The organism is Mesocryomonas lacus, assembly GCF_055730135.2.
Map to the genome: position 1 here is coordinate 56,664 of NZ_JBUZWE020000008.1, position 57,133 is coordinate 113,796.

Annotated in this window: 49 protein-coding genes (2 of these 49 only partly in view); 32 read left to right on the forward strand and 17 right to left on the reverse strand. The window is 67.4% G+C overall.

All coding sequences use genetic code 11. The annotated features are described in order from the left end of the window. Positions 1 to 883: the 5' portion of an ABC1 kinase family protein gene (locus ACZLZY_RS13805; protein ID WP_472934789.1), read on the reverse strand. It extends 362 nt beyond the left edge of the window; 883 of the gene's 1,245 nt are visible here — the first part of the coding sequence; its start codon is at positions 881 to 883; its stop codon lies off the left edge, out of view. A gap of 370 nt (positions 884 to 1,253) precedes the next feature. On the opposite strand from ACZLZY_RS13805, the gene ACZLZY_RS13810 reads away from it, so the two are divergent. Next, the gene (locus ACZLZY_RS13810; RefSeq protein WP_472934790.1) at positions 1,254 to 3,638 is read left to right on the forward strand and encodes a putative bifunctional diguanylate cyclase/phosphodiesterase; all 2,385 of its coding nucleotides are present in this window, start codon (positions 1,254 to 1,256) and stop codon (positions 3,636 to 3,638) included. 31 nt (positions 3,639 to 3,669) lie between these two features. On the opposite strand, the gene ACZLZY_RS13815 is transcribed toward ACZLZY_RS13810, so the two are convergent. Genes ACZLZY_RS13815 through ACZLZY_RS13830 form a run of 4 tightly spaced genes read right to left on the reverse strand, consistent with a single transcriptional unit; the run spans position 3,670 to position 8,841 of the window. Further along, on the reverse strand, positions 3,670 to 4,602 hold the full coding sequence (locus tag ACZLZY_RS13815) for a sugar phosphate isomerase/epimerase family protein (RefSeq protein WP_472934791.1): 933 nt from the start codon (positions 4,600 to 4,602) through the stop codon (positions 3,670 to 3,672). A 46-nt stretch (positions 4,603 to 4,648) separates the two neighbouring features. After that, the gene (locus ACZLZY_RS13820; RefSeq protein ID WP_472934792.1) at positions 4,649 to 6,157 is read right to left on the reverse strand and encodes a glycerol-3-phosphate dehydrogenase; all 1,509 of its coding nucleotides are present in this window, start codon (positions 6,155 to 6,157) and stop codon (positions 4,649 to 4,651) included. Further along, positions 6,154 to 7,836 (reverse strand): FGGY family carbohydrate kinase, encoded by a 1,683-nt coding sequence (locus tag ACZLZY_RS13825; RefSeq protein WP_472934793.1) that lies wholly within the window; start codon positions 7,834 to 7,836, stop codon positions 6,154 to 6,156. The genes ACZLZY_RS13820 and ACZLZY_RS13825 overlap by 4 nt, the downstream gene beginning before the upstream one ends. A gap of 39 nt (positions 7,837 to 7,875) precedes the next feature. Then, entirely contained in the window at positions 7,876 to 8,841 is a 966-nt protein-coding gene (locus ACZLZY_RS13830; RefSeq protein ID WP_472934794.1) for a sugar-binding transcriptional regulator, read from the reverse strand. 300 nt (positions 8,842 to 9,141) lie between these two features. Here ACZLZY_RS13830 and ACZLZY_RS13835 point away from each other — a divergent pair, with 300 nt between their 5' ends. The 6 genes from ACZLZY_RS13835 to ACZLZY_RS13860 all read left to right on the forward strand — a co-directional run bounded on the left by ACZLZY_RS13835 (position 9,142) and on the right by ACZLZY_RS13860 (position 16,760). Then, entirely contained in the window at positions 9,142 to 9,792 is a 651-nt protein-coding gene (locus tag ACZLZY_RS13835; protein WP_472934795.1) for a DUF2291 domain-containing protein, read from the forward strand. Then, positions 9,789 to 11,324: a sugar ABC transporter ATP-binding protein gene (locus ACZLZY_RS13840; protein ID WP_472934796.1), complete on the forward strand. Its 1,536-nt coding sequence runs from the start codon at positions 9,789 to 9,791 to the stop codon at positions 11,322 to 11,324. Before ACZLZY_RS13835 ends, ACZLZY_RS13840 begins: the two co-directional genes overlap by 4 nt. A gap of 27 nt (positions 11,325 to 11,351) precedes the next feature. Next, positions 11,352 to 12,449 carry an ABC transporter permease gene (locus tag ACZLZY_RS13845; protein WP_472934797.1) on the forward strand — a complete coding sequence of 366 codons (1,098 nt, stop codon included), beginning with the start codon at positions 11,352 to 11,354 and terminating at the stop codon, positions 12,447 to 12,449. A gap of 66 nt (positions 12,450 to 12,515) precedes the next feature. Beyond that, positions 12,516 to 13,469: a D-ribose ABC transporter substrate-binding protein gene (locus ACZLZY_RS13850; protein WP_472934798.1), complete on the forward strand. Its 954-nt coding sequence runs from the start codon at positions 12,516 to 12,518 to the stop codon at positions 13,467 to 13,469. Between the two features lie 55 nt (positions 13,470 to 13,524). Beyond that, a complete protein-coding gene (locus ACZLZY_RS13855) occupies positions 13,525 to 15,057 on the forward strand; it encodes an FGGY-family carbohydrate kinase (protein WP_472934799.1) in 1,533 nt (510 codons plus the stop codon). Then, positions 15,054 to 16,760: a glycerol-3-phosphate dehydrogenase/oxidase gene (locus tag ACZLZY_RS13860; protein ID WP_472934800.1), complete on the forward strand. Its 1,707-nt coding sequence runs from the start codon at positions 15,054 to 15,056 to the stop codon at positions 16,758 to 16,760. The genes ACZLZY_RS13855 and ACZLZY_RS13860 overlap by 4 nt, the downstream gene beginning before the upstream one ends. Before the next feature lie 23 nt (positions 16,761 to 16,783). Here the strand turns inward: ACZLZY_RS13860 and ACZLZY_RS13865 are convergent, their stop codons facing one another. From ACZLZY_RS13865 to ACZLZY_RS13890, 6 genes are all read right to left on the reverse strand, one after another. Continuing rightward, positions 16,784 to 18,304: a carboxypeptidase M32 gene (locus ACZLZY_RS13865; RefSeq protein WP_472934801.1), complete on the reverse strand. Its 1,521-nt coding sequence runs from the start codon at positions 18,302 to 18,304 to the stop codon at positions 16,784 to 16,786. Positions 18,305 to 18,318: 14 nt separating this feature from the next. Continuing rightward, positions 18,319 to 19,350, reverse strand: coding sequence for an ABC transporter ATP-binding protein (locus ACZLZY_RS13870; RefSeq protein WP_472934802.1), 1,032 nt, complete (start codon positions 19,348 to 19,350; stop codon positions 18,319 to 18,321). Beyond that, positions 19,347 to 20,375: an ABC transporter ATP-binding protein gene (locus tag ACZLZY_RS13875; protein ID WP_472934803.1), complete on the reverse strand. Its 1,029-nt coding sequence runs from the start codon at positions 20,373 to 20,375 to the stop codon at positions 19,347 to 19,349. Before ACZLZY_RS13875 ends, ACZLZY_RS13870 begins: the two co-directional genes overlap by 4 nt. After that, positions 20,372 to 21,211, reverse strand: coding sequence for an ABC transporter permease (locus tag ACZLZY_RS13880; protein WP_472934804.1), 840 nt, complete (start codon positions 21,209 to 21,211; stop codon positions 20,372 to 20,374). Before ACZLZY_RS13880 ends, ACZLZY_RS13875 begins: the two co-directional genes overlap by 4 nt. After that, positions 21,208 to 22,146 (reverse strand): ABC transporter permease, encoded by a 939-nt coding sequence (locus tag ACZLZY_RS13885; protein WP_472934805.1) that lies wholly within the window; start codon positions 22,144 to 22,146, stop codon positions 21,208 to 21,210. The genes ACZLZY_RS13880 and ACZLZY_RS13885 overlap by 4 nt, the downstream gene beginning before the upstream one ends. Positions 22,147 to 22,224: 78 nt before the next feature. Continuing rightward, entirely contained in the window at positions 22,225 to 23,802 is a 1,578-nt protein-coding gene (locus ACZLZY_RS13890) for an ABC transporter substrate-binding protein (RefSeq protein ID WP_472934806.1), read from the reverse strand. A gap of 180 nt (positions 23,803 to 23,982) precedes the next feature. On the opposite strand from ACZLZY_RS13890, the gene ACZLZY_RS13895 reads away from it, so the two are divergent. From ACZLZY_RS13895 to ACZLZY_RS13980, 18 genes are all read left to right on the forward strand, one after another. After that, on the forward strand, positions 23,983 to 24,966 hold the full coding sequence (locus ACZLZY_RS13895) for a GntR family transcriptional regulator (protein ID WP_472934807.1): 984 nt from the start codon (positions 23,983 to 23,985) through the stop codon (positions 24,964 to 24,966). Further along, positions 24,963 to 25,664: a creatininase family protein gene (locus tag ACZLZY_RS13900; protein WP_472934808.1), complete on the forward strand. Its 702-nt coding sequence runs from the start codon at positions 24,963 to 24,965 to the stop codon at positions 25,662 to 25,664. The genes ACZLZY_RS13895 and ACZLZY_RS13900 overlap by 4 nt, the downstream gene beginning before the upstream one ends. Then, positions 25,661 to 26,713 (forward strand): ketopantoate reductase family protein, encoded by a 1,053-nt coding sequence (locus ACZLZY_RS13905; protein WP_472934809.1) that lies wholly within the window; start codon positions 25,661 to 25,663, stop codon positions 26,711 to 26,713. The genes ACZLZY_RS13900 and ACZLZY_RS13905 overlap by 4 nt, the downstream gene beginning before the upstream one ends. Continuing rightward, positions 26,710 to 27,468 carry an SDR family NAD(P)-dependent oxidoreductase gene (locus ACZLZY_RS13910; protein WP_472934810.1) on the forward strand — a complete coding sequence of 253 codons (759 nt, stop codon included), beginning with the start codon at positions 26,710 to 26,712 and terminating at the stop codon, positions 27,466 to 27,468. The genes ACZLZY_RS13905 and ACZLZY_RS13910 overlap by 4 nt, the downstream gene beginning before the upstream one ends. Beyond that, a complete protein-coding gene (locus tag ACZLZY_RS13915) occupies positions 27,465 to 28,838 on the forward strand; it encodes a dipeptidase (protein ID WP_472934811.1) in 1,374 nt (457 codons plus the stop codon). Before ACZLZY_RS13910 ends, ACZLZY_RS13915 begins: the two co-directional genes overlap by 4 nt. Before the next feature lie 176 nt (positions 28,839 to 29,014). Beyond that, a complete protein-coding gene (locus ACZLZY_RS13920; protein ID WP_472934812.1) occupies positions 29,015 to 29,341 on the forward strand; it encodes a hypothetical protein in 327 nt (108 codons plus the stop codon). A gap of 295 nt (positions 29,342 to 29,636) precedes the next feature. Next, positions 29,637 to 30,518, forward strand: a complete 882-nt coding sequence (locus tag ACZLZY_RS13925) for a helix-turn-helix domain-containing protein (RefSeq protein ID WP_472934813.1) — start codon at positions 29,637 to 29,639, stop codon at positions 30,516 to 30,518. 96 nt (positions 30,519 to 30,614) lie between these two features. Beyond that, complete coding sequence (locus ACZLZY_RS13930; RefSeq protein WP_472934814.1) at positions 30,615 to 31,532, forward strand: ABC transporter substrate-binding protein; 918 nt, start codon at positions 30,615 to 30,617, stop codon at positions 31,530 to 31,532. A 56-nt stretch (positions 31,533 to 31,588) separates the two neighbouring features. Beyond that, entirely contained in the window at positions 31,589 to 33,091 is a 1,503-nt protein-coding gene (locus ACZLZY_RS13935) for a sugar ABC transporter ATP-binding protein (RefSeq protein ID WP_472934815.1), read from the forward strand. Then, positions 33,081 to 34,055, forward strand: a complete 975-nt coding sequence (locus ACZLZY_RS13940) for an ABC transporter permease (protein ID WP_472934816.1) — start codon at positions 33,081 to 33,083, stop codon at positions 34,053 to 34,055. Before ACZLZY_RS13935 ends, ACZLZY_RS13940 begins: the two co-directional genes overlap by 11 nt. A 38-nt stretch (positions 34,056 to 34,093) precedes the next feature. Then, a complete protein-coding gene (locus ACZLZY_RS13945; protein WP_472934817.1) occupies positions 34,094 to 34,825 on the forward strand; it encodes an SDR family oxidoreductase in 732 nt (243 codons plus the stop codon). Between the two features lie 79 nt (positions 34,826 to 34,904). Then, complete coding sequence (locus ACZLZY_RS13950) at positions 34,905 to 35,630, forward strand: SDR family oxidoreductase (protein WP_472934818.1); 726 nt, start codon at positions 34,905 to 34,907, stop codon at positions 35,628 to 35,630. A gap of 358 nt (positions 35,631 to 35,988) precedes the next feature. After that, positions 35,989 to 36,975 (forward strand): sugar phosphate isomerase/epimerase family protein, encoded by a 987-nt coding sequence (locus ACZLZY_RS13955; RefSeq protein WP_472934819.1) that lies wholly within the window; start codon positions 35,989 to 35,991, stop codon positions 36,973 to 36,975. 55 nt (positions 36,976 to 37,030) lie between these two features. After that, a complete protein-coding gene (locus ACZLZY_RS13960) occupies positions 37,031 to 38,086 on the forward strand; it encodes a sugar ABC transporter substrate-binding protein (RefSeq protein ID WP_472934820.1) in 1,056 nt (351 codons plus the stop codon). Between the two features lie 72 nt (positions 38,087 to 38,158). After that, on the forward strand, positions 38,159 to 39,688 hold the full coding sequence (locus ACZLZY_RS13965) for a sugar ABC transporter ATP-binding protein (RefSeq protein WP_472934821.1): 1,530 nt from the start codon (positions 38,159 to 38,161) through the stop codon (positions 39,686 to 39,688). 3 nt (positions 39,689 to 39,691) lie between these two features. Further along, the gene (locus tag ACZLZY_RS13970; protein WP_472934822.1) at positions 39,692 to 40,666 is read left to right on the forward strand and encodes an ABC transporter permease; all 975 of its coding nucleotides are present in this window, start codon (positions 39,692 to 39,694) and stop codon (positions 40,664 to 40,666) included. Further along, positions 40,663 to 41,529, forward strand: a complete 867-nt coding sequence (locus ACZLZY_RS13975; RefSeq protein WP_472934823.1) for a MurR/RpiR family transcriptional regulator — start codon at positions 40,663 to 40,665, stop codon at positions 41,527 to 41,529. Before ACZLZY_RS13970 ends, ACZLZY_RS13975 begins: the two co-directional genes overlap by 4 nt. Further along, positions 41,526 to 42,407, forward strand: coding sequence for a PfkB family carbohydrate kinase (locus ACZLZY_RS13980; protein WP_472934824.1), 882 nt, complete (start codon positions 41,526 to 41,528; stop codon positions 42,405 to 42,407). The genes ACZLZY_RS13975 and ACZLZY_RS13980 overlap by 4 nt, the downstream gene beginning before the upstream one ends. Before the next feature lie 60 nt (positions 42,408 to 42,467). Here the strand turns inward: ACZLZY_RS13980 and ACZLZY_RS13985 are convergent, their stop codons facing one another. The 4 genes from ACZLZY_RS13985 to ACZLZY_RS14000 form a co-directional block, all read right to left on the reverse strand. Continuing rightward, complete coding sequence (locus ACZLZY_RS13985) at positions 42,468 to 43,262, reverse strand: SDR family NAD(P)-dependent oxidoreductase (RefSeq protein ID WP_472934950.1); 795 nt, start codon at positions 43,260 to 43,262, stop codon at positions 42,468 to 42,470. A gap of 408 nt (positions 43,263 to 43,670) precedes the next feature. Then, positions 43,671 to 43,940, reverse strand: coding sequence for a hypothetical protein (locus ACZLZY_RS13990; protein WP_472934825.1), 270 nt, complete (start codon positions 43,938 to 43,940; stop codon positions 43,671 to 43,673). A gap of 67 nt (positions 43,941 to 44,007) precedes the next feature. Beyond that, positions 44,008 to 45,324 (reverse strand): aspartate aminotransferase family protein, encoded by a 1,317-nt coding sequence (locus ACZLZY_RS13995; protein ID WP_472934826.1) that lies wholly within the window; start codon positions 45,322 to 45,324, stop codon positions 44,008 to 44,010. A 4-nt stretch (positions 45,325 to 45,328) separates the two neighbouring features. Beyond that, the gene (locus ACZLZY_RS14000) at positions 45,329 to 46,363 is read right to left on the reverse strand and encodes a phosphotransferase (protein WP_472934827.1); all 1,035 of its coding nucleotides are present in this window, start codon (positions 46,361 to 46,363) and stop codon (positions 45,329 to 45,331) included. A 153-nt stretch (positions 46,364 to 46,516) separates the two neighbouring features. Between ACZLZY_RS14000 and ACZLZY_RS14005 the strand changes: the two genes are divergently transcribed. Next, positions 46,517 to 47,194, forward strand: coding sequence for a GntR family transcriptional regulator (locus ACZLZY_RS14005; RefSeq protein WP_472934828.1), 678 nt, complete (start codon positions 46,517 to 46,519; stop codon positions 47,192 to 47,194). Between the two features lie 104 nt (positions 47,195 to 47,298). Here ACZLZY_RS14005 and ACZLZY_RS14010 read toward each other — a convergent pair whose 3' ends face one another. Continuing rightward, the gene (locus ACZLZY_RS14010) at positions 47,299 to 48,459 is read right to left on the reverse strand and encodes an SMP-30/gluconolactonase/LRE family protein (RefSeq protein WP_472934829.1); all 1,161 of its coding nucleotides are present in this window, start codon (positions 48,457 to 48,459) and stop codon (positions 47,299 to 47,301) included. A gap of 915 nt (positions 48,460 to 49,374) precedes the next feature. Between ACZLZY_RS14010 and ACZLZY_RS14015 the strand changes: the two genes are divergently transcribed. The 6 genes from ACZLZY_RS14015 (at position 49,375) to ACZLZY_RS14040 (ending at position 56,903) form a co-directional block, all read left to right on the forward strand. Then, a complete protein-coding gene (locus ACZLZY_RS14015) occupies positions 49,375 to 50,490 on the forward strand; it encodes a Gfo/Idh/MocA family protein (protein WP_472934830.1) in 1,116 nt (371 codons plus the stop codon). Between the two features lie 93 nt (positions 50,491 to 50,583). Further along, positions 50,584 to 52,095, forward strand: coding sequence for a PAS domain S-box protein (locus ACZLZY_RS14020; RefSeq protein ID WP_472934831.1), 1,512 nt, complete (start codon positions 50,584 to 50,586; stop codon positions 52,093 to 52,095). Positions 52,096 to 52,264: 169 nt separating this feature from the next. Continuing rightward, a complete protein-coding gene (locus tag ACZLZY_RS14025) occupies positions 52,265 to 52,501 on the forward strand; it encodes a hypothetical protein (RefSeq protein WP_472934832.1) in 237 nt (78 codons plus the stop codon). Positions 52,502 to 52,558: 57 nt separating this feature from the next. Further along, positions 52,559 to 52,936 carry a DUF2382 domain-containing protein gene (locus ACZLZY_RS14030; protein WP_472934833.1) on the forward strand — a complete coding sequence of 126 codons (378 nt, stop codon included), beginning with the start codon at positions 52,559 to 52,561 and terminating at the stop codon, positions 52,934 to 52,936. After that, positions 52,933 to 53,649: a hypothetical protein gene (locus tag ACZLZY_RS14035; RefSeq protein WP_472934834.1), complete on the forward strand. Its 717-nt coding sequence runs from the start codon at positions 52,933 to 52,935 to the stop codon at positions 53,647 to 53,649. The genes ACZLZY_RS14030 and ACZLZY_RS14035 overlap by 4 nt, the downstream gene beginning before the upstream one ends. 344 nt (positions 53,650 to 53,993) lie before the next feature. Next, entirely contained in the window at positions 53,994 to 56,903 is a 2,910-nt protein-coding gene (locus ACZLZY_RS14040) for a response regulator (protein WP_472934835.1), read from the forward strand. A 185-nt stretch (positions 56,904 to 57,088) separates the two neighbouring features. On the opposite strand, the gene ACZLZY_RS14045 is transcribed toward ACZLZY_RS14040, so the two are convergent. After that, positions 57,089 to 57,133: the final stretch of a putative bifunctional diguanylate cyclase/phosphodiesterase gene (locus ACZLZY_RS14045; protein ID WP_472934836.1), read on the reverse strand. Its footprint extends 2,139 nt past the window's final position; 45 of the gene's 2,184 nt are visible here — the last part of the coding sequence; the start codon falls outside the window, past its right edge; it ends in the stop codon at positions 57,089 to 57,091.

Here is a 57,133-nt window from a genome sequence, read left to right on the forward strand (position 1 = left end):
CTGAGAATGCTTCCGAGAAGGCCCGCGTCGCGCCGAAGTCGAGGAGGACGACCCGGCGGCTCTCCCGATCATAGCGGTAGTTGGCCAAGTTCGGATCGGTCTGCATCAGCCGGAAGGTGAAGAGCTCGCGAAACGAGAGGTCGAGGAGGAGCGCGGCCACGCGGTCGCGCTCCTCCTGCGGGGCACTCTCCAGCGTTTCGATCGGCACGCTGTCGACATAGTCCATCGCCAGCACTTCGGGGCCGCTGAGATCGCGGTGGACGGCCGGGAGCCTGAAGTCCGGATCGTCCCCGAGGAGGCCGGCGAAGCGTTCGAGGCAATCGGCCTCGCGCCCGTAGTCGGCTTCCTCGTGCAGCTGCCGCTTCGCCTCGCCGAGCAGCGGGGCGACGTCGAGGTGCCGCGGCACCATGCCGGACATCCGCAGCAGCGTCGCGACATTGTCGACATCGCTGTCGATGCTGCGACGGACGCCGGGATACTGGATCTTGACGGCAAGATCCCGGCCGTCGCGGGTGAAGGCCCGGTGCACCTGGCCGATCGAGGCGGCCGCGATCGGCCGGAACGAAAAACTCTCCAGCCGCTGCTGCCAGCCCGGCCCCCAGGCACCGTCGAGCACCGCCTGCACCTGCTGGCGCGGCATGGGCTCGGCATCGGCCCGCAGCCGCGCCATGATGGCCCCGAGCTCGGGCGGCAGGATGTCGCCGGCCTCCATCGAGATCAGCTGGCCCATCTTCATCGCCGCCCCGCGCAACTGTGCCAGCTGTTCCGTCACCCTGACGACATTGGCCGGGGTCAGGAGCAAATCCTCCAGACGGGGACGGTCGCCCCGCGCAAACCTCCGGGCGCCATCCAGCAGCATGCCCCCGGCAATGCCCGTCGCCATGCCACCCAACCGCGCCAGCCGCGACAGACGGCGGCTGGGAACCGGGGAGCCCGACGATGGGGGATTTCGAGGCGCCACGGCGTCAGCCCTTGCGAGAGAAATGGACAGGCGGCCTGGCGGGCCGCGTACAACCGCATCTGGCCCTCGACCATGACAAGGCAACGGCGGAGGGCTGCGACCCTTCGTCTGGCGGGCCGGCGGCGCACAGGCTGAACGTCTGGCGCCGGCCGGTCGCTTGCGCCCGTCGAAGGTGGCGCCTTTGGGCAGGATGGCGAAAACTGTTATTAGGACGCCATGCTTTGCATTCTATTTTGCCGATCCGCGGTTTCATGTTTAGAGGAATGCAACTCTTCGGCGTGTTACTGGCGGTATGGATAGCTTCCTTATCAATCTTGCGAGCAGCCACTCGCCGCTCTTCGTCGTCGGCGCTGCCCTCATCTGCGCGATCACCGCCTGGTTGATCCTGTCTCTGCTTGAGCAGGCCAGCGTTTCGTCGGGGCGCCAGCGGCTCAACTGGCTGGCGGGCGTTGCCCTCGGCGGCGGCCTCGGGGTCTGGACGACCCATTTCATCGCGATGCTGGGCTTTCGGCCCGACTTTCCCCTCGGCTACAACGCCTCGATCACCGTCGCCTCCGCCATGATCGGCACCGGCCTCATCGGACTGCCGCTCGCCGCCACCGCGCTGACCGAAAACCGCCTTGTCCGGATCGGCTGCGGGGCCGTCGCCGGCGGAGGCGTGGCAGCCATGCACTTCACCGGCATGCTGGCGCCTCAGGGATGCATCGTCTCCCACTCGCCGACCGTCGTCATTTTCGCCACGCTGCTCGGCATCACGCTCTTCGCCCTTGCCTTCGCCATTCCCGCCCATCCGCGGTCGAAGGGCGTTGTGGCCGCCCTGATTGTTGCTGGCGTCTGCGCGGTGCATTTTCTGGCGATGACCGGGGTTTCGATCGCGCCGATCGCCGGCGGCGTTCTGGCGGGGGTCGACCATGTCACGCTCGGCACGGTCGTCGCGGTCATCGCCCTCTGTCTCTTCGCCACGGCCTCCAGCTCCGCGGTTTCCTCCGCCAAGCTGGAGGAGCAGACGCGGCAGGGCGTGCTCCTCAGTGCGGCGCTCAACAACATGTCCAACGGCCTCCTGCTGATCAGCCCCGCCGGCAAGGTCATCCTGCGCAACGACCGCCTTTTGAAGCTCTTCGGCATCGACGAAAGCCACGTGACGATCGGCATGTCGTTGCGCGAATACCTCAACCGCCTCGGCGTCCATCTCGGCTGGAGCGCCATGCGCATCAACCGGGTGATCGAGAACCACATCGCCTGGTTCGCCCGTTCCGACACCACCTATCTCGAGCATTCGCTCGACGACGGGCGGGTGATCAGCGTCGCCTGCCGGCCGATGAGCGGCGGCGGTGCGGTGCTCACCTATGACGACGTCACCGTCGAGCGGAAGGCGCAGAAGGATCTGGAGCGCCTCGCCTTCGTCGACTCGCTGACCGATCTTCCGAACCGCCGGGCGGTCAAGCAGGAGCTGGGCACGGCCTTGAATGTCGGCGAGGAAATCGCGCTGTTGTTCATCGACCTCGATCACTTCAAGACCATCAACGACACGCTGGGCCATGCCGTCGGTGATCAGCTCCTCATCGATGTCGGATACCGCCTGCGTGGGCTCTGTTCGCAAGGCGAGTATGTGGCACGGCTGGGCGGCGACGAGCTGGCGATGATCTCGCGGGGGACAGCGGACGAGGCCGTCAACCAACTGGCCGGGGCGATCGTGGCGGCCATTGCCGAGCCGTTCTCGATACGCGACCACAGCATCGTCATCGGCTGCACCGTCGGCGTCGCCACCACGCGGGACACGCGCGATGCCGATACGCTGATCCAGTATGCCGATCTCGCTCTCTTCCGGGCCAAGTCGAAGGGCCGTGGTCGGAGCCAGCTCTATGAGGCCGGCATGCAGGAGGCGGCCAAGGAACGGCGGCGGATCGAGGGGGATCTTCGTCTGGCGCTGTCTTGCAACCAGTTCAGCCTCGTCTTCCAGCCGCTGTGCCGTATCGCCGATGGCGCCATCATCGGCTTCGAGGCGCTGATCCGCTGGAGCCATCCGGAACACGGGCCGGTCCCCCCCGACCGCTTCATTCCGCTGGCGGAGGAAACCGGGATGATCCTCGAGATCGGCGAGTGGGCGCTCCGGGAGGCCTGCTTCCAGGCCGCGGCCTGGCCGGTCGACGTGCATGTCGCCGTCAACGTCTCGCCGGTGCAGCTTCGCAGCAAGGCATTCGTGCTGTCGGTCGCGAAGGCGCTGGCCGATTGCGACCTCAGCCCCTCGCGCCTCGAGATTGAACTGACCGAGACGGCGCTGGTCGAGGACGGCCTGCAGATCGCCGCCAGCCTTCAGGCGCTCCGCCAGCTCGGCATCCGCGTCTCGATGGACGATTTTGGGACCGGCTATTCCTCTTTCGCCCACCTCGTCGACTTCGACCTCGACCGGATCAAGATCGACCGGTCGTTCGTCCAGGCGGCGCCGGGCAAGGACAGCGCCCGCGCCGTGGTGCGCGCGGTCGTCCAGATGGCGCGGGACCTCGATGTCTTCACCATCGGCGAGGGCGTCGAGACCGCCGAGCAACTGGCGCTGCTGGAACGGCTCGGCTGCGACGCGGCCCAAGGTTACCTGCTCGGCCGCCCGATGCCGGCCGCCGCCGCCCGCGATCTCCTCCGCAGCCAAGCGGTCGAAAAGCAGGCCATCCGGGCCCACTGAGGCGCAAGCCAGCATCCGCTGGCCTTCCTCGTCAGACCGTGAGGTCGCCGGCCCCGCTGTCGATGTGCGGCGCCCAGAAGGCGATGCTCTCGGCGATGGCTGAAATCACCCGTCGGTCGTCCGGCTCGCGCTCCTTGAACGAGAGCTCGAGGCAGATCTCGTTGTCCGCGGCCCCGCCTTGCGCAAAGGCCTCCAAGAGCGCCGCCGGCTGGACGCGGCCGGTGGCGTTGTGCTCGGCGGTGAACGGGCGGTGGCCGCCCTTGTCCATCTTGCTCTGCTTGATGTGAATGATCGGCGAGACCCTCGGCACCGCGCGGGCCCAGGCATAGGGATCGGTGTCGTCGGGATCGGGCGAGGAGACGTCGCCATGGTCGATGTCGGCCATCATCCACATCGGGATCGCCATGTCGGCTGCCGTCAGCCGGTTCTGCAGCGCCATGGTTTCCGCGATGGTATGGCCGAACTCGCGGCCGACCGACATCGGCTCCCAGAAGACGGAGGTGAGGCCCGCCTTCTGCCCGTGCTCGGCGACCTCCGCCCAGCAGTCGATGGCGATGTCGATCAGCTTATCGCGCCGGCGGGGATCGTCGTAGTCGGCATAGGTGAAGATCGCGAACTGGGTGCCGACCGAGGTGCCGCCGAGGTCGGCGGTGATGTCGGCGAAGGTCTTGAACCAGTCGACATAGTAGCGGCGCACGTCGCGGTCGGGATGGCCGAAATGGTTTAGCCGTCCGTAAGGCCCGGTCATGCCGCTGGTCACGCGGACGCCGGTGCGCGCGAGCGCCGCGCCCATCTGACGGGTCAGCCGGCGGATCACCGGCGCTGGCCAGGACGGGTTGATGAACTCGTGCGTCAGTTGCAGGTCGCGGATCCTGAGGTCGCGGGCGACGGTGTCGATCAGGTCGTCCGGGTCGGCGAAGCGGTTGACCAGCGGATTGGTGTTCAGCGACAGCGTCAACGGCATGCGTTGGGTCTCCGGGAGAGGAACAAGCGGGGAGGGCAGCGGGTGGTCAGGCGGCGGACGAGAAGGTCTCGTCGAACCATTGCGTGAAGCCCGCCTGCTCGGCCGGGCTCATGTGCAGCGCCTGCTTGGTGCGCCGCCGCAGGACGTCCTCGGCGGTCTTCGCCCATTCCCGCGCGACGAGGTAGCGCACCTCGCTCTCGTAGAGCTGCGCCCCGAAATGCCGGCCGAGGCCCTCCATCGACTGCGCCGTGCCGATGATCTCGCGGGTCCGCGTGCCGTAGAGCCGGCCGAAATGCAGGACCAGCCCGCGCGGCATGAAGGGATAGGCCGCGCGCATGTCCTCGGCGAACTGGACGAAATCGGCATTGGCGATGTCGCCGCCCGGCAGCACCGCCTCCCGCGTCCAGCTGCCGCCGATCGAGGGGAAGAATTTCGCGATCTTCTCGATGGCGTGCTCCGAGAGCTCGCGGAAGGTGGTGATCTTGCCGCCGTAGATGCTGAGCATCGGCGCGCCGTCGCCCTCGTCGAGATCGAAGCTGTAGTCGCGCGTCACCGCCGAAGGATTGCCCTGGCCGTCGTCGAACAGCGGCCGGACGCCCGAGAACGTCTCGATCACGTCCTCGCGCCGCAGCTTTTCCTTGAAGTAGCGGTTCACCGCGGTCAGCAGGTAGTCGATCTCGGCCGCATCGGCCGTCACTTCCTCGGCGCGTCCCTCATAGGGAATGTCGGTGGTGCCGATCAGCGCCCGGTCGCCCTCGTAGGGGTTGATGAAGATCACCCGCTTGTCGTGGTTCTGGACGAGATAGGCGTGCTGGCCTTCCCAGAACTTCGGCACGATGATGTGGCTGCCCTTGACGAGGCGCACGTTGCGCCGGCTGTTGCGCCCCGCGACGCGGCCGACGATGTCGTTGACCCAAGGGCCGGCGGCATTGACGAGGCAGCGGGCCCGGACGGTGCGCACGGCGCCTGTCGCCTGGTCGGTCAGTTCGATCGTCCAGGCGCCGTCGACGCGGCGGGCGCTGGTGCAGGCGGTGCGGGTGAGCACCTCGGCGCCCTTGTCGGCAGCGCCGACGGCGTTGAGGACGACGAGCCGCGCGTCGTCCACCCAGCAGTCGGAATACTCAAAACCCTTCGGATACTTGTCGAGGATCGGGGCGCCCTCGGGGTCGCGGGTGAGGTCGAGGGTCCGCGTTCCCGGCAGGCGCTTGCGGCCGCCGAGATGGTCGTAGAGGAAGAGGCCGAGCCGGACGAGCCAGGCCGGGCGGTCGTCCGGGCTGTGCGGCAGCACGAAGCGCATCGGCCAGATGATGTGGCTGGCCGAGGCCAGCAGCACCTCGCGCTCGATCAGCGCCTCGCGCACCAGCCGGAACTCGTAGTATTCGAGATAGCGCAGGCCGCCATGCACCAGCTTGCCGGAGCGCGACGACGTGCCTTCGGCGAGATCCCCCTTTTCGCAGAGGATCACCGAGAGGCCACGGCCGGCAGCGTCCCGGGCAATGCCCGCGCCGTTGATGCCGCCGCCGATGACGAGGAGATCGACCATGGTTTCCGTCATCGGGCTCGTTCCGTCTTGTTCGTTATCACGGTGTCGGCAGGATCGGCCGACGGCGCGGTATCGGCGGTGTCCACCGACAAGAGGCTGTCGGCGGGTTCCGTGCCGGGGGGAGCGCCGGGATCGGCGCGCGGGGTCATTTGCCGCCCTTCGGCCATCGCCTGCCAGGTCGGCTCGAGCGCCCGGCGGGCGGTGGCGTAGACGGGGAAGAGGCGCCGATAGGTGCGCGCCAGCGCCGGGTCCGGCATCTCCGGCGGGCCGATCAGCGGCACCACCCATTCGGCGATGCAGGCTTCCATGTCGGGGTAGGCGCCAATGGCGACGGCCGCCATCATCGCGGCACCCGCGGCGCCCGCCTCCTCGCGCTCGGACACCCGCACAGGTGCGCCGACGGCGGCGGCGAGGACCGCGCGCAGTGCCCGCGATCGGGCCGCCCCGCCGGTCAGCCGGAGCTCGCGGGGCATGTCGCCCATCGCCGAGTAGCAATCGCGCGCGGCCATGCCGAGGCCCTCGACGACGGCGCGCAGCAGATCGGGGAAGCGGTGGCCGCTGGACAGGCCGATGAAGCCGGCTCGCGCATCGGAGTTGACGAAGGGGCCGCGCTCGCCGGCGGAAATGTAGGGGTGGTACAGGAGGGCGCCCGGCTCGCTCTTCGCCAGCCAGCCCTCGATCCGGCCGACCAGCTCGGCTTTCGGCACCGCGGGGCCGAATTCGGCGATGAGGTCGGCGGCAAGGCCCAGCGCCCAGTCGATGTTCAGCGTCGCCGCCATGTTGGTCTGGACTTGCGTCACGATCCCCGGCAGCGGCAAGGCGATGACGTAGCCCGTCCCCTCGGCGTTAAGGACGATGTCCTCGCTCCGCACGGCGCGCATGTGCACGCCGGTGGAGCCGACCGTCGAGCAGGCGGCGTCGCGATCGCCGGTGTGGACGCCGGCGCCAAGCGCCGTCATCACCATGTCGACATAGCCGAGGCTGACCGGCGTGCCCGCGAGAAGGCCCGTCGCGGCGGCGGCCCCGGCCGACAGCGGATGCGTCGTCATCGTGCCGTCGACGATCTCCGGCAGCAGCCCACGCCGGGCCCGCAGGCCGAGCCCGTCGATCACGGCATCGTCGTACTGGCGGTTGCGGAAATTGCCGAAAGTGAAGCTCGCCTCGGAAGGGTCGGTCGCCCTGATGCCGGTGAGGTTGAGGTAGAGCCAGTCCTTGCAGTGCAACGCGACCTCGGCGCGGTCCAGCAGCTCCGGCGCAACAGTCGCCATGTGCGCCAGCTGGGCGCCTTGCTGGCAGGTGTTGAGACCGGTGCCGGTCGCCTCGAAGCGCTGGCGCTCCGTCCCGAGCGCAGCCAGCCGGCGGACGGTCGGCGCCGAGCGGGCATCGAGCCAGAGCCAGGCATCGCTCACCGGTACGTTGTCGCGGCCGACGAGCCAGGTCCCGTCGCCTTGGCCGGTGACGGCAACGGCAGCGGTGCGCCGGGCGAGGTCCGTCACCTTGTCGCCGAGCGCCCGGAGCGCCGCGGCGCAGTCGTCCCAGGTCTGCCCGAGCGGCTGCGTCGCCGCGCCGTCGCTGGTCTCGGCGTATCGGTTGAGAACGGAGGCCGACGCCAGCTGCCGTCCGCTAAGGTCGAAGGCGACCGCCTTGATCACCGAGGTGCCGGCATCGATGCCGATCAGGATGTCAGCCATGCCGGCGGCTCCCGTCGTGAAGGGTCATGGCGTCAACGTTCATGGTGTCCGATCTTCCATCAGGGCCTTGGCCGACCGCTCGTCGGTGATCAGGCCCGTGAGGTAGCCGCTGTTCAGCACCGAGCGCATCGCGGCGATCTTGCTGGCGCCGCCGGCGAGAGCGACGATGCGTCGGCCGCTCAGCTGCTCCAGTCCGAGCGAGACGGTGCGGGCCGTCAGCGAGGTCTCCACCGGCCGGCCGGCCTCGTCGAAGAAGTGGCCGAGCATTTCGCCGACGCCGCCGCGCTCGCGGACTTCCTCGATCTCCTCGGTCGAGATCATCTGCGATGAGACGAGCTGGGCGTCAGGCTGAGCCGAGCCGAGGCCGATGAACATCAGGTCGGCGCTGAGGGCCAGATCGAAGATGTCGCTGACGCCCCGCTGGTCGCGCAGGATCGCCCGGTCGCCGGCGCTGTTGGCGAAGAACGGGATCGGCATGACATAGGCGGCAGCGCCCGTCTTCTCGGCCAGGCGGTGCATGACGTCGTGCGGGTTGGCGGCGTAGTTGCGGGTCAGGCCGCCGGTCAGCGAGACGAAGCGCACCGCGCCCGGATCGGTCCGCGGCATGTCGGCGACCGCGGCGGCCAGCGTGCGTCCGTGGCCGAGGCCGATGATGCCGCTCTTCAGCCGGTCGATTTGGCGGCCGAGAAAGGCCGAGCCGGCGGCGCCCAGCGCCCGCAGCGGCAGCCCGTCCTCGTAGAGGTCCGGCACCACTTCGCAGGAGGCGAGCCCAAAACGCTCCGCCATCGCGCTTTCGAGGAGAATGCAGTCGGCGATGTCGCCGACGATCGACACCTTCACCGCGCCGTTCTGATAGGCCCAGCTGATCAGCCGGTGCGCCTTGACGCTGGAGACGCCGAGCCGCTCGGCGACCTCGACCTGGGTGAGGCCGGCAGCATAGTGCAGCCAGGCCGCCCGGATGGCGAGGCTGTCGTCAACGTCCCGCTTCGTCCCGCCCCGCGCCATTCATTCGCCTTGCCGCACTGTGCAGTGCAATATCTTTCACAAAAAGAAATTTATTGCATTTTACGGCGACATGTCAACAATATCGGCGCAGCGTAAGCATACGCTCCAGCCGCGGCGGCAGACGTCGAAGGCATGGCGCGGGCCCGTCGGCAAAGGGTGTGCAACGATCGAAGGTCGTTGACGCACTGCCCGTGGAGGCGGGTCTGGCGGATGAGAGCACGGCTCGGATCTCGCCAGGCTCGAGGGCGGATCGGGGCGCGGCGATCAGGGCGGTCGACGGGCGGGAATGGGAGGCACGGAATGAACCAGAGCATCGCCAAGCGATCGAGGCCGGCGGTCAGCACGAAGACCGTCGTCGCATCGGTGTTCGTCATCGCGCTCCTTGCGGCGATGGCCCTCGACACGACGGTCGTCCACAAAGGCTCCGAGCAGGATGTCCAGGCCGACGTCTTCTCGGCGGAGGCTTTCGGCCCCGCGCATTTCCCCGAGGTCCAGGCCGACGTCGAGAAGCGGGCGACGGAAGCCGCGCCGCTCGCCGCCGCGATCGCCGCCGACAAGGCCGCCGCCGGCAAGCAGTACGGCGTCGCCGCCGGTGCCGGGCCGGTGATCCCCGTCAAGTTCACCGGCGTCGTCGGCGAGGGCAAGTCCGGCATCTACCCCGTGGCGGTCGAAGGCCTGCCACCGGAGGTGAAGGTGCGCGTCCAGACCGGTCCCGCGATCAACGGCACGGACCTGCGCGATGCCACCGGCAAGATCGTGTTCGGCCAGTTCGTCAACCAGATCGAATACCAGGACGCCGGCGCGGCCCTCAACAACGAGATGAAGAAGGTCGTCCTGTCCGGCCTCGATACCACGGGCCTTGCCGGCAAGACCGTCGAGGTCGTCGGCGTGTTCAAGCTGGTCAACCCGAAGAACTGGCTGGTCACGCCGGTGCGGATCCGCGTCCCATGAGCGCGGCGCTCACGCCCGCCATCGGCACGGTAACGCTCTCGGCCCGCAACGTCGCCAAGGCCTATGGCAACATCCATGCGCTGAAGGGTGTCAATTTCGACGTCCACCGCGGACAGGTGACGACGCTGTTCGGCGAGAACGGCGCCGGCAAGTCGACGCTCATGCGGATCCTATCGGGCGTCACCCCGCCGACCTCCGGCGAGATCCTCCTGGACGGGCAGCCGGTGACCTTTGCCAACGCGTCGGAGGCGAGGGCGCAAGGCATCTCGATCATCCACCAGGAGCTCAGCCTCGCGCCGAACATGAGCGTGCGCGACAACATCTTCATGGGCCGCGAGCTGCGAACCGCAACCGGCGTCGACTTCGCCGAGGAGGAGCGCCAGACCCGCCGGCTGATGGAGGAACTCGAGGAAGACATCGATCCGCTGACGCCAGTCGAGGATCTCCGCCTCGGCCAGCAGCAGATCGTCGAGATCGCCCGGGCCCTGTCGGTCAATTCCCGCATCCTGATCATGGACGAGCCGACCTCGGCGCTGTCGGCCTCCGAGGTCGAGGTGCTGTTCACGGTGATCCGCGACCTCAAGAGCCGCGGCGTTTCCATCGTCTACATCTCCCACCACCTCGAGGAGGCGCTGCAGATCACCGATCACGCCGTCGTCCTGCGCGACGGAGCGATGACCGCCTATGCCGAGCGCAAGGACATCGATCTCGAATGGATCGTGCGTAACATGGTCGGCGAGAACTTCGACCTCGGCTCGCCGCCGACCGGCCATGCGATGGGCGAGGTCGCGCTGTCGATCGAGGATGTCAGCATGCCCGATGCGGCCACTGCCGAGCGGTCCGTGGTCGACCGCCTGTCTTTGTCGGTGCGGACGGGCGAGATTGTCTGCATCTACGGCCTGATGGGTGCCGGCCGCACCGAGCTTCTGGAATGCGTGGCGGGCCGGGGCAAGGTCAGCGGCGGCCGCGTGCTCCTCGACGGGCAGGACATATCGCGGCTCACCATCGCCGAGCGCATCGGCCGGGGGCTGGTGCTGGTGCCGGAGGACCGGCAGCGCGACGGTCTCGTGCAGACGATGTCGGTCGGCGAAAACCTGTCGCTCGCCAGCATCGGCACCTTCACCAAGGGGCTCTTCACCTCCCGCAAACGCGAGCAGGGGCTGATCTCCGACGCCATCCGCAACGTCCACATCAAGACCGGTGGCGGCGAGGCCCCGATCGGCTCGCTGTCGGGCGGCAACCAGCAGAAGGTGGTCATCGGCAAGATGCTGGCGACCGGGCCGAAGGTCGTGCTTCTGGACGAGCCGAGCCGCGGCATCGACATCGGCGCCAAGGCCGAGGTGTTCCGCCTCCTCAGCGAGGGTGCTCAGAAGGGGCTGGCGGTGATCTACTCGACGTCGGAGGTCGGCGAGTGCCTCAGCATCGCCCACCGCATCATCGTCATGCACCGGGGCCGGATCTCCGCCGAGTTCGGTTCGGACGCCAGCAAGGAAGAGATCATGGCCGCCTCTGGCGAAGCCGTGGTCCACTGACCCTATGAGACATCCGGAGTTTCGGCCATGAGCGACACCACCAAAGCCAACAAGCGCTCCCGCCTGGAAGCGGCCGGCGACGGCGTGGACATCGGGCGCCTGCTGCTCGAGGGACGCGCCTTCTTCGCGCTGATCGCGATCATCGTCGTGTTCTCGGTGCTGTCGCCGTTCTACTTCTCGACCGCCAACTTCCTCATCATGTCCTCGCACGTGGCGATCTTCGGCCTCCTGGCCGTCGGCATGCTGCTGGTCATCCTCACCGGCGGCATCGATCTGTCCGTCGGCTCGACGCTCGGTCTTGCCGGCGTCATCGCTGGCTATCTCATGCAGGGCGTTTCGCTCGACTGGTTCGGCGTGGTGCTCTACCCGCCGGTCTGGGTCGTCGTGATCATCACTTGCGCGGTCGGGGCCTTCGTCGGCCTCATTAACGGGGCGCTGATCGCCTTCTTCAAGGTCCCGGCCTTCGTCGCGACGCTCGGCCTTCTCTACGTCGCGCGCGGCATCGCGCTCCTGATGACCAACGGGCTCACCTACAACAATCTCGGCGGACGGGAGGAGCTCGGCAATACCGGCTTCAACTCGCTCGGCTTCGACCGGCTGTTCGGCGTGCCGATCGGCGTCTTGATCCTCGCGGTCGTCGCCATCGTCTGCAGCCTGATCCTGACCCGCACCGCTTTCGGCCGCTGGGTCTACTCGACCGGCGGCAATGCGCGCGCCGCCGAACTCTCCGGCGTGCCGGTCAAGCGCGTCCAGGTCCTTGTCTACGTCATGTCCGGCGTCTGCGCGGCGATCGCCGGTCTCGTCCTGTCCTCGCAGCTGACCTCGGCCGGCCCGACCGCGGGCACGACCTACGAGCTGACCGCGATCGCCGCGGTGGTGATCGGCGGCGCGGCGCTGACCGGTGGCCGCGGCAACATCCGCGGCACCATGCTCGGCGCCTTCGTCATCGGCTTCCTGTCCGACGGGCTCGTCATCATCGGCGTCTCGTCCTACTGGCAGACCGTGTTCACGGGCTCGGTGATCGTGCTCGCCGTGCTGCTCAACTCCATCCAGTACGCCAAGCGGCCCAAGCGCGTGAAGGCCGCAGGCGTTCCACCGACTGCCTCGCAGGGAACCGCGGCCTGAAGGCCGCGGGCGAGGGGTACCGCCGGGATCACCGGCACAACGACAGATCAACCAGGGAGAGAGACTATGCTGAGCAGAGGTAAGAGCCTTTTGATGGCGGCGGCGGCCGCCTTGACGATTTCCGCGTTCGCGATGCCCGCCTGGGCCGCGGGGCAGATCTCGATCATCGTCAACGATCCGTCCAACCCCTATTGGCTGACCGAAGGCAACGTCGCCAAGGCCGCCGCCGAGAAGCTCGGCTACACCGCGACCGTCGGCGCCCACAAGGGCGACACCAACAGCGAGAGCAACCTGATCGACACCGCGATCACCAACCAGTCGGTCGCGATCATCCTCGATCCCGCCAACGCCGACGGCTCGGTCGGCGCAGTGCAGAAGGCCGTCAATGCCGGCATTCCGGTGTTCCTGGTCAATGCCGAGATTAATAAGGAAGGCCTCGCCAAGGCCCAGCTCGTTTCCAACAATGCGCAGGGCGCCGCGCTCGGTGCACAGCAGTGGGTCGAGAGCGTCGGCGACAAGGGCAAATATGTCGAGCTGTTCGGCTCGCCGTCCGACAACAACGCCCAGACCCGCTCCAACGGCTACGAGACCGTGCTCAGCCAGTATCCGGACCTCGAAAAGGTCGGCAGGGAAGTCGCCGACTGGGACCGCACCAAGGGCTACACCAAGATGCAGAGCCTGCTGCAGGCGAACCCCGACATCCAGGGCGTCATCTCTGGCAATGACGAGATGGCGTTGGGCGCCATCGCCGCGCTGAAGGAAGCCGGCAAGCTCTCGACCGTCAAGGTCGGCGGCTTCGACGGCTCGCCGGACGCCGTCGCCGCCGTGAAGGCGGGCGAACTCCAGTACACCGTGCTGCAGCCGGTCGCGATCTTCTCCGAGGAAGCCGTCAAGCAGGCCGACAGCTTCATCAAGACCGGCAAGACCGGCGTCGCCACCGAGAAGCAGCTGTTCGACTGCCTGATGATCACCAAGGACAATGTCGGCGACTACACCGGCCCGTTCGTCCTCAAGCAGTAACTTCAGGACGGGGGCGCCGCGCCGGCGCCCCCGTTTCCTCATCGGAAAGAACGCCATGCCCAGTCTGCTCGGCATCGACAACGGCCTGACGGTCACCAAGGCGGCGCTGTTCGATATCGACGGCACGCCGCTCTCGGTCGCCCGGCGCCGGGTGCCACAGTCGATCCCGCGCCCCCGTCACGTCGAGCGCGACATGGCGGGCCTCTGGAGCGCGACGGCAGAGGCCATCACTGAGGCCATTGCCGCGAGCGGCCGGACGGCGGACGACATTGTCGCGGTCGCCGCGACCGCCCATGGCGACGGTCTCTATCTCCTTGATCGCGACCGCCAGCCGCTCGGGCCCGGCATTCTCTCGCTCGACAGCCGCGCCGGCGACATCATCGATGAATGGGCGAGGGACGGCGTGCCGGCGCGGGCGCTCGCGCTCACCGGACAGCAGCCGCACGTCTCGGCCCCCTCGGCGCTGCTCGCCTGGATCGCCCGGCACGAACCCGAGCGCTTCGCTGGCATCGGTCACATCATCGGCTGCAAGGACTGGCTGCGCTTCTGCCTCACCGGGGTCATCGGGACCGACCGCACCGAGGCCAGCACCTCCTTCACCAACGTCCACACCCAGGACTACTCCCGCGAGGCGCTGGCGCTCTACGGCTTGGAGGCGCTTGAGCACGCGCTGCCGAAGATCTCCCACTCGGCCGAGATCGTCGGCCGCGTCACCGCGGCTGCAGCGAGCCTGACCGGCCTTCGCGAGGGCACGCCGGTCGCCGCCGGCCTGCACGACGTGACAGCATCGGTGCTCGGCATCGGCGCCCACCGTCCGGGCGTCGTCGGCGTCGTCGCGGGCACCTATTCGATCAACGAGGTGGTCTCGGCGGAACCGAAGGTCGACGCCCGCTGGTTCTGCCGCAATGCCATCGAGCCCGGCCTCTGGAACAACATGTCGATCTCGCCGGCCTCGGCGGCGAACTATGACTGGTTCCTCGATACCCTCTGCCGGCGCGAGCAGGACGCGGCGCTGACCGACGGCGGCTCGATCCACGCAGTGCTCGCGCGCGAGATTGGCGCGGCCTTGAACCGTCCATCGACGCTCCTCTTCCACCCCTATCTCTTCGGCTCGCCGCATGGCGACCGCGCCAGCGGCAGCTTCATCGGGCTGCACGGCTGGCACGACCGCGGCGACATGCTGCGCGCCGTGCTGGAGGGCATCGCCTTCAACCACCGCACCCATGTCGACGCCTTGCGGGATGGCTTTTCCGTCGAGGCCGCGCGGCTCACCGGGGGCGCCGCGCGCAACCCGGCCTTTGCGCAGATGTTCGCCGACGTGCTCGGCTTGCCCGTCACGGTCACCGGCACCGACGAGGCCGCCGCCTGGGGCGCTGCGCTCTGCGCCGGCCAGGCGGCGGACGTCTACGCCTCGGTCGCGGACGATCCGCGGAACCAGGAGGAAGACGCCATTACCTATCGCCCGGACGGCGCCCGTAGCGCCGCCTATGACAACCGCTTCGCCCTCTACAACCGGATCACGGAGTCGATGAAGAGCCACTGGCCGGAGATCGAGGCGCTGGCGGCGGTCGGCGGGGACATGCGATGAGCGCGCTTCTGACGCCCTTGTCAGACCACGCCGCGCGGCGTGCCGCGCTCGACGGCGGTGAGGTCGACGTCGTCATCCTTGGCGGCGGGGTCAACGGCGCCGGCCTGTTCCGCGATCTCTGCGAGCAGGGCCTGCGCTGCCTCATCGTCGACAAGGGCGACTTTGGCGGCGGCACGAGCGCTGCGCCCTCGCGGCTCATTCATGGCGGCCTCAAATATCTGGAGACCGGCGAGTTCGGCCTCGTCGCGCAGTCGACGCTGGAGCGCAATCTGCTCTTGCGCAACGCGCCGCACTGCGTCACCCCGCTGCCGACGCTGATCCCGATCTTCAGCTGGGGCCGCGGCATCGGCGCGGCGCTGCGCACGCTGCTGGGGTCGACCACCGCCCCCCGCAGCCGCGGCGCGGTGCTGATCAAGATCGGCCTTGCCCTCTACGATTTCTACGGCGCCCGCAGCCGGGTGATGCCGCGCCACCGGATGCTCGGCCGCAAGAAGGCGCTGCGCGAGATGCCAGCGCTGACCGGCGCCATCGTCGCCGCCGGCACCTATTACGATGCGCAGATCACCGCGCCCGAGCGGCTGGTTCTCGAACTGGTGGAGGACGGTCTTGCCGCGAGCCCCGGCTCGGCCGCCGCCAACTGGACAACGCTGACCGGGTGCGAGGCGGGTGTGCTTTCCTTCCAGCCGGAAGAGGGGGCGGGTTTCTCGGTCCGGCCGCGTCTGGTCGTCAACGCCGCCGGACCCTGGATCGATAAGGTCAACGCCGCGCTCGGCGCGCCCTCGAAGATGATCGGCGGGACCAAGGGCTCGCACATCCTCCTCGACCACGAGGAACTGCGCCGGCAGCTCGGCGGCCAGATGATCTACTTCGAAGCGGATGATGGTCGCATCTGCCTCGTCTACGATCATCTCGGCAAGGTGATGGTCGGCTCGACCGACATTCCCGCGACCGATCCCGAGGCGGTCACCTGCGAGGCGGAGGAGATCGACTATTTCCTCGGCTGCCTCAGCATGCTGCTGCCGGGCCTCACCTTCTCCCGCGACCAGATCGTCTACGCCTATAGCGGCATCCGGCCGCTGCCGGCCTCCAACGCCGCCGAGCCCGGCCTGATCAGCCGCGACCATTCGGCACCGGTCGCAGAGCCGGACACGGGGCGGCCGTTCCCGATCGTTTCGCTCGTCGGCGGCAAGTGGACGACCTTCCGCGGCTTTGCCGAGGAGGTCACCGACACGATCCTCGCCCGCCTTGCGAAGGCGCGGCAGCGCTCGACGCGCGAGCTGGCGATCGGCGGCGGGCGGGACTTTCCGGCTAGCGCCGACCGGTCGGGCTGGGTCGCAAAGCTGGCGGGCGAGACCGGCTTGCCGGCGGCAAGGATCGACGCCTTGCTGGCGCGCTACGGCACGACGGCCTCTGTCATTGCCCGGCACTGCGCGGCTGAGGGTGACGATGCCCGCCTGCCGGACGCCGACGGTGTCAGCTTTGCCGAGATCGGCTGGATCGCCGGGCATGAGCAGGTGGTGCATCTCGAAGACCTCGTGATGCGCCGGACGACGCTGGCCGTGACGGGATCGCTGACCCCGCGCAACCTCGAGGTGATCGCCGGCGTCATGGCAAGAGCGCTCGGCTGGCAGCCGGCCCGCACCGCGCGCGAGGTCGAGGCGGCGAGGACGCTGCTGAACGGCAAGCACGGCTTGCAGCTCTAGGCTGAACAGGTCGCGCCTCCCGGCTACGCCGCCGATAGCGCATCCACCTTGCGGGTGAGATCGGCGAGGTAGGGGGCAAGGTCGAGGCCGGAGCCCGTCGCGCGCTGCAGCGTCTCGGCCGGGCTGGAGGCGCGGGCGTGACGATGAACCTTGTCGCCGAGCCAGGCGGTCAGCGGACGGTAGTCGCCGTCTTCGAGACCAGCCGCGACACCCGCATCCTTCTCTGCCGCCGCGAAGAACTGCGAGGACATGATGTTGCCGAGCGTATAGGTCGGGAACGAGCCGACCATGCCGGACGACCAGTGCACGTCCTGCAGGACGCCCAGCGTATCGGAGGGCACGTCGAGGCCGAGGCTGTCGCGCATCTTCTCTCGCCACACCGCCGGCAGGTCGTTGACGGCGATGTCGCCGGCCATCAGTCCCGCCTCGATCTCCGAGCGCAGCATGATGTGGAGGTCGTAGGTCAGCTCGTCCGCCTCGACGCGGATGAGGCTCGGGCGAACGGCGTTGACGCCGCGCCAGAACGTATCGGCATCGACGCCGGCCAGCTGCTCGGGAAAATGGTCGCGCAGCTCGCCGAAATGCAGCTCCCAGAAGCGGCGGGACCGGCCGACGCGGTTCTCGTAGAGCCGCGACTGCGACTCGTGCATGGCAAAGCTCGCCCCGCCGACGGCATAGAGGTTGACGAGGTCGGAAGAGAAAGCCGAGCGGGAAAATTCCGGCGCGATGCCTTGCTCGTAGATGCCGTGGCCGGCCTCGTGCCAAACCGCGAACAGCCCGCCCTGCAGGAAATTCTCGCGGTAGCGCGCGGTGATCCGCACGTCCTGTGGCGAGAAGCTGATCTCGAACGGGTGGACGGTCTCGTCCAACCGGCCACGCGCGAAGTCGAACCCCATGCGTGCCGCCATGGCCTGGCCGAACTGCTTCTGCCGCTCGACCGGGAAGGCGCGGGCGAGAAAGTCCGCCGCCGGCTGGTCGATCTCGCGGGCTCTCGCCACCAGCGGCAGGAGGCCTGTCTTCAGTTCGGCGTAGACCGACTGCAGGCGCGCCCAGTCGAGCTCCGGCTCGTACAGCGCGATCAGCGCGTCATAGGGGTGGCCGACATAGCCGATCGCCTCCGCCATTTCGCGCTGGATGGCAATGGTGCGCTGAAGCAGCGGCGCAAAGCCTTTGAAATCATCGTCGCGCCGTGCCGCCGCCCAGGCGGACTGCGCCACCGTCTTCAGGCTCGCGGCCTCCTCGATCAGCGCCGCCGGGATGCGCTTCAGCGTGGCGACGGCCGCAGCCGTCGTCTCGACCGCGCGGCGGTCGAGGCTGTCGCCGGGTGCCTGGCCAAGTTCCTGCTGCGCGGCCTCGATCGCCCCGGCGAACGCGTCGCCCGTCGCGAGGTCCCGGGCAAGACCGGTCAGCGTCGCGATCTGCGCGCCGCGGGCGGTGGCGCCGCCGGCCGGCATCATCACCCGCGCATCCCAGGTGAGAAGGTTGATCGCCGCCAGGATGTCGTACAGGCGGGCGGTTTCGCGGTTGAAGGCGGCAAGGGTCATGAAGGCTCCGGGGGTCAAAGGCCGGCGGCGGACAGCGCGATCGCCGGGTCGCCGCCATCGGGCAAGTGGCAGGCGGCGCGGTGGCCGGGTCCGCGGTCCATCAGGTGCGGCCGCTCCACGCGGCAGCGGTCGAAGACGAGGGGGCACCGGATCGAGAACAGGCAGCCCTGCGGCAGGTTCATCGGGCTCGGCAATTCGCCGCGGGCCGCGGCACGGCCCGGGCGCCGGCCGGGTTCCAGCACCGGCGCGGCGTCGAGGAGGGCGCGGGTGTAGGGATGGCGGGGGTTTTCGAACAGCGCCTCGGTCGGTCCGGTCTCGACGATCTTGCCGAGATACATCACCGCCACCCGATGCGAGATGTGCCGGACGATCCTGAGGTCGTGCGAGACGAAGACGATGGTCAGCGCCAGCTGTTCCTGCAGCTGCAGCAGGAGGTTCACCACCTGCGCCTGCACCGAGACGTCGAGCGCCGAGACGATCTCGTCGGCGACCAGAACCTCGGGCTCGACCGACAGCGCCCGGGCGATGCCGATGCGCTGGCGTTGTCCGCCGGAGAACTCGTGCGGGTAGCGCCCGGCCGCATCCGCCGGCAGCCTTACCATGGCGATGAGCTCGGCGATGCGGGCGGGGATATCGGCTTTCGGCCGCATACGGTGGACGGCGATCGCCTCGCCGAGGATCTGGCCGACGGTCATCCGCGGGTTCAGCGAGGAGTACGGGTCCTGGAAGATCATTTGGACCCGGCGATTGAAACTGCGGCGCGCCAGCGATGCGAGTTCGCCGATGTCGCCACCCTCGAAGCGTACCCGCCCGTCGTCGGGCTCGAGCAGCCGCACCAGGCAGCGGGCGAGCGTGGACTTGCCGCAGCCGGACTCGCCGACGATGCCCATCGTCTCGCCGCGCATGACCTGGAGATTGACGCCGTTGAGCGCATGCACGGCGCGGGCCGGCTTGCCGCGGAGCGCCGACAGCATGCTGCGCGGCATGCGGAACTCCTTCGAAAGCTCCTCGACCGAGAGCAGGGGCAGTTCGCGAACGATGCTCATGCGACGAGCCTAGCTGCAGCGGCCACGGTATCGGCGTTGAAGCATGCGGTCTTCCGGTTCGGCGCGACCTCGACGAGAGCCGGCCGCTGCTCGGCGCAGATCTCCGTCGAGAACACGCAGCGCGGCTGGAACGGGCAGCCCGGCGGGATGGCGGAGAGCGGCGGCGGCGTGCCCTCGATCGAGAACAGCGGGGTGCGGCCGGCACCCCCGCGCGGCACCGAGCCGAGCAGGCCGTGGGTGTAGCCATGCCGCGGACGGGCGAAGACATCGGCGACGGTGCCGGTCTCGACAATGCGGCCGGCATACATCACCGCCATCCGGTCGCAGAGGCCGGCGACGACGCCGAGATCGTGCGTGACGAAGACGACGCTCATCGCCAGCCGGTCCCGGAGGTCGAGGATCAGTCGGAGGATCTGGTCCTGGATGGTGACATCGAGCGCCGTCGTCGGCTCGTCGGCGAGCAGGAGTTTCGGGTTGCTGGCAAGCGCGATGGCGATCATCACCCGCTGGCGCATGCCGCCGGAGAATTCATGCGGATAGTCGCCGAGCCGGCTGGCGGCGGCGGGGATGCCAACCATGTCGAGCAGTTCGACCGCGCGGGCCAGGCGCTGCTGCCGGTCGAGCCCGGTATGCGCCTTGAGGTTCTCGCCGATCTGCAGGCCGACGGTCAGCACCGGGTTCAGGGCAGCCATCGGCTCCTGGAAAATCATCGCGATCTCGCCACCGCGCACCTGCCGGAGCTGGCGCTCGGGCAAGGCAAGAATGTCGCGGCCTTGCCATTCCACCCTCCCGGAGACCTTTCCGGGGGCGTGGATCAGCCGCGTCAGCGAGCGCAGCGTCACGCTCTTGCCCGAGCCGGATTCGCCGACGAGGCCAAGGATCTCGCCCGGCATCACCTCGAAGCCGACATCGTCGACCGCCGTCACGGTGCCCTGTCCGGTCTCGAAGCGCGTCGTCAGTCCGGCGACCTTCAGCAGTGGCGCTGTTGCCGAAGCGGCAGCAAGAGGGGTGGTGAGGGCCGTCATCGCTTGGTCCTCAGAAGTTCGGCAAGGCCGTCGCCGACAAGGCTGAAGCCGAGGCCGGTGAGGACGATGGCAATGCCCGGGAAGACCGCGATCCACCAGGCGGTCGCCATGAAGTTCTTGCCGTCGGCGATCTGCACGCCCCATTCGGCCGCCGGCGGCTGGGCGCCGAGGCCGAGATAGCCAAGGCTCGAGCCGAGGAGGATCGCCAGGGCCATGTCGGTCATCCAGTAGACCAGCGCCGGCGTGATGGCGTTCGGCAGGAGGTGGCGGAAGATGATCCGCAGCGGCCCGTAGCCCATGGCGCGGCCGGCATCGGCATAGTCGAGGCGCTTCTGCACCGCGATCTCGGCGGCCACGAGCCGGGCATAGAACACCCAGCCGACGATGCCGACGGCGATGTACATGTTGCCGAGGCCCGGCCCGAGCGCGGCGACGATGGCGATGACGAGGACCAGGAAGGGGAAGGTGATGACGGCGTCGACCACCCGGCCGAAGATGCTCATCGCCAGTCCCCCGGCATAGCCGACGAAGGCGCCGACCAGCGTGCCGAAAACGAAGGCCGGAACGGTCGCGAAGACGGCGATCTGCATGTCGATGCGGTAGGCATGGATGACGCGCGACAGGCCGTCGCGGCCGAAATTGTCGGTGCCGAAAGGATGCGCGAGGCTCGGCGGCGCCATGATCGCGGTATAGTCGAAGGCGAGCGGATCATAGGGCGCGAACAGGTGGGGGAAGAAGGCGAGGGCGAGGCTGGCAAGAATGATCGCGCCGCCGCCGATCAGCGTCTTCGGCAGCCGGGCGCGGCGCTTGGGAAGGGAGCCTGCGACGGCGCTCATCGGGCAACCCTCGGGTCGAGCCATGCCTGGACGATGTCGGTGAGGAGAAAGGTCAGCGAGACGAGGAGCGCCAGCGCCAGCGTCAGCCCTTGCACGACGGGATAGTCACGGCCGTAGATCGAATCGATCATCAGCCGGCCGGCGCCGGGGACGGCGAAGACGGTCTCGGTTATCACGGCGCCGCCGAGAAGGGTGCCGATCGACAGGCCGAACAGCGTGACCGTCGAGATCAGCGCGTTGCGCAGCACATGGCGGACCATCACCAGCCGCGCGGACAGCCCCTTGGCGCGGGCGAAATCGACATACTCGGCGCCGACGACGCCGATGATCGACGCGCGCAGATTGCGCATCAGCACCGCCGAAAGGCTCAGCGCCAGCGTCACCGCCGGCAGGAAGAGGTGATGGAGATGGTCGAGAAAGCCATCCCCATAGCCGCCGACGGGAAACCAGCGCAGCTTGGCGCCGAAGACGGTGAGGAGGATGATGCCGATGTAGAAGATCGGCATCGACAGCCCGACCTGGAACACGCCGCGGATCGCCGTATCTGCTGCCCGGTCGCGCTGCAGCGCGGCGACGAAGGCGAGCGGCAGCGCGAGGACGAGCGCGATCAGGCCGGCCAGGCCGGTCAGGAGCAGCGTCACCGGCAGTTTCTGCAGGACGAGGTCGAGCACCGGCACCTTGAGGTGGATCGAGGTGCCGAGGTCACCCTCGGCGAGATTGCGGACGAAGAGCGCAAACTGCACTGGGATCGGCTGGTCCAGCCCGAGCTCGGTGTTGATCCGCGCGACGTCCTTGTCGAGCGCCCGATCGCCGAGAATGGCGCTGGCCGGATCGCCCGGCAGCAGCCGGACGAGGGCAAACACCACCACGAGGATGAAGGCAAAGGTCGGGATCAGCTGCAGTGCGCGGCGAAGAATGAAGCCTGGAAGAGCCAAACAGCCGATCCCGATCGAAAGAATTGCAGGAAAGGCGCGCCGCCCAGGGACGGCGCGCCGGCATCACTGGAAGCTGGCTTACTTGTCGAGCCAGGTCTTGACGAAGACGTTGTTGCCGAGCGGGATCTGCAAGAAACCATGCACCTTGGTGCTCAGCGCCACGGGGTAGGGGGTCTCGTAGAGCGGCAGGATCGGCCCGGTCGTGTTGTAGATCTCCTGAATCTTGGCGTAGTCCTCGGCGCGCTTTGCCGGGTCCATTTCCTTCTGCGACTGCTCGTAGAGGCTGTCGACCTCCGGGCTCTTCCAGCCCGAATGCAAGGCGTCGATGGTCGGTGAGTAGGCGAAGTAGGAGGTGATCTGGCTGGGGTCGGAGATGTCGTTGGTCCAGGCGGCGACGCGCATGGTGAAGGTGCCGGCGCGGTACTGGTCGGTGCGCGAGGCGTTGTCGACCTGCTGCAGCTCCAGCTTCACGCCGAGCGGCGCCCACATCTGCTGCAGGGCCGTGCCAATTCCGATCTCGTCCTGGCTGCCGGCGAGCACGAGGAGGCTGGTCGAGAAGCCGTCGGCATAGCCGGCCTCGGCCAGGAGTGCCTTCGCCTTCTCCATGTCGACGGGGTAGAGCGGCGCGTCGCCGGTATGGAGCGGCGTCGCTGTGGACATGAACGAGGTCATCGGCGTGCCGACCCCTTGCGTGACGATCTGGATGATCGCCTCCTTGTTGGTGGCGTAGTTCAGCGCCTGGCGCACCTTCTCGTTCGCCAGCGGGTTCTTCTTGCCGCCGAGCTCCGGCCGGACGTTCATCGTGACGTACTGGACGCGGGTCGAGGGAAACATTTCCATGGCGATGCCGTCGGCCGACTTCAGCTCGGCGACGCGGGCATAGGGGATGAGTTCGGCGCCCTGGATCTCGCCCGACTGCAGCTTCAGGATGCGCGTCGCGTCATCCGGCAGCAGTTCGAAGGTCACGCCGTCGAGATAGGGCAGCGGCTGCCCGTCCTCGCCCTTCTCCCAGTAGTAGGGGTTCTTGACGAGCTTCATCGTCGCGCCGCGCTCCCAGGAGGCCAGCGTGAACGGGCCCGAGGTCACCGGTTTGGCGGCGAAGGCCTCGGCCTTCTCCTTCTCGGTCGCGCCGGGTGCCGCCTCAAACAGCTTCTGCGGCATGATGCCGGTGTTGAACACGGTGAGGGCGGCGAGAATCGCTGGGTCGGCATGCTTCAGCTTGACGACGACCGTCTTGTCGCCCTCGGTGGTGACGTCGGCAATGGATTCCACCAGCGCCGTCCAAGCGCCGTTGTCCGGCTTCGAGGCCCGCTTCAGCGACCAGGCGACGTCGGCCGGGGTGATCGGCGAGCCGTCGGAGAACTTGATGCCGTCGCGCAGCGTCAGCGTGACCGAGGTGCCGTCCTCGGCGACCTTCCATTCACTGGCGAGGCCGGCGCGCACGTCCTTGCCGTCGTCGGTCGGCTGCAGCAAGGTGTCGTAGAGGTTGGACAGGATCCAGATGTCGACATTGGCGTCGTTGAGGACCGGGTCGAGGAAAAGGCTGTCGGCGTAGCGGCCATAGCTGAGGACGCCGCCCCGCTCCACGGCAAGGGCGGACGGGCTGGCGCTGAAGAGCAGTGCGGCAGCTAAGCCGGCCTGGAGCAGGTTTCTCATGGAGCCTTCGCCTTCTGTGTCAGAGTTGAACTGTTCTAGTCGGGTGTAACGTTGCCTAAGCCGGCGCGGCTGTCAACGCACCGAAAGACGCTATTCTCGATGTTCCCAAGGCGGCGCCCGATGCACTCTTGTGAGCTCTCGGGTGGCTGTGATAGCCAAGTAGGACAGTTGGAGCGCCGCATGATCTTTCACGTCGACCGCGATCTGCCGGTATCGCTCAGGCTGCAGCTGCAGGGCCTGATCGAATACGGCATCGCCTGCGGCGAACTGCGGGTCGGCGAGGCCTTGCCGTCGGTGCGCGAACTTGCCGAGCGCGTCGGCGTCGCGCCGATGACGGTGAGCCAGGTCTACCGGGAGCTGAAGGCGGCGGGCCTGATCGAGGCGCGGCCGGGCGCCGGCACCTATGTCGCCGACAGCCTGCCGGCGCGAACCGCCGGGCGGCCCGAGGCGCTGCACCTGCGCCAGCAGATCGACGCGCTGATCGACGACAGCCTCGCCATGGGCGTGCGCACCAGCGACCTCGCCTCGCTGGTCAACGCCCGGCTGTTCTACCGCGCCAGTCTCGGGCGGCGCACCGCGGTGGTGATGGTCGGCCTGTTCCAGGCCGCGACCGTCGCCTATGCGCGGGCGATCGCCGCCCGGCTCGGCGACAATGCGACGGTGGCGCCGATGACGTTGTCGGCCCTCCAGCGCGATCCCGCGATGAAGGCGCGCGCCGCCTCCGCCGATCTCGTCGTCACCTTCGTCAACCGGCACCGCGAGGTCGAGAGCTTCCTGCCGAACACCCGCGTCGTCGCCATCAGCTTCATCCCCTCGGAGGAGACGCGGCTTGCGCTCGCCTCGCTCGACCCCTTGCTGAAGCTTGCCGTGGTCTCGCGGTTTCCCGACTTCCTGCCGATCATGAAGAGCGGCGTCCAGCGCTTCGCCCCGCATGTCGCCGACCTCGCCGCTGTCAATCTCGACACACCGACGGCGGAGGCGGTGGTCGGCGCGGCGGACGTTGTTGTCTACGCCACGGGTGCCGAGGCGATCCTCGAGAAGCTCGGCCGCGAGACCCGCGCGATCGAATACCGGCACGTGCCGGACCCCGTCGACATCGACCGCATCGTCCGGCCCGCCGTGCGCGATGCGGGTTCAACCGTTCTGGAAAGGCAGGCCTCATGAAGATTTCGGAGATGAACTGGCGGCAGGTCGAGGACTACCTGAAGCATGACGACCGCGTCGTGCTGCCGCTCGGCTCGACCGAGCAGCATGCCGGGCTCAGCCTGTCCGTCGACTCCATTCTTTCCGAGCGCGTCGGCGCCGAGGCGGCGGAGACGCTGGGCGTGCCGGTCTTCCCGGTCGTCGCCTATGGCCTGACCCCCTATTTCCTCGCCTTTCCCGGGACGATCAGCCTGCGCGTCGAGACCTATGTGCGGATCATCCGCGACATTCTCGATGGCCTTGCGGCGCAGGGGTTCCGCAAGATCCTCATCGTCAACGGCCATGGCGGCAACCAGCCTGCCGGCGCCTTCGCCATCGAGTGGATGGCCGACAATCCGGGCACTGCGGTGAAATTCCACAACTGGTGGAACGCCCCGAAGACCTTCGCCAAGGTGCAGGAGATCGACCCCGTCGCCTCGCACGCCTCCTGGATGGAGAATTTTCCCTGGACCCGGCTGCCGGGCGTCGAGCTGCCGAAGGAGCAGAAGCCGATGGTCGACCTCGCCCGGATGCGGCTGATGGACCCGAAAGCGGTGCGCGCCTATCTCGGCGACGGCAATTTCGGCGGCTACCCCCAGCGCGACGATGCCGAGATGCAGGCGATCTGGGACGTTGCCATCGCGGAAGCCCGCGAATTGCTGGAAGGGCCCTGGGCATGAGCGAAACGCTGCCGGGCGGCCCGATCCTCGTCTGGGGCGCCGGCGCCATCGGCGGGACGCTCGGCGCCGCGCTGATCCGGGCCGGCGAAGAGGTGGTCTTCGTCGACGTCGACGCGGCCCATGTCGCTGCCATCAACGAGCGCGGACTCGACATCGTCGGGCCGATCGACCCGCACCACGTCACGGCGAAAGCCTTTCTGCCGGATGACGTCGAGGGAAGCTTCGAGCGCATCCTGCTCTGCGTCAAGGCGCACCATACGGAAGCCGCAACGGCCAAGCTGCTGCCGCATCTCAGCCCCGGTGGCTACGTGCTCTCGGCCCAGAACGGCCTCAACGAACGCGTCATCGCCCGCCAGACCGGCGAGGCGAGGGTTATCGGCTGCTTCGTCAATTTCGGTGCGGACTATCTCGAGCCCGGCGTCGTCCAGTACAGCGGCCGCGCCGCCGTGGTGGTCGGCGAGATGGACGGCCGTCTTTCGCCGCGGGTGACGGCCCTGCACCAGGCCCTGCTCGCTTTCGAGCCGCGCGCGGTGCTCACCCGCAACATTTCAGGTTATCTCTTTGCCAAGCTCGTTTACGGCGGGCTGCTGTTCGCCACCGCCGTCACCGACGACAGCATTGCCGACGTCCTCGCCATGCCCGAGATGCGGCCGCTGCTGACGCGGCTGGCGCACGAGGTCGGCGCCGTTGCCGAGGCCGAGGGGGTGACGCTGGAGTCTTTCGATGGCTTCGACCCGCAGGCCTTCCTGCCCAGCGCCCCTCTGGAAGAGACCATGCGCTCGTTCGACGAGATGGTGGTGCACAACCGAAAGTCGGCGAAAACCCATAGCGGCATCTGGCGCGACCTCGCCATCCGCAAGCGGCGGACCGAGGTCGACGCCCAGCTCGGCCCGGTTGCCGAGATCGCCGCCACCCACGGCATCGCGACGCCGATCGTCACGCGGCTGATCGCCATGATCCACGAGATCGAGGATGGCGTGCGTCCGCTCGCCCTCGAAAACCTCGTCGCGCTCGACCGCGCCACCGCCCCTCAGGACCTGCCCGCATGAACATCAGCTTCGAAGGCCGCCGCGCGCTCGTCACCGGGGCGGCGCACGGCTTCGGCCGCGCCATCGCGCTCGGCTTTGCCGAGCGAGGCGCCGACGTCATCGCCTGCGACATCAACGCCGCGGACCTGGCCGAGACGGTGCGGCTCGGCGGTGCATCTTGCCGCTCGCTCGTGCTTGACGTGTCCGACCGCGGGGCGGTCCAGGCCGCCTTCGCCGATCTCTCGGCGCGGGGAGAGGGCGTCGACATCCTCATCAACAATGCCGGCGGCGTGCTCGGACAGGTCGGCCGGCCGATCGAGGAGATCACCGAGAGCGACTGGCAGTCGATCTTCGGCGTCAATCTCTCCGGCGCCTTCTTCATGGCGCAGGCCGCCGCCCCGTCGATGAAGGCGAAGGGTTTCGGCCGCATCGTCAACATCGCCAGCGGCGCCGGGCTCGGCATCAGCCTCACCGGCATCCAGGCCTATGCCAGCGCCAAGGCCGGGCAGATCGGGCTGACCCGCCAGCTGGCGCACGAGCTCGGACCTTTCGGCATCACCGTCAACAACGTCGCGCCCGGCTTCGTCCGGTCGAACCCGACGACAGAGCGGCAGTGGGCGGCGATGGGCGAGGACGGCCAGGCGCGGCTCATCGACAACATCGCGCTGAAGCGGCTCGGCAGCGCCGACGACATCGCTCATGCCGTGCTGTTCTTTGCCTCCGACTACGCCAGCTGGGTGTCCGGGCAGATCCTCAGCGTGGACGGCGGCAAGTGACGGCGGATATCGAGGCCCATCTGGCGGCCGGCATAGAAGCCGCGATCGAAGAGCTGAAGGCGTTCTGCCGGATCCCGAGCGTCAGCACCGATCCGGCTTTCGCCGGCGAGGTCCGGCGGGCGGCGGGTTTCGTGCGCGACCGGCTGGAGAAGGCGGGCCTCGAGAACGCCGTGCTGTTCGAGACCAGCGGCCACCCGCTGGTGCTGGCCGACTGGCTGCATGCGCCAGGCGCCCCGACCCTTCTCGTCTACGGCCATTACGACGTGCAGCCGCCGGACCCGCTGGACAAGTGGACGACGCCGCCCTTCGAGCCCGACATCCGCAACGACCGGCTCTACGCCCGCGGCATCGCGGACGACAAGGGGCCGGTGATGATCCCGATCCTTGCCGCCGAGGCGTTTCTCAGCCTGCGGGGCCGGCTTCCGGTGAACCTCAAATTCGTCATCGAGGGCGAGGAAGAGTCCGGTAGCCCGCACTTCGCGCCTAGCATCGCTGAACTAAAGGAGCGGCTCGCCTGCGATCTCGTCGTCTCCGCCGACGGCGCGATGTGGCGGGCGGACCTCCCATCGGTGACGGTCGCCAGCCGCGGCATGCTGGCGCTCGACGTCGTTCTCTCCGGTGCGGCGAAGGACCTGCATTCCGGTCGGCACGGCGGCTCGGCGCCCAATCCGGTGCGCGCCCTCGTGCGGATGCTGGCCTCGCTGCACGATGCCGACGGCCACGTCGCCGTCGCCGGTTTCGCCGACGGCGCGACGCCGCCGGACCCGGCGATCCTCGCGGCGATCAAAGTCGCGGACTTCGATCCCGCCGCCTATTTCGCCGAGATCGGCGCCGCGCGGCCGGCCCCTCTGCCGTCCGGCGAAGACCTGCTGGTGCGGCAATGGCTGCAGCCGACGCTGGAGTTCAACGGCATTTCCGGCGGCTATGCCGGCATCGGCACCAAGACCGTCATTCCCTCGGTTGCCAGCGCGAAGATCACCTGCCGCCTCGTCGCCGGCCAGGAGCCCGAGGCCGTCGCCGTGGCCATCTCCCGCCATCTCGAAGCGGCAAAGCCGTCCGGCTACCGCCTCGACATCAAGCGTCACGGCCCCGGCTCCGCCGCTTTCGCACTGGATCCGGCGATGCCGGCGCTCGCTGTCGCCGAGGACATCCTCGGCGAGCTTCTGGGGGCGCGGCCGCTCCGCGTCGCCATGGGCGCGACGATCCCAATCGGCTCGGTCTTTGCCGAGCATCTCGGCGTCGGCACGGTGTTCTTCTCGTTCGCCACCGCCGACGAGGATTATCATGCGCCGAACGAGTTCTTCCGCCTGTCGAGCTTCCGCACCGGCCTCACCGCCTGGGCCCGCTTGCTCGACCGGCTCGGCGCCTGACACGGCGCCCGCCGGCCGGCGCCGCCGCGTGCACGGGGCAAGGCGCGTCCAGAGGGTGATGCTGCTCTGACGCCTGCCGGCTTGACCGCGCCCGCGGGTTCGGCCCATCACTCCCGCCGAAACGGGATGACAGGACCCGATGCCGCGGGCGCGGCAGGTCGGCCGGGAGTTGAGACATGGCACGAAAGATCCGCGACGCGAGCTGGCTCGAAGACGAGGCTGCGGCCATCGCGCCGGCGGAGCCTTGCTGGCTCTGCGGGCGGCCGCTCGGCAAGACGGTGGATCGCTTCCACCCGATCCCGAAGAGCCGCGGCGGGCGTGACACCGTCCCGGTCCACCCGATCTGCCGGGAAACCATCGACGCCAATTTCTCGGCGAGCGAACTCGTCCGCCATGCCGAGAGCGGCACGCCGCTGACGGACAACGAGACCGTCGCGCGCTTCGTTAAATGGGTCGCCGGCAAGGCTCCGGACTTCCATTCATCGACCAAGACCGGACGCTGACGCCGCTCGTTCGGCGTTCGCCGCGGCTCATCTAAGGCGAACGCTCGGCACGTATTGGGCCGACGGCGAGGCGCTCTCGGAAAACATCGCCAACCCCCTTCCTGCCGCGCGGGCGTTGTCCTACCGAAATTTTGATGCTGGACGGCCAAAAAAGTATCAGGCTTAGCGGCGTGGGAATGTAGCGGAACGCCGCCCTCCGCCCGTATCCTCCCTACATGCAGGTCGCGCGGAACTTGGTTGAGGAGCCAAGGTCCGTCCTCCCGAAAGGGGCGACACGCAGGGGAGGAAATCACTGATGCAACCGGACCTTGAGCTGGTTCATATCCGCAAGGGCGAGTCCTTTGCGGCATGGGCGCACGGCTATCCGTTTCGGACGGTGCGCTGGCACTACCACCCGGAATACGAGATCCACCTGGTCGTGGAGACGTCCGGACAGTATTGCATCGGCGACTTCGCCGGTGAATTTTCACCGGGCCAGCTGATCATGACCGGTCCCAATCTGCCGCAGAACTGGATCAGTGACGTCGCCGAGGGCGACACCGTTCCCGTCCGTTCGATCGTCATTCAGTTTCCGGAGGAGTTCATCGAGGCGTCGTCGGCGGCGATCGCCGAGCTCCATGCGCTGCGCCCGCTGCTGGTGCGCAGCCGCCGCGGTCTGCTGTTCGACCGGGCGACGAGCGCCAATGTGTACCCGCTGATGCAGCAGCTGCTCGACGCGCAGGGGCTGCGCCGGATCGCGCTCTTCTGGGATATTCTCGGTCACCTCGCGGCCGGCGAGCACGAGGTGCTCGCCAGCCTCAGCTTCGAGCCGAACCTCACGCAGACCAAGGACAGCGGCATCAACCGTGCCATCGCCCACCTGCGCGAGCACCTGACGCAGCCCGTCCCGGAGGCCGAGCTCGCCGACATGGTCGGGCAGAGCACCAGCGTCTTCTCCCGCTCCTTCAAGCGGCATACCGGCACGACCCTTGTCCGCTACCGCAACCAGCTGCGCATCGATCTCGCTTGCCAGATGCTGCTGACGGAGCCGGGCACGAAGGTCGCCGGCATCTGCTACGAGGTCGGGTTCTCCAACCTGTCCAACTTCAACCGATACTTCCTGAAGCTGAAGGGCATGTCGCCTTCGCAATTTCGCGCGACGTTCGCCGCCAACCGCGAACACGTCGTCGCCGACTGAAGAATCCTGCCGCTCGCCGAGGGGCAGTCACATCCGGCAGTCACGGCTGCTCGGACATCTGCGGACGAAATCCGCGTTCTACCCGGGAGGAATACCATGCTGAAGTCGACCCTATTCGCCGTCTCGATGGCGGCGCTCGCCGCCACCACCGCCATGCCGGCGGCCGCCCAGGACGCCAAGCTGAAGATCGGCATGACGTTCCAGGAGCTCAACAACCCCTATTTCGTCTCGATGCAGGAGGCCCTCAAGGAAGCCGCCGCGACGCTCGGCGCCGAGGTCGTGGTGACCGATGCCGGCCATGACGTGACCAAGCAGATCTCCGACGTCGAGGACATGCTGCAGCAGGGCATCGACATCCTGCTCCTCAACCCGACCGACAGCGCCGGCGTCGAGGCCGCCGTCCAGGCTGCCAAGGCCCAGGGCGTCATCGTCGTTGCCGTCGATGCCAACGCCAACGGCCCGGTCGACACCTTCGTCGGCTCCAAGAACCGCGATGCCGGCTACAAGTCGTGCAAGTATCTGGCCGACGCGCTCGGCGGCAAGGGCGAGGTCGCCATCCTCGACGGCATCGCCGTCGTGCCGATCCTGCAGCGGGTCGAGGGCTGCAAGGCGGCCTTCGCGGAGTCGCCCGAGATCAAGCTCGTGACGACGCAGAACGGTCGCCAGGACCGCTCGGTCGCGCTCGGCGTGGTCGAGAACATCCTGCAGTCGCAGCCGAACCTTGCCGGCATCTTCTCCGTCAACGACGGCGGTGCCATGGGCGCGCTCGCCGCCATCCAGGGCTCTGGCCGCGACGTCAAGCTGACCTCGGTCGATGGCGCGCCGGAAGCGGTCAAGGCCATCGCCGACGGCTCGCCGTTCATCGAGACCACCGCCCAGTTCCCGCGCGACCAGGTGCGTGTCGGCCTCGCGATGGCGCTGGCGCAGAAGTGGGGCGCGCGCGTCGTCCCGAAGGAAGTGCCGATCGACGTGATGGTGGTCGATTCCAAGAACGCTGCCGAATTCAGCTGGTAGTTCCTTCGGCCCCCGCCCCGGCGGCGGGGGCCTTCCCAATCGCGACAGGAGTTCACATGCTGGAACTGCGAGGGATCAAGAAGAGCTTCGGCCGGATCGAGGTGCTGCACGGGATCGACCTGACGGTGCGCGCCGGCGAGGTGCATGCGCTCCTGGGCGAGAACGGCGCCGGCAAGTCGACGCTGATGAAGATCCTCTGCGGCATTATCAAGCCGAGCGAGGGGACGATCGCCATCGACGGCAAGATCCACGCGTTTGCCAATTACGACGAGGCGATCGAGGCCGGGATCGGCATCGTCTTCCAGGAATTCAGCCTGATCCCGCACATGAACGCGGTCGAGAACATTTTTCTCGCCCGCGAGATGCGGGGGGCGCTGCGGCTGCTCGACCGCAAGGCGATGCGCCGGCGGGCTGCGGAGATCATGCAGCGGCTGGGTGTCGACGTGCCGCTGGACGTTCCCGTCAAGCGCCTGTCGGTCGCCCAGCAGCAGTTCGTCGAGATCGCCAAGGCGCTGTCGCTCGACGCGCGAATCCTGGTGCTGGACGAGCCGACGGCGACGCTGACGCCGAGCGAGGTCGAGCACCTCTTCAAAGTCATGCGCGAGCTCCGGCGCCAGGGTGTCGCGGTGGTCTTCATCTCCCACCACCTGGAGGAGATCTTCGAGATCTGCGACCGGATCACGGTCCTGCGCGACGGCAACTACGTCGCCGACTGCGATGTGTCGGAAATCAACAACGACCGGCTGGTGGAAATGATGGTCGGCCGCAAGCTGGAGACCAATTTTCCGCCCAAGCCGCCGCGTGATGCGCAGGCGCCCGTCGTCATCGACGTCAAGGCGATCCAGCTGAAGAAGAACGGGCCGTCCTCGCGCTTCCAGCTGCGGAAAGGCGAGATCCTCGGCTTTGCCGGCCTCGTTGGATCCGGGCGGACGGAGACGGTGCTTGCCATGCTCGGCGCCCATCCGGCGTCCCGCCGGCAGATGAAGGTCGACGGGCGCGAGACCCGGTTGTCCGGACCGGACGATGCGCTGGCGCAAGGCATCGGCCTGTTGCCGGAGAGCCGCAAGGAACAGGGCCTCATCACCCGATTCTCGATTTTACAGAACGTCTCGCTGAACAATTACGGCAAGTACCGCACCCTCGGCTGGTTCATCGACGGCAAGAAGGAGCAGGCCAGCACCGAGACGGCGATGGCGCAGGTGCAGGTCAAGGCGCAAGGCCCGCATGCGCGCGTCGACACGCTGTCGGGCGGCAACCAGCAGAAGGTGGTCATCGCCCGCTGGCTGAACCACCAGATGCGCGTCCTGATCTTCGACGAGCCGACGCGCGGCATCGACGTCGGGGCCAAGGCCGAAATCTACGCGCTGATGCGCGAGTTCACCGCGCGGGGGCACGCGATCATCATGATCTCGTCCGAACTGCCCGAGGTGATCGGGATGTCCGACCGCGTCTGTGTCTTCCGCTCCGGGGCGGTCGTCGCGACCGTCGAGGGCGAGGACATCAGCGCGGAACGGATCATGACTTTTGCGACGACCGGGAGGGCAGAACATGTCGCTTGATGCAACAGTAACCGAGCGCAAGGACCGCTTGGCCGGCGTCTGGCGGATCCTGCGATCCGAGCTGACCTTGCCGCTGGTCGGCCTTATCGTCGTGTCCTGCCTGATGGGGCTCGCCAGCGACAACTTCTTCACCATCAGCAACATCTTCAACGTGTTGCGCCAGGTCTCGATCGTCGGGATCCTGGCGGTGGGCATGACCTTCGTCATCCTCACCGGCGGCATCGATCTCTCCGTCGGCGCGGTGATGGCGCTCGTCGGCACCGTCACGGCCGGCCTGATCGTCAATTCCGGCCTGCCTGCCGGCCTCGCGCTCGTCGTCGCCATCGGTCTCGGCATCGCCATCGGCCTGGCCAACGGCGTGCTGGTGGCTTGGGGCCGCATGCCGGCGATCATCGTCACACTCGCCACGATGGGCATGGCGCGGGGCTTGGCGCTGATCTATTCCGGCGGCTATCCCATCAGCGGCTTGCCCAGCTGGATCTCCTGGTTCGGTGTCGGCCGTGTCGGCATCGTGCCGGTCCCGGTGCTCATCATGCTGGCGATCTACGCCGTCGCCTGGGTCCTTCTGCAGCGCACCGCCTTCGGGCGCCACGTCTACGCGCTCGGCGGCAATGAACTGGCCGCCCAGCTCTCCGGCGTGAAGACCCGGCGGGTGAAGCTTGCGGTCTACGGCATTTCGGGCCTGACCTCGGCGCTCGCCGCGGTGATCCTGTCCGGCCGCCTGATGAGCGGGCAGCCGAATGCCGGCGTCGGCTTCGAACTCGACGCCATCGCAGCTGTCGTCCTCGGCGGCACGGCGATCGCCGGCGGCCGCGGCCTGATCATCGGCACCCTCATCGGCGCCGTCCTTCTCGGCATCCTCAACAACGGCCTCAATCTCGTGGGCATCAACCCGTACCTGCAGGACGTCATCAAGGGCGGCATCATCCTCATCGCCATCTACATCGGCCGCGAGTGGCGCTGACCACCGGCCGCAACGAACACCCGAAAACGGAGCACGACATGTCTGAATCCCTCAACGGCAAGATCGCCGTCATCACCGGCGCGGCGTCCGGCATCGGCCTCGCCACCGCCGAGCTTCTTCTCGAGAAGGGCGCGACCGTGGTGATGGTCGACTGGAACGAGAAGAGCCTCGCCGAGATCGCCACGCGGCTCGGCGACAAGGCCATCCCGCAGGTGACGAACCTCCTGGACGCCGACAGCTGCGCCGCGATGGTCCCGGAGATCCTCGCCAAGGTCGACCACATCGACATCCTCTACTGCAATGCCGGTACCTATATCGGCGGCGACCTCACCGAAACGACGCCCGAGGCCATCGACAAGATGCTGAACCTCAACGTCAACGCCGTCATCAAGAACGTCCATGCGGTCGCGCCGCACATGATCGAGCGCAAGACCGGCGACATCATCGTCACCTGCTCGGTCGCGGGCCACTACCCGACCTATTGGGAGCCGGTCTACGCCTCCTCGAAATGGGCGATCAACTGCTTCGTCCAGACCATGCGCCGGCAGATGATTCCGCACGGCGTGCGCGTCGGCCAGGTCTCGCCGGGTCCCGTCGTCTCGGCGTTGCTGGCCGACTGGCCGGAGGAGAACCTGCGCAAGGCCAAGGAGTCCGGCAGCCTGATCGATCCCTCTGAGGTCGCCGATGCCGTCGAGTACATGCTGACCCGCAAGCGCACGGTCACCATCCGCGACATGATCGTCCTGCCGACCAATTTCGACCGCGTCTGAAGACGCAATCGCTTCCCGCGGGAACAGCCACGTCCCGGCAGCCCCGCGGGAGGCAGCTTCGCCAACCGAAAGGATCACCATGCAGTTCGCCGGCAAGAGCGTCATCATCACCGGGGCCGGCAAGGGCATCGGCCGGGCCTGCGCCGAGCTGATGGCGGCCCGCGGCGCGAGCGTCGTGGCGCTCGGCCGGACCGCCGCCGACCTCGACCGCCTGGCGGCGGACATCGGCGCCCGGACGATCCTCGTCGATCTCGCCGATACGGCGGCCACACGGGCCGCGATGACGGAAGCGGGGCCGTGCGACTACCTCATCAACAGCGCCGGGATCAACGTCCTCGAAAGCGTGCTGGAGATGACCGACGAAGGCTTCGATGCGGTCGTCGGGATCAACCTGCGCGCGGCGCTCGTCACCAGCCAGGCCTTCGCCAAGGCACGCATTGCCGCCGGCGGGGGAGGGGCGATCGTCAACATCACCTCGATCGCCGGCCACCGCGGCTTCCAGGACCATCTCGCTTATGCCGCCTCGAAGGCGGGGCTCGAAGGCGCGACCCGGGTGCTGGCCAAGGAACTCGGCCCGCACGGCATCCGCGTCAATGCCGTCGCACCCACCATCACGCTGACCGAGCTCGCGCTCGCCGCCTGGAGCGACGAGGTCAAGAGCGCGCCGATGAAGGTGCGCCATCCCCTCAACCGCTTTGCCGAAGCCGAGGAGGTCGCCTCCGCGATCGCCATGCTCCTGTCGGACGACAGCCGCATGGTGTCCGGCGTCGTCCTGCCGATCGACGGCGGCTTCCTCGCCGTCTGATCGACTGCGGTACCCGATGAAGCGGGGATGGCCGATTTCTCAGTCGTCCCCACACTTTTGCGCTCATCCGTAAAGGCCGAGACGCCAGCCTTCAAAAGGCCGTCCGTCGCGCGAGGCTCCGTCCCGCCGCGACGCCCCGCACGGCGTCCGCGCGCCTTTGTCGCGACTCGATCCCGTTTCGAACTTCTTCCCCTGGAAAAGATACCGTCGGCGCCTGCCGTCGGAACGGCCGGGCCCATGGCTGTCCGGCAGCGCGAACCCGTGGCCGATCGCGCCAGCTTGCGCCAGACTGACTTGACAACTTCACAAGTATCCTAGATTTTGTGTTGAACAACACGAACGGACTTGGACGGTTTCGATGTCAATCACGCGCTTCGCCACACGGCTCAACTCCTTTGCCTCGTCGCAGCACACCTACTGGCCCGACCTCAAGGGCAAGCCCAGCATGCTGCAGATGGCCGAGCGTGCTGCAACGGCGAAGGGGCTGACGGACCTCGACCTCAACTATCCCGATCATGTCTCGGAAGACCCGGTGGCGGTCGGACGGCGCATCGGCGACATCGGCCTAGCCGTCAACGGCCTCGCCATGCGCTACTACACCAATCCCGCCTACAAGCTCGGCGCCTTCACAAACCCGGACGAAGCCGTGAGGCGCGAGGCGATCGACCTGACCAAGCGCGGCATCGACGCCGCCCGCGCGATGGGTTCGAACCTGATGACCATCTGGCTCGGCCAGGACGGCTTCGACTACAATTTCCAGGTCGACTACGCCCAGGTCTGGGCCTGGGAGGTCGAGGGCATCCGCGAGGTCGCCGCGCATGATCCGGAGTGCATGATCTCGATCGAGTACAAGCCGAACGAGCCACGCTCCTACAGCTTGCTGCCGGATGCGGCGACGACGCTCCTCGCCATCCAGGAAGCCGGCTCGCCGAACCTCGGCGTCACGCTCGACTTCGCTCACGTTCTTTATGCCGACGAGCAGCCGGCGTTTGCCGCAGCGCTGATCCACCGCAAGAGCCGCCTCCTCGGCGTCCACCTCAACGACGGCTACGCCAAGCGCGACGACGGCCTGATGGTCGGCGCGGTGCACCTGCGTGCGACGCTGGAGCTGCTGCGCCAGATCCGCCGCGACGGCTATGACGGCGCGCTCTACTTCGACACCTTCCCGGATGCGAGCGGCCTCGATCCCGTCGCCGAGTGCGAGGTGAACATCGCCACCGTCAACCGGTTGCTCGCCGTCGCCGACAGCCTCGAGGGCGACAACCGTCTCGGCGATGCGCTGGCCCGGCAGGACGCCGTCGCCAGCCAGGCGATCGTCAACGCAGCGCTGATCGGCGCCGCCTGAACCCATCGCGAACCGGACCGCGGGAGAGTGTCCGGGAATATCTGTGGAGGATAGAATGACCTTTCGTATCAAGGCGCTCGTCGCCGCGTGCACGCTGTCGCTGCTGGCCGGTTCGGCCTTCGCGCAGGAACTGGCCCCGCTGAACTCAGATACCGAGACCGACCGCATCGCCTGGTCCGAGCTCCAGGCGAAGTTCGGCGACCTTCCGGCCGTTGCCGAAGGCACCAAGGTCGGCGGCGTGTCGAAGACGCTGACCAATGAGTACTGGCGCACCCTTGGCGAGGGCTATGCGGCGTTCGCCGCCAAGCACAATGTCGAGGTCGCCTACCAGGCGGCATCGAGCGAAGGCGACCAGCTCGGCCAGCTCTCGATCGCCGAGACGCTGCTCGCGCAGGGCTTTAGCGCGCTGCTGTTCTCGCCGCAGACCGACAACAACCTGCAGCCGGCGCTGGAGTCAGCGGTGCAGCAGGGCGTGCCGGTGGTCAACGTCAACGACGCCGTCATCCCTGGCGCCCGCCACTATGTCGGCAACGTCCAGCAGGACAACGGCGTGCGGGTCGCGCAGTGGTTCATCGACAACCGGCCAGAGGGCGGCAAGGTCGCCGTCATCGAAGGCCAGGCCGGTGTCTTCGCCGCGGGCCAGCGCACCAAGGGCTTCACCGAGACGGTGACCAAGGACGGCAAGTTCACCGTCGTCGCCAGCGTCCCTGGCAACTGGGATCGCCAGGTCGCCTACGATGCGGCCGCCACCATCCTGCAGCAGAACCCGGACCTCCTCGGCTTCTACGCCAACAATGACGGCATGGCGCTCGGCGTCGTCGAGGCGGTGAAGGCCGCAGGCCTGTCGGACAAGGTCGTGGTGTTCGGCACCGACGGCATCTCCGACGCCTATGCCTCGATCCGCGCCGGCGAGCTGACCGGCACGGTCGACAGCTTCCCGATGCTGACCGGCGAAGTCGCGATGGAGACGGCGCTCCGTCTCGTCGGCAAGCAGGCGCTGCCGCGCGTCGTCACGACGCCGCAGGCGCTGATCACCAAGGACAATGTCGAGACTTTCGCCGTGAAGGGCGACGAACTCCGCAAGGTGCTGCTGGCCGCTCCGGCCAAGTAAGCCACAGGCACCCGGGCCCCGCGCGATGCGGGCAGCCCAGGTGTCGTCAACTGCGGTCGGGAGGGCCAGGAGATGACCAGCGAACGTTTGCTGCTATCCAATGTCGGCAAGAGTTTCGGCGCGATCCGCGCACTCGACGGCGTCACCATGTCGGTGCCGCGGGGCACGGTGCACGGCCTGCTCGGCGAGAACGGGGCGGGCAAATCCACCCTGTTGCGCATTCTCTCCGGCATCTTCGACCCCTCCGAGGGCCATGTCGAGATCGACGGCGTCAAGGTCGCCGGACGCGGCCCCGTCGGCGCAAGGCAGGCCGGGATCGCGATGATTCACCAGGAACTGCAGCACGTCGCCGAGCTGACGGTGGCGCAGAACATGTTTCTCGGCCGGCCGCTGAAGAAGGCCGGCGGCCTCCTCGTCGACTGGGCCGCGCAGGAACGTGCCGCCGCCGAGGCCTTGCGCTCGCTCGATCCGGGGATCGATCCCTCGGTGCCGATCCGCACCTTGAAGGTCGCGCAGCGCCAGATCGTCGAGATCGCCCGCGCCGTGATGGAGGACGCCAAGGTCATCGCCATGGACGAGCCGACGTCGAGCCTGACCCCGGCAGAATTCGACCGCTTGGCCGTCCTGATCCGCCAGCTCGCCGCCCGCGGCGTCACCGTGATCTACGTCTCGCACAAGATGGACGAGGTCTTCACCGTCTGCCAGACGGCGACCATCCTGCGCGACGGCCGGAAAGTCGACGACGTGGTTCTCGCCGAGACCACGGAGGCGGGCGTGATCTCACGCATGGTCGGGCGCGAACTCGCCCAGGCCGAGCACAAGGGGTTCGCCACGTCCGACGTCATCCTCGACGTTCGCAACCTGTCGCGCGGCACCGCGGTGCAGGATGCGAGCTTCCGCCTCCACAGGGGCGAGGTGCTCGGCGTTTCCGGGCTCGTCGGCGCAGGGCGGACAGAACTGCTGCGGCTCGTCGCCGGCGTCGACAAGCCGACATCCGGCGAGATCGAGGTCAAGGGCAAGCGCCTGAAGCTCGGCAACCCGCGCACCGCGATCGCCGCCGGCCTCGGGCTGCTGCCGGAAGAGCGCAAGCGCGACGGCATCGTCGCCCGCCGCTCGATCCGCGCCAATATCGGTCTCTCGTCGATGCGCCGTTTCTCGCGCTTTGGCTTCGTCCAGCAGCGGGCCTTGATGCGCGAGAGCGAGAAGCTGATGCGGGAGATGAACCTTCGCCCGCTGATGATCGAGCGGCCGATCGGCCAGTTCAGCGGCGGCAACCAGCAGAAGGCGATCATCGGCCGCTGGATCGCCGCCGGTGCCGAAATCCTCCTCTTCGACGAGCCGACCCGCGGCATCGACGTCGGCGCCAAAGCCGAGATCTACGCGCTGATCGAGCGGCTTGCCGCCGAGGGCCGCGCCGTCATCGTCGTTTCTTCCGAACTGCCCGAGGTGCTGCGCGTCTCCGACCGCGTCCTTGTGATGCGCGAGGGCCGGATCGCGGCCACCATCGAGCGTGCCGACCTCACCGAGGAAGCGATCGTCGCGCACGCCATTCCCCAATCCAACGACGCTGCGAGCCCCGACTCGTCGCCCCGGGAGCACTGACCGATGGCCACCACCGACACTCTCGCCCCCGCCGCCCCGCGCCGCCGCTTCCTCAACTTCGGCCTGCGCGACGCCGGCACGCTGTTCGGCCTGGTCGTCATCGTCGTCGTCTTCTCGGTGCTGACGCCGAACTTCCTGACCGAGCGCAACCTCGTCAACATCCTGCAGCAGTCCTCGATCAACGCCTGCGTGGCGCTCGGCATGACGCTGGTGATCATCGCCGGCGGCATCGACCTCTCGGTCGGCCCGACCGCGGCGATGTCGGCGGTGGTCGCCGCCGCGCTGATGCTGGCGGGCGTCCCCATTGCGCTCGCCATTCCCGCCGCCATCCTGTTCGGTGCGGCAGCCGGCGCTATCAACGGTATGCTGGTCTCGTTCGGCGGCCTGCAGCCGTTCATCGTGACGCTCGGCACGCTGTCGCTCTACCGTGCCATTGCGCTGATCTACACCGGCGGCAACCCGATCTTCGGCATTCCGCCGGAGTTCCGCGCGCTGTTCAACGCCAGCGTCTACGGCATTCCCAATCCGGTGATCATCGTCGCCGTCCTGTCGCTGGCGGTCTGGATCGTCCTCAACAAGACGCCGCTCGGCGAGTATTTCCTCGCCGTCGGTGGCAATGAGGAAGCCTCGCACATCGCCGGCGTGCCGGTGGCGATGACCAAGATCGCGAGCTACACCATCTCCGGCGCGCTCGCCGCGGTCGCCGCGCTGATCCTCGTCGGCCGCCTCGGCGCCGCCGACCCCACCATGGGCAATCTCTGGGAGCTCGATGCCATCGCCGCCGCGGCGATCGGTGGCGCGTCGCTGATGGGCGGCAAGGGATCGATCGTCGGCACGCTGCTCGGCGCCATCATCCTTGGCTCGCTGCGCAACGGCCTGACGCTCCTCAATGTCCAGGCGTTCTACCAACTCCTCGCCACCGGCATTATCATCCTCGTCGCGATGCTGATCGATCGCGCGACGCGGGGGCGGGGATGAACATTTCTTACAGCGATCCGAGAACTATCGGGCCGCACATCCGGATGATGATGCCCCACCTGACGCCGCTGGAGGCGCGGGTGGTGGACATGATCCTCGGACGGCGGGATTTCGATGGGGCGACGTCGCTGAAGAGCATCGCCGAGGATGCCGGGGTCTCCGAGGCGATGATCGTCAAGATCGCCAAGAAGCTCGGCTTCACCGGCTTCAAGGACTTTCGCAGCGGCATCACCGACTACAATCGGCTGCCGACCGCCGACCTGCACCAGGAACTGTCGCCCGACGATACCGGTCCGATGATCGCGCAGAAGGTCTTCCGCACCTCGATCCATGCGCTCGAGGAAACGCTGTCGATCCTCGACCCCGTCGCCTTCGAGCGGGCTGCCGACCTCATCCACGGCGCGCGCCAACGTGACCTCTACGGCATCGGCGGCTCCGCGCAGATCGCCCGCGACGTCGCCCACAAGTTCCTGCGCATCGGCGTGCGCACCAATGTCTTCGACGACGCGCACATGATGCTGATGTCGGCTTCGCTTTTGGGACCGAACGACGTCGCCATCGCCTTCTCGCATTCGGGCAACACCAATGCGGTGATTGAGCCGCTGGAGCTGGCCCGCCGGCGCGGCGCCCGCACCATCGCACTCACCAACTATTCCGGCTCGCCGCTCGCGGGGATCGCCGACGTCGTGCTCTGCTCGACGGCGCAAGGTTCACCGCTGCTCGGCGAGAACGCCGCCGCGCGCATCGCGCAGCTCGTGCTGTTCGACGCGGTGTTCGCGGCGGTCGCCCAGCGCGACCTCGCCGCCGCCGAGCAGAACCTTTCCGCCACCATGGGGGCCGTCAAGGCCAAGAGACGCACATGAGCCAGAGCCTTCCCGTCGTCGTCGTCGTCGGCAGCCTGCATTACGACATCATGGTCGACGCGCCGGACCGGCCGCGAAAGGGCGAGACGGTGACCGGCACGGCCTGGCGCCCGAAGTTCGGCGGCAAGGGCGGCAACCAGGCCGTCGCCGCCGCACAGGCGGGCGCCGATGTGCGCATGGCTGGCGCCATCGGCGATGACGGGTTTGGCGCCTTCCTCCTGGAAAATCTGCAGGTCGGCGGCGTCAATCCGCGGCACATCGCCAAACTCCCGGCCGTCGGCTCGGGCATGAGCGTCGCGATCTCGGACGCCGAGGGCGATTACGGTGCCGTCATCGTCTCCGGCGCGAACCTTCAGATCTCGCATGACGCCGTTGCAGACCCGGCGCTATGGGATGGCGCCCGCGCCCTGATTTTGCAGAACGAGGTGCCGGACGCCGTCAACGTCGCGGCCGCGAGGGCCGCGAAAAAAGCGGGTGCGCTGGTCTGCCTCAACGCGGCGCCTGCCCGCGACCTGTCGGAGGACCTTGCGGCCCTCGTCGACGTGCTCGTCGTCAACGCCATCGAAGCCGAGGCGTTTGGCTCGGACGCGATCGATGACCTCGCGGGCGCCGCCGCCGCCGCACGGCAGTTGTCGCCGCGCTATCCGGTGGTCGTCGTCACGGCGGGCGGCGATGGCGTCGCCGGCCTCGAACGCGGCGGTACCGTCGTCTCGCTGCCGGCGCTGCCGGTGACGCTCGTCAGCACGCACGGCGCCGGCGACGTCTTCGTCGGCGCCTTGGTGGCGGCGCTCGTCGGCGGACAGGGCGACCTTGCCGATCACCTCAGCACCGCCAACGCCGCCGCCGCTGCCCACGTCTCGCAGCCAGCCGCGGAATAGGCGCCGCGCAGCGACGCTAAATTCCGGCGACGCGGCCCAACTTGTCCCTGTGGTTCTTCCTCAGGCGATGGTGTCGACGACGCCGCCATCGACGCGCAGCGCCGCGCCCGTCGTGGCGGAGGCCTGCTGTGACGCGACGTAGACGCAGAGGTTGGCGACTTCCTCGACGGTCGCGGCGCGCTGGATGATCGAGGTCGAGCGGTGCGCTTTGACGAAGTCGGCCGCGACCTCCTCCAGCGGCTTGCCGGTCTTCTTGACCTCGCCCGCCAGCATCTCGGCGACGCCTTCCGACAGCGTCGGGCCGGGCAGGATGGCGTTCACCGTCACGCCCGTGCCGGCCATCCGCTTGGCAAGGCCCCGGGACAGCGCGAGGTCAGCGGTCTTGGTCATGCCGTAGTGGATCATCTCGACGGGGATGTTGAGGCCGGATTCCGACGACAGGAAGAGCACGCGGCCCCAGCCCTTCGCCTGCATGCCCGGCAGGTAGGCGCGCGACAGGCGCACGCCCGACATGACGTTGACGGCAAAGAAGCGCTCCCACTCGGCGTCGGGCACGTCGAAGAAGTCCTGCGGATTGAAGATGCCGGCATTGTTGACGAGGATGTCGACGTCCGGCAGCGCAGCGACGATGGCGTCGCAGCCCTCGGCGGTCCCGACATCGCCCGCGACGCCGCGGACATCGGCGCCAGACGCCTCGTTCTTCAGCTTCGCCACCGCCGCGTCCGTGCGGCCCTTGTCGCGGCCGTTGAGGACGACGGAAGCGCCTGCCTTGGCAAGGCCGAGCCCGATGGCGTACCCGATGCCGGCGGTCGAGCCGGTGACGAGTGCGGTCTTGCCCGTGAGGTCGATCTTCATGGCTTCTCTCCAAAAACGAATGTCGGGGTCGATGGCATCCGCCATCGCCTTTTTGCCGGCGTCGGCGGGCGACAGGCGGTTGGCACTGGCGCTCATCGGCAGGACCTGTTCCCGCGAGACGAGACCGGCCAGCAGCCGATCGAAGGCTGCGACCATGTCGATCGTGCCGACGCTGTGGATGCGATCGTCGATGCGCCGGTTCAATGCGTCCTTCGCCGTGAATTAGTAAATGGCCTCGAGCGGCGTTCCGGGAAGGGCACTAACCCCGGCAACAAATGCGCCCTTCAAACGGTCATCATCGATCCGTCCGCCCCCGTTACCAGTCTGGCAGGGGCCCTCATCGACTTCCACGCCGAGTAAGTCTTGATGGTTTGAAGCCTTCGGACGAGGCTGCGCCGGCGCTGCCGCTCACGGCGCGACTTGGAAATGCAGGATGAAGTCGATCACCTTGTCCGGCGACATCTCGCACGGCTTCAGAAGCGTGCGGTCCCTCAGCCGGTAGAGATTGCCGCTGACATGCGGCCCGCCGCCGAGGTCTTCCCCGAAAAGCCAGCTCCGCCGGCCGTCCGCGGAAGTGCGCACCGTCAGCCCATAGCGACGTCCGCGATAGTTGCCCTCGCTGTAGCCGATGGGGAGGCGATGGAACCGGGCCAGCAAGGACGCGTCGAGATCGGCCATGCAGCCCTATCTGGCGATGCGTCCGGCGGGGGGAAAGGGGGCGGGGAAAAGGGGGGCGGGCAGATGGTTACATCGCCTGCAGCGTATCGCGCATCGCGGCGATCAAAGTGTCGGCGTTGTCGCGCGAGAACACCAGGGGCGGACGAATCTTCAGGACGTTGGCGTGCGGGCCGGAGGCCGAGATCAGCACGCGCCGTGCGCGCAGGCCATTGACCAGCCGGGTGGTGACGGCGGCGTCGGGCGTCTTCGTCTCGGGATCGGAGACCATTTCGACGCCGATGAACAGGCCGGCGCCGCGGACGTCGCCGATGGCGGGATACTCTTTCGCCAGCGCCGAGAGGCCTTCGCAGAGATAGGCGCCGACTGTCCGGGCGTTCTCCTGTAGGCGCTCGTTGGCCAAGGCATCGAGGACGGCGATGCCCGCGGATGCGGCGACGGGATTGCCGCCGAAGGTGTTGAAGTAGCGGCTGCGCTTGCCGAATTCGGCGATCACCGCGGGCTTCACCACGAGGCCGGCCATGGGGTAGCCGTTGCCCATCGGCTTGCCGAGCGTCACCATGTCGGGCTCGACGCCATGGCGCTCGAAGCCCCACATCGTGTCGCCGGTGCGCCCGAAGCCTGGCTGCACCTCGTCGGCGACAAACAGTCCACCGGCGCGGCGGATCGCCTCGACCGCCGGCGCGAGGAACCCCTTGGGCTCCGGGATTACGCCGTCGCTAGAGAAGATGGTGTCGGCGATGAGGAGCGCCGGCTGGATGCCATGGCGCCGGAGATCGTCGATCGCGTGCTGCACGTCGCGGCCGAACCGCTCGCGGGCTTCTTCCGGCGACTGGCGGTAGGGATCGGGGGGCGCGACCGTGCGCACGTGGGCCCCGAGCGCGACGGACGAGCCGAGCGATGGCGAGAACTCGGCAACCGTCGCGGTCACGCCGTGATAGGCGAGGCTCGTGACGATAATGCCGGTGCCGCCGGTGACGGAGCGCGCCACCCGCACGGCGAGGTCGTTCGCCTCGCTGCCGGTGCAGGTCAGCATGACCTGGCTGAGATAGGCCGGAAACGTCGCCGTCAGCCGCTCGGCATAGTCGACCACGCTGTCGTGGAGGTAGCGGGTGTGGGTGTTGAGGATGGCGGTCTGGTGGGTGATCGCCTCGACGACGCCGGGATGGCAATGGCCGAGCGAGGCGACGTTGTTGTAGGCGTCGAGATAGGCGTCGCCGGCCTTGTCGTAGAGCCAGACGCCGTCGCCCCGGACAATGTGGATCGGGCGCTCGTAGAACAAGCGGTAGGCCGGTCCCATGACCTTCTCTCGCCGCTCGATCAGCTTCTGCTCGTCCGGGCTGAGGCGGGCGAAATCGTCCGCGCTGAAAGCATTGACCATCGTCATCGGATTAGGCCTTGCAACTGTCGTGGATGAGGCGGTGGAGGTCGGCGTCCGGGACGGCGGACAGGCGCTGCAAGCCGCCCCAGGCGGTGCGGTGGTTGCGCAGGATGTAATCCCTTTCCGCCGGGCGAAGGCTCGCCCGCCATTCGGTGATGAGCACCGTCATCGCCAGCCGCGCGGCGATGAGGGTCGGCAAGGCGTCGATCTCGATCGTCTCCAGCGGTCGCCGCGCCGAGAAGCCGCTGAGCAGGGCGGCGAGCTTCTCGGCCCAATCCTCGCTCCACACCTGGTAGGATGCCGCCACCGCGAGATCCGCCACCCGCGGCCCGAACACCATGTCGCCGAAGTCGATGATCCCGGAGACGATATCCAGTGCGGCGGGATCGACGAGGACATTGTAGGGATTGAAGTCGTTGTGGATCACCTGCGCCGGAAGGTCGCCGAGCACGGGAAGGACGGTTCGGCGGAAGCGGTCGAGGACCGCCTCGACGCCCGGCCGCCGCTCCGGGGCGACGAAGCCGACGAGCGAGGCGAGGTCGGCGAAATGCGAGAGGTCCCAGAGAAGCTTTCCCACCGGCGGCCGCGCCGTTGCGCCGGCAAGGCCCGCCGACAGGCTGCCGAGCGCCAGCCCCAGCTGGTGGCAAAGCTGGGGATTGGCCGGCGTCGCGCCCAGCAATTCACCGTCGAGATAGGTCATCATCCGCAAGCGGCGGCTTCCGCCCGCCGTGTGCAAGGCATAGCTCGTCTCGCCGCCGAGCGTTCTCACCATCTTCGGCACGGGGACCTGCAGCGGCATGACTTCCAGGTGCAGCAGCACGTCGGCCTGAAAATCGAGGGAGCGGACGTCCTCGAGCGGATTGGCGATCTTCAGCGTGAAGCGGCCGTGCTCGGATGTGATCCTGAAGGTCTCGTCGCGCTCGCTCGAAAGGCGCTTGGCCTCGCCCGTGACGCCGAAGACGGAGGCAGCCAACGCCTCGACCTCCGCCATCCCGCAGAGTTCCCAATGGGCGTTCAGGATGTCGTCTTCCGGCGGCTGTTGCATCATGTGTCCAGCGGGGAGAGGGCGCTCCACACGAGCGACGTGCACACGATAGCTTTCTGATGCATCATGCGTCAAGATTGGGGGCGAGCCTCAGTTGGTGGCGGTTCGGTTTCGACCAGCCAGCAGAGACAGGCCGGAGAAGAACGGAAGGCGATGGACGAGTTTCAGCCGATGGACCGGCGCAATCTCTACGAGGGGGTCTATGCGCGGCTGTCGCAGGCGTTGACCGACGGCGTGCTGAAGCCGGACGACAAGCTGCGCATCCGGACCCTGTCCGACCAGCTCGGCGTCAGCGTGACGCCCGTGCGCGACGCAATATTGCGGCTCGTCGAGGCGCATGCACTGGAGTGGCGCGGCCCGAAGGATATCCGGGTGCCGCGCATGACGGCTCACCAGCTGGACGAGGTTCGTCTGATCCGGTTGCGGCTGGAGGGGCTTGCCGCCAGGCTCGCCGCTGACGTCATCGACCCGGCAGGCGTCGCCATGCTGGCGGGGATCGTCGAGGAGAACGAGGCCGCGCGCTCGTCTGGCGACGTCGCCGCGGCGGTGCGGCTCAACCGAGCCTTCCATTTCGGTATTTCGGAGGCCGCCGGCCTGCCGGTGCTGCACGGCATGATCCAGAGTCTCTGGCTGCGCATGGGGCCGCTCATCGCCTCGGTCTACGCCAGCGGCGGCGAGGCGATGATCGCCCATCGCTACGACATTCTCGCCGCGATCGAGCGGCGGGATGGCGCCGCAGCCGACGCTGCCATCCAGGCCGACATCAACGCGGCCATCGTCTTCTTCCAAAGCGCCGGCGTGCTGTCCGATAACGGCGACATCCGCCGGTAAAGCAAAGCCGCCGTCCGCGGACGGAATCTCCGTCCTCGGATGGCGGCTCGCTGTGAAGACAGTGCGCCGCTATGGCGCCGTCGCACTGCCAGCTTCCGGTTGCGTTACGGCTTCGCTGCCGCGCCGTCTGCGGCCTTGTCGAAGACGATGCGCCACAGTTCCGTCGGCAGGCTTGCCGGTGCCCCCGGCTTGTAGAAGGCCGAGTCCTGGATGTGCGAGGACGTGACGTAGACCGTCCCGTCCGGCCCTTCTCCGAACGTGTCGGGCCAGCGGAGACGGGCGTCCTTGACCAGCATTTCGGGCTTGGCCGAAGGGCCGGCCGCGAGGTCGCGGATCTTGACCGCATCCTCCTCCGGGGCGGAGACGTACATGTGCCCGCTCTCTCTTCCGATGATCAGGCCATCGGCCACGCCGTTTTCACCGTAAGGCTCGATGCTGGCGGCGACATCCTTGCCGTCTGCAAGGCTTGCGACGAGCGCTTCGGTCGGTACGCGGTAGAGCGTCTTGCCCTTGATGGCTTGCCAGTACAGCGTCTTGCCGTCCGGCGTCAGCGCGATCCCGTCGGCCGCAAACTCCACGCCTCGGCCGTCGGGCCGGCGCACCGGCTTGCCGTCGGCCGTGACGACGAGGCCCTTTTCGGGCTGCGTCGAGGGGTGCCCGTCGAGCAGACGCTTGGCCTTGCCGGCCGCAAGATCGACGACCAGCAGCGCTCCCTTGGCGCCGGAATCGGTGATGTAGGCGTATTTGCCATCAGGCGAAAAACGGACGTCGTTGAGGTAGGAGCCTTGTGGCGCCGCCGTCTCGTCGAAGGCGATGGTCTGGGCGACGGCGTTGGTCTTCAGATCGATCTTCACGAGCTTCGGCCCGGTCGGCACCAGCGTGCCTTGCGCCGGCGCTGCGGGATCGAGCACCCAGAGGCTGCCGCGGCCGTCGGCGACGACGCTCTGGACGCAGATCCAGTGATCGACCGCCGTCATCTCGTCCTTGCGGGCATTGCGCCAGCTGTTCCAGCCGTCATCCGGGTAGGGCTTGATGCTGCCGTCCTTCATCACCTCGGCAACCGACACAGGGGAATCCTCCGTCCAGCGCGGGAAGTTCACGAAGATGCGTCCGTCTTCGGCAACGGTGACGCCGGTGACTTGGTGCGGGAAGGCGGCGACCTGCTCGAGCCGGGCGGCCGGGGCGGAAGCTTGCTGCGCGGCGGCGATCGCGGGGATGGAGCAGGCGGCGAAGCCAGCCAGCAGCATGATGGGAAGTGTCTTCATCCGGAAATCCTAACGCGGAAATGGGGCCGGCGACGCGAGGGTCTTTGGCAAGAGCCAGGAGGAAAGGCGGGCTTTCCTTCTGGTGAACGGTTCCTGCCAATCTCAAAGGAAAGGAAGAGGTTCCTCGGGCTCCGCGGAACGTGAGCCACACGGCGTCTCGGTTCGGTGGCGTACGCATCTCGCGGTGAGGACAGGCGGCGCGAGAGGCGGTTCGGCGTGAGGGCCAAGATACGATCAGCGCGGAGGTGGTGTGGTCGATACGGTGAAGATCACGAGTGGCCTGACTAACGCCGGCGGGGTGGGCCTGCTCCGCCTTCCCCTGCGCGTAAGCTTACCCTGTTGCGTCTCCCTCCTTGGCGTAGTCGTTGAAATTTCGTCATCCCGGGCTTGACCCGGGATCCATTCCTCAGCGCTCATTCCGCCGCTCCGGTTCAATCACACCGGTCCGCCGTTCTCGATCGTGACGGCGATTTGGAATGGATCCCAGCGAAAACCAGCGGTTTCGCAGAGGTCAAGCCCGGGATGACGACGCTGAAGTGGCAGTGCAAACTGTGGAAGTGTAAGCGTAGGCTCCAGGCTCCAGGCTTCAGGCTTCAGGCTTCAGGCTTCAGGCTTCAGGCTTAGGCGTAAAGTTAGCGTAGGAGTCATGCGTAGGTGTCGGCTTCAAGCGTCCGACGGCAGCATCAGGCGCTATGCGTCAGGCCGATCCGCCCCGCGAAACCGGCACGAACACCATCACCACCCTCTCCAACGTCGACGTGCTCCGCGGACCTATCCGACGCCGTTCGCTGCGCTCCTGCAGACGATCCGGCTCGGCGCACTGGCGGGCCCGCTGGGCTGGTACCGGGGAACAATTGACCGGTCCCGCCCTTTCGACCCTCGACCCCACTTTTCACCTCCCCAAACGAGAGCCCCATGTTCGGAATGAAAAAGAAAATCCGCTATGCCGTCGTCGGTGGCGGACAGATCTCGCAGCAGGCTTTCATGCCCGGCATCGGCCAGACCGGCAATTCGGAGCTGGTGGCGCTGGTCACCGGCGATCCCGCCAAGGCCGACAAGCTGGCCAAGCTCTATGGCATCAAGGCCTGGCGCTATGAGCAGTATGGCGAGCTCCTGGCCTCCGGCGAGATCGACGCCGTCTATGTTGCGACCCCCAACTTCCTCCATCTGGAGTATGCCGTCCCGGCGCTGGAAGCCGGCATTCACGTGCTGCTCGAGAAGCCGATGGCGTCGAGCGTCGAGGAAGCCGAACAGATCATCGCCGCCCAGAAGAAGAGCGGCGCCAAGCTGATGATCGCCTACCGCCTCCACCACGAGCCCGGCACGGTCGAGATGATCACCCGCGCCCGCAACGGCGAATTCGGCGAGCTCCGCAGCTTCGTGTCGACCTTCACCCAGGACGTCGCCGAGAAGAACTCGCGCGGCCACAACGGCTACTGGGGCGGCCCGGTGCCGGACATGGGCACCTATCCTCTCAATGCCGTGCGCAACCTCTTCGGCGCCGAGCCCATCGCCGTGCATGCCGTCGGCACGAAGACGCCGAGCCGCGGCTTCAATTTCCACGACACGGTCGCCGTGACGCTGCTCTTCCCGCAGGAGCGCGTCGCGCAGTTCACCGTCAGCTACGCGGTGGCTGCATCGGAGTCCTTCGATCTGATGGGCACCAAGGCCAGCATCTACGCCTCCCCGTGCTTTATGTTCGGCGCGACGACCAGCATCACCTATGTCGAGACGGTGGAAAAGACCAAGAAGGAGCACGCGTTCGATCCGGTCGACCAGTTCGGCAACGAGACGGAGTACTTTTCGGCCTGCATCCTCGATGGGCGCGATCCCGAGGCGGATGGCGAAGAGGGGCTTATGGACATGCGGGTGCTCGCCGCGGTCGAGCGCTCGCTCGAAACCGGCGAGACGGTGACGCTGGAGCCGCGCTCCCGCAGCCGGGGCGTCGAGCCTGACCAGGCCTTGAAGCTGAAGCCGTCGAAGGCACCGGGCGAGGACGAGCTGATCAGCGTCATCCCCCAGTCCGCCTGAGGCGCAAACACCGGTGAGAAGGCCCGCGGGTGTCCGACCGGCGCCGTGGGCCTTCTTGCCGATACCTGCCAAGCTCTGCCTGAGAGTGCCGCTATGACGAAGTCATCCGCCGCGAAGGACCGGACACACCATCAGCTCCATCAGCTGTTTGCGGGTCTGCGCGACGGTGTGATCCTCGTCGGTCTCGATCAGCGCATCGTCTGGGCGAACCAAGCCGTGCTCAAGATGTACGGAGCCGACCGGATCGAGGATCTCGGCTTCGACATCGAGGATTTTCGCAAACGCTTCAGGCTGACGGCCCGCGACCGGCATGCCGACGGCGAGGCAGGCCTATCGGTTGCCCGGGCCATGGCGGGTGAGGTCTGCGAGCCGTCTATCGCCGAGGTTCGGCTGGACGGCGAACCGGACGAGACCCGCGTCCATGCCTTGCGCTTTCAGGTCATCACCCGGGAGAATGGCGAACCTGATTTCCTGGTGCTCATCGTCGAGGACGAGACCGCGCGCTACGACGCCGAGGACCGTTTTGAGAGCGCCTTTAACGCCAATCCGGCACCCGCCATGATCTGCCGCATCTCCGACCAGTGCTTCGTCCGGGTGAACCGCGGTTTCCTCGACATGACCGGCTTCTCCCCGGACGATATCCTGGGCCGCACCGCCCTGGAGTTCGACGTGCTGGCGGGCTCGCGGGGGCGCGACAATGCCCTGGAATGCCTGCGCGAGGGAAAGACCATTCCGCAAAATGAATCCGATCTCACGCTGCCGGACGGGTCGACCAAGTGCGTCCTTGTCGCTGGACAGCCCATCGAGCTGTCGGACGAGCCTTGCATGCTGTTCACTTTCGCCGATCTCGAGCCACGGCGGCGCGCCGAAAAGGCGCTGCGCGAGAGCGAAGAGCGGTTCTCGAAGGCCTTCAAGCTGTCGCCGGTCGCCTCCGCCATCAGCCGGCTCGAGGGCTTCCGCTTCATCGAAGTCAACGCCGCCTATACCGCACTGACGGGATACGGGCGCGAACAGATTATCGGCCGTTCCGCGCCGGACCTTCATATCTGGGCCGATCCAGAGGTCCGGACTGCGTTCGAGAGACAGGTTCTCGAAAACGGGTCGGTGCGCGATCTCGATTTCCGCATCCGCCATGCCGATGGATCGGAACGCGACTGCCGGCTGGCCGCGGAACGGATCGTCATCGACGACGCAGACTGCATTCTCAGCATCATCTCGGACGTGACCGAATTGAAGAAGACCGAGGTCGACCTGATCGAGGCCATCGACGCGGTGATGATGGATGCCACCTGGTTCAGCCGCAAGATCGTCGAGAAACTGGCGAATGCCCGTTCTGGAACGCCTGGCCAAGCTGCAAGCCCGGAACTCGACATGCTGTCGCACCGCGAGCGCGAGGTGCTTGAGCTTATCTGCGAGGGGCTGAGCGATGCCGACATCTCGTCCACGCTGAACCTGTCGCGGCATACGGTGCGCAACCACATCGGATCGCTGTACCGCAAGATTCAGGTCGCGCGCCGCGGCGCCGCCGTGGTCTGGGCCCGCCAGCGCGGCCTGACAGGGCGTTCATCCCGCAAGGACCCCAAAGATCCCAAGAAGAGCCAATAGTAGCCATACGAATTGGTTCTTTTAAGCCTTTTTGATCTGGTCACGCCGCTCCATCTTTTTCGTGACCTACGGGCCATGCTGCACTTTAGCGCAGGCTTTGACGGTCCTATCGGGGCGTTCGCCGCGTCATCGCGCCGTCGAACGTCCCCGTGGATGGAGGAGACAGCAGATGATCGACGAGACAAGGAATGCGATCGCGATTCCCAGCACAGCCAAAGCTGAAAAGCTTTCGTCAGAAGGCGGAGGCGACGCGCGCAGGATCGTGCTCGGCAACGTTCTAGCAAGCACCCGGATCGCCGGCCTTGTCGTTGTTCCCCGGGCCATCACGGGTTGGCTCGGCCAGCGTCCGGACCTTGGCCATCCCTTCCGGGCCGACCGCCTGATGCCCTCGCGCCGGACGGCCTGAATGCCTTGCGGTGATCAGGCGCCGGTTACGCCTCCTGTCGTTCTTCGCCGGGAAGAAATGGTGCGGATCGACGGGATCACGGTGGCGACCGGCGGGTTGGGGATGCCGAAGACTGCCGGGACCGAAACGTCAGTTCACGCCACCGTTCATGACCTCGATGCGGCACCCGTGGAGGTAACGCGGGTTCGAGTGGACCGGGAGGTCGATGAGGCGCCCCGGGTTCGACAGGAGGGGGATGTCACGATCATCTCACTCGTCGAGGAGGTCCTCGTGGTTACCAAGCGATTGTTCCTGCGCGAAGAAATCCACGTCCGCCGCAGCGCATCGGCGAGGCCAGCTGAACCGACGGTCCCATTGAATCCGCCAATGGCTGGGGGAACCAGCGGCGACCAAGACTTGCAGCCCATCGAAGACAAAGGGGAGACCATGCCATGACACAGACCATTACCGCCTATTTCGACACCCGCACGCAGGCCCAGGCCGCCGTCGACAGGCTGGCGCACCTCGGCATTGCCGGCGCGAACGTCGCCCTGCACGACGGAACCGCTTCCGCCGGCGAGCCCGCGGATAAGGGTTTCCTCGCATCGCTTGCGGACTTCTTCATGGGCGACGAGGACCGCGACACCTATGCCGAAGGTGTTCGACGCGGCGGGTCCGTCGTGACGGTGACCTGTCCCGATGCCCAGTTCGATGCGGTCTCCGATATCCTCGAGGCGGAGGGGGCCGCAGACCTTGACGAAAGGGCCTCGTCCTGGGAGGCGGATGGCTGGAATCGTCTGACCGACTATGCGATCGGCTCGATCGAGCGCCTAAATGCGCTTTCGGGCGTTCGTCCGAGGCACTCTTCTTCGAGTGAAAGCAGCAGGCCCGTCCGGCAGGATACGCTCGGCACGGATCATGCCGACACCGGGGCAATGGCCGATGCGAATCCTCGGCTTGGAACGCGCGACGTCAGCCACGGCCGCGCGCGCGTCCGCTCCTACGTCGCCGACGTCTCTGGCCGCGGAGAGGTGTCGTCGGGTGGAGCGACCGTCGACATCCTGTCGCCCTCGATGGACCGCAGGGACACGCGCGCCGACGTATCCGTCGACCGCAAGGATGGTGTGAAGTCGGCGGATGTTCGTCGCGAGAGCCATCACGAAGCCTGACGCCGGACCGGCGGGGCGTCTCGGCGACGCTCCGTCGAGCCTAATCCTGCGCCGCGGTCATGCGGGTGGCTGGACGGCGCGACAGGGGCCGACGGCGGGGAAAACTTGCCGCACGCGGCGACTTGGGCCTTCAAGGCTTTGCATCCGGTGTTCGCGTTTCCCAACGCCCCTAGGCAGGCAATTTATCACCCCGCTTTGATCACATCTGCTAGACGAAGAAATGGGCAGCGATCAAAATGCCGGAACCTCGGGCGGTTCTGCGTGTATCATGAAGCAGTTAGCCTCACGTAATCGTGCGCGTTGCCGTTTCGGCATCCGTCGCCAGACAAGGATACCGCCGCTCCATGGCGATCAATATGTTGGGTGCCGCCCGTCGCGGTATAGCCCCCGGTCGCCGCGCTGATTCCGCAGGGTTCGTTGCCAGTATCATCGTTCTGGTGGTGACCGTTCCGCTGTTCGCCTGGAGCCTTTGGGCCAGCCATGCCCGGAGCATGTCGAGCAATGCGCAGGCGGCGCTGAATGTGGCTTTGTCCGACCTGCAGGCGACGGTCACGACAGCCCAGAGCAGCATGCGGGGCTATGTGCTGTCCGGCACCGACGCTTTTCTCGAGCCTTACCGTCAGGCCGCAGAGACATTTCCCGTCTCGCTGGATGCGGTGACGCAGACGCTGGCCAGCGCCTCGGCCGACGGCGAGGAACTTGAGGTGATCCAGGATCTTGCGCAGCAGCAGATGGATTTCATCGACTCGGTGGTCGCAACCCGCGGAGAGCAAGGCTTTGCGGCCGCTTCGGCGTTGATCACCGGCGGGGTCGGCCGGGAGATCATGGGCCAGTTGCGCGAGGCGACCGGCGAGATGAAGCAGGCGTCCCGCGACGTCATCGACGGCAATACCCGTTTCGAGCGCTTCCTGACCTGGCTCCAGGTAGGCCTCTTCCTTCCCGCCATCGCTGCCGCCTTCTACCTCGTTACCATCGCCCGGCGAAGGCAGAGGCAGCTGCGGGCCGCCGCCGACCTCCTCAGCGATCTGCTGGAGGCCGCCCCGGTCGGCACGGCCTTTTTCGACGCCGACCGCCATCTGGTGCGCGCCAACCGCGAGTTTGCCGGGATCATTGCCTCGACCGGAACCGACAAGGCCAAGGACTGGCTCCTGCCGATCCTAAACCGTGTGCTCGAATCAAAGGAAACCGTTACCGACCGGGCCTTTGCGTTCGGCGAAGGCGGGGAGCGCCGGGCGGTCATCTCGGCCTTCCCGACCAAGGGGGCGACAGCCGGCGCCCATGGCGTCGGCGTCTTCGTGCTGGATACGACAGAGCAGTTGCGCACCGCCACGGAGCTTAGCGAAACCAGCCACCGCCTGACCGCAGTCGCCGACAACATTCCGCAGCTTGCCTGGATGGCGCGGCCGTCCGGCGAGATTTTTTGGCACAACCGGCGTTGGTTCGACTACACCGGCACCAACGCCGAACGGATGGCCGCGGAAGGCTGGTCGACGGTCATCGCTGCGGACCATGCCGAGCGCGTCGATGCCAGCTACCGCGCCGCCTTCGCCTCCGGTGAGCCTTGGGAGGATACCTTCCCGCTGACGGCGGCGGATGGAAGCCTGCGTTGGTTCCTTGGGCAGGCGGTGCCGATCCTGGGCGAGGACGGACGTATCCTGCGCTGGTTCGGCACGCATACCGACGTTACCAAGCAGCGCGCGCTCGAGGAAGAGTTCCTGGCGGCCAAGGAAGTTGCCGAGAACGCCAACCGGGCCAAGAGCCAGTTCATTGCCAATATGAGCCATGAGCTGCGCACGCCGCTGTCGGCGGTGATAGGCTATGCCGAAATGCTGGAGGAAGAGGTCGAGGATCTCGGGCACAGCCATCTCCTGCCGGACCTCAAGAAGATCGAGAGCAATGCCCGCCACCTCCTCAGCCTGATCAACGACGTGCTCGACCTGTCGAAGATCGAGGCGGAGCGGATGGACCTCTATGCCGAGACCTTCGATCTCGCTGCCGTGCTCGACGATGTCGCCGCGACCGTCGGCTCGCTGGTCGCCAAGAAGTCCAACGAGCTCGTCATCGCGCACAATGGCGCGCTCGGCGAGATGCACACCGATCAGGTCAAGATCCGTCAGTGCCTCCTCAACCTCCTGTCGAACGCCTCGAAGTTTACCGAGAGCGGCACGATCACTCTCTCCGCCGAGCGCAAGTCGGACGGGTCGCGGGACTGGATCACGCTGGCGGTGACCGATAGCGGTATCGGCATGACGCAGGAGCAGGTCGAGCGCCTGTTCGAGCGTTTCGCCCAGGCCGACGAGACAACGACCCGCAAGTTCGGGGGCACCGGTCTCGGTCTCGCGATCACCCGCGCCTTCTGCCGCTTGCTCGGCGGCGACATCGGCGTCGCCAGCGAGGAAGGGAAGGGCACCACCTTCACCATCCGCGTCCCCGCGATCGTCGCCGAGGACGAGCATGACCAGCCGATCCTGCCGACGGGAGGCGATCCCGCACTGCCCGGTCCCGCCGGGACCGTACTGGCGATCGATGACGATCCGCATGCCCGTGACCTCGTCACCCGGTTCCTGACCAAGGAAGGCTATGCCGTGCGGACGGCGTCGGACGGGGTGTCCGGCCTCGAAATGGCGCGGGCGATCGTGCCCGACGTGATCTTGCTCGACGTCACCATGCCGAAGAAGGACGGCTGGTCGGTGCTGTCTGAGTTGAAGGAGGACCCGGTCCTGTCGGGCATTCCGGTGGTGATGATCTCCAGCCTCGACGAGAAGCGGCTCGGCTATGCGCTCGGCGCCACGGACTACTTGGTGAAGCCCGTCGAGTGGGATAAGCTGAAGGGCGTGATGGACCGGTTTCGCGAGCCCCCCGGCGGGCTGGTGCTGGCGATCGACGACGACGAGGACACGCTCGGCCGCTATGGCGCCATGCTGCGCCGGCTCGGCTTCGAGTTCGCCTCGGCGACGAATGGCCGGCTCGGTCTCGAGCGACTGGAGGAAAGGCGTCCCGATCTCATCCTTCTCGACCTCAACATGCCCATCATGGACGGCTTCGACTTTCTCGGCGAGCTCCGCGCGCGGCCGGACCTTGCCGATATTCCCGTCGTCGTCCTCTCCTCGATGAATCTGACCAGCGAGGAGCGGCGGACGCTGAACGCGGCGGCGGACGAGGTTCTGTCGAAGACCGAGGTCTCCATGCGCCAGCTGGCGGAGCGGATCCGGGGCGTCATCCCGGCGCCTCAGGGACTGACGGAGAAAGTGTGAGCCAGACGCTCATCCGACCTCGATCGCGGGATGACCGCGACCGTTGCGAGGCCCGCGACTGCGAAGGCTTGCGAGGGAACCGCAGAAGCTGGCCGCGTTGTTTCGCTTGAAGCACTAGTTTGGGTCGCTTCCCAACGCGGGGTAGCGTTCAGCCGGCTTGATCCGGTCGCCAGCAAACGGCTCGATCAGGCCGTCCACCGGTCCGATTGTGCGGGATAGAACAGGCCTTC

Coding starts and splice junctions, on each gene's coding strand:
- ACZLZY_RS13895 (WP_472934807.1), top strand. CDS start 23,983: ATGATCTTTCACGTCGACCGCGATCTGCCGGTATCGCTCAGGCTGCAG.
- ACZLZY_RS13930 (WP_472934814.1), top strand. CDS start 30,615: ATGCTGAAGTCGACCCTATTCGCCGTCTCGATGGCGGCGCTCGCCGCC.
- ACZLZY_RS13820 (WP_472934792.1), bottom strand. CDS start 6,157: ATGACGGAAACCATGGTCGATCTCCTCGTCATCGGCGGCGGCATCAAC.
- ACZLZY_RS13995 (WP_472934826.1), bottom strand. CDS start 45,324: ATGACGATGGTCAATGCTTTCAGCGCGGACGATTTCGCCCGCCTCAGC.
- ACZLZY_RS13940 (WP_472934816.1), top strand. CDS start 33,081: ATGTCGCTTGATGCAACAGTAACCGAGCGCAAGGACCGCTTGGCCGGC.
- ACZLZY_RS13910 (WP_472934810.1), top strand. CDS start 26,710: ATGAACATCAGCTTCGAAGGCCGCCGCGCGCTCGTCACCGGGGCGGCG.
- ACZLZY_RS13845 (WP_472934797.1), top strand. CDS start 11,352: ATGAGCGACACCACCAAAGCCAACAAGCGCTCCCGCCTGGAAGCGGCC.
- ACZLZY_RS13865 (WP_472934801.1), bottom strand. CDS start 18,304: ATGACCCTTGCCGCCTTCAACCGCGAAACCGCCCGCCTGTACGACATC.
- ACZLZY_RS13975 (WP_472934823.1), top strand. CDS start 40,663: ATGAACATTTCTTACAGCGATCCGAGAACTATCGGGCCGCACATCCGG.
- ACZLZY_RS13835 (WP_472934795.1), top strand. CDS start 9,142: ATGAACCAGAGCATCGCCAAGCGATCGAGGCCGGCGGTCAGCACGAAG.
- ACZLZY_RS14025 (WP_472934832.1), top strand. CDS start 52,265: ATGATCGACGAGACAAGGAATGCGATCGCGATTCCCAGCACAGCCAAA.
- ACZLZY_RS13950 (WP_472934818.1), top strand. CDS start 34,905: ATGCAGTTCGCCGGCAAGAGCGTCATCATCACCGGGGCCGGCAAGGGC.
- ACZLZY_RS14035 (WP_472934834.1), top strand. CDS start 52,933: ATGACACAGACCATTACCGCCTATTTCGACACCCGCACGCAGGCCCAG.
- ACZLZY_RS14030 (WP_472934833.1), top strand. CDS start 52,559: ATGGTGCGGATCGACGGGATCACGGTGGCGACCGGCGGGTTGGGGATG.
- ACZLZY_RS13880 (WP_472934804.1), bottom strand. CDS start 21,211: ATGAGCGCCGTCGCAGGCTCCCTTCCCAAGCGCCGCGCCCGGCTGCCG.
- ACZLZY_RS13825 (WP_472934793.1), bottom strand. CDS start 7,836: ATGGCTGACATCCTGATCGGCATCGATGCCGGCACCTCGGTGATCAAG.
- ACZLZY_RS13840 (WP_472934796.1), top strand. CDS start 9,789: ATGAGCGCGGCGCTCACGCCCGCCATCGGCACGGTAACGCTCTCGGCC.
- ACZLZY_RS13860 (WP_472934800.1), top strand. CDS start 15,054: ATGAGCGCGCTTCTGACGCCCTTGTCAGACCACGCCGCGCGGCGTGCC.
- ACZLZY_RS13810 (WP_472934790.1), top strand. CDS start 1,254: ATGGATAGCTTCCTTATCAATCTTGCGAGCAGCCACTCGCCGCTCTTC.
- ACZLZY_RS13890 (WP_472934806.1), bottom strand. CDS start 23,802: ATGAGAAACCTGCTCCAGGCCGGCTTAGCTGCCGCACTGCTCTTCAGC.
- ACZLZY_RS13945 (WP_472934817.1), top strand. CDS start 34,094: ATGTCTGAATCCCTCAACGGCAAGATCGCCGTCATCACCGGCGCGGCG.
- ACZLZY_RS14020 (WP_472934831.1), top strand. CDS start 50,584: ATGACGAAGTCATCCGCCGCGAAGGACCGGACACACCATCAGCTCCAT.
- ACZLZY_RS13980 (WP_472934824.1), top strand. CDS start 41,526: ATGAGCCAGAGCCTTCCCGTCGTCGTCGTCGTCGGCAGCCTGCATTAC.
- ACZLZY_RS13830 (WP_472934794.1), bottom strand. CDS start 8,841: ATGGCGCGGGGCGGGACGAAGCGGGACGTTGACGACAGCCTCGCCATC.
- ACZLZY_RS14015 (WP_472934830.1), top strand. CDS start 49,375: ATGTTCGGAATGAAAAAGAAAATCCGCTATGCCGTCGTCGGTGGCGGA.
- ACZLZY_RS13870 (WP_472934802.1), bottom strand. CDS start 19,350: ATGAGCATCGTTCGCGAACTGCCCCTGCTCTCGGTCGAGGAGCTTTCG.
- ACZLZY_RS13850 (WP_472934798.1), top strand. CDS start 12,516: ATGCTGAGCAGAGGTAAGAGCCTTTTGATGGCGGCGGCGGCCGCCTTG.
- ACZLZY_RS13960 (WP_472934820.1), top strand. CDS start 37,031: ATGACCTTTCGTATCAAGGCGCTCGTCGCCGCGTGCACGCTGTCGCTG.
- ACZLZY_RS14040 (WP_472934835.1), top strand. CDS start 53,994: ATGGCGATCAATATGTTGGGTGCCGCCCGTCGCGGTATAGCCCCCGGT.
- ACZLZY_RS13920 (WP_472934812.1), top strand. CDS start 29,015: ATGGCACGAAAGATCCGCGACGCGAGCTGGCTCGAAGACGAGGCTGCG.
- ACZLZY_RS13925 (WP_472934813.1), top strand. CDS start 29,637: ATGCAACCGGACCTTGAGCTGGTTCATATCCGCAAGGGCGAGTCCTTT.
- ACZLZY_RS13955 (WP_472934819.1), top strand. CDS start 35,989: ATGTCAATCACGCGCTTCGCCACACGGCTCAACTCCTTTGCCTCGTCG.
- ACZLZY_RS13905 (WP_472934809.1), top strand. CDS start 25,661: ATGAGCGAAACGCTGCCGGGCGGCCCGATCCTCGTCTGGGGCGCCGGC.
- ACZLZY_RS13815 (WP_472934791.1), bottom strand. CDS start 4,602: ATGCCGTTGACGCTGTCGCTGAACACCAATCCGCTGGTCAACCGCTTC.
- ACZLZY_RS14000 (WP_472934827.1), bottom strand. CDS start 46,363: ATGCAACAGCCGCCGGAAGACGACATCCTGAACGCCCATTGGGAACTC.
- ACZLZY_RS13970 (WP_472934822.1), top strand. CDS start 39,692: ATGGCCACCACCGACACTCTCGCCCCCGCCGCCCCGCGCCGCCGCTTC.
- ACZLZY_RS14010 (WP_472934829.1), bottom strand. CDS start 48,459: ATGAAGACACTTCCCATCATGCTGCTGGCTGGCTTCGCCGCCTGCTCC.
- ACZLZY_RS13965 (WP_472934821.1), top strand. CDS start 38,159: ATGACCAGCGAACGTTTGCTGCTATCCAATGTCGGCAAGAGTTTCGGC.
- ACZLZY_RS13900 (WP_472934808.1), top strand. CDS start 24,963: ATGAAGATTTCGGAGATGAACTGGCGGCAGGTCGAGGACTACCTGAAG.
- ACZLZY_RS13875 (WP_472934803.1), bottom strand. CDS start 20,375: ATGACGGCCCTCACCACCCCTCTTGCTGCCGCTTCGGCAACAGCGCCA.
- ACZLZY_RS13935 (WP_472934815.1), top strand. CDS start 31,589: ATGCTGGAACTGCGAGGGATCAAGAAGAGCTTCGGCCGGATCGAGGTG.
- ACZLZY_RS13985 (WP_472934950.1), bottom strand. CDS start 43,262: ATGAAGATCGACCTCACGGGCAAGACCGCACTCGTCACCGGCTCGACC.
- ACZLZY_RS14005 (WP_472934828.1), top strand. CDS start 46,517: ATGGACGAGTTTCAGCCGATGGACCGGCGCAATCTCTACGAGGGGGTC.
- ACZLZY_RS13990 (WP_472934825.1), bottom strand. CDS start 43,940: ATGGCCGATCTCGACGCGTCCTTGCTGGCCCGGTTCCATCGCCTCCCC.
- ACZLZY_RS13855 (WP_472934799.1), top strand. CDS start 13,525: ATGCCCAGTCTGCTCGGCATCGACAACGGCCTGACGGTCACCAAGGCG.